The 56,959-nt window shown below is 68.2% G+C and carries 50 protein-coding genes, 3 tRNA genes and 3 rRNA genes (2 of these 56 cut by a window edge); 42 read left to right on the top strand and 14 right to left on the bottom strand.

Annotation, left to right across the window (positions count from 1 at the left end):
• A protein-coding gene (locus NGK70_RS24050; RefSeq protein ID WP_251969340.1) for an IS110 family RNA-guided transposase crosses the window boundary here: on the top strand, positions 1–665 show its 3' portion. 562 nt of this gene lie to the left of the window's left edge; 665 of the gene's 1,227 nt are visible here — the last part of the coding sequence; its start codon lies beyond the left edge, outside the window; the stop codon is at positions 663–665.
• A gap of 13 nt (positions 666–678) precedes the next feature.
• On the opposite strand, the gene NGK70_RS24045 is transcribed toward NGK70_RS24050, so the two are convergent.
• From NGK70_RS24045 to NGK70_RS24035, 3 genes are all read right to left on the bottom strand, one after another.
• A complete protein-coding gene (locus tag NGK70_RS24045) occupies positions 679–3,066 on the bottom strand; it encodes an ATP-binding protein (protein WP_251970968.1) in 2,388 nt (795 codons plus the stop codon).
• Between the two features lie 125 nt (positions 3,067–3,191).
• Complete coding sequence (locus NGK70_RS24040) at positions 3,192–3,494, bottom strand: BTH_I0359 family protein (RefSeq protein ID WP_251970967.1); 303 nt, start codon at positions 3,492–3,494, stop codon at positions 3,192–3,194.
• An 83-nt stretch (positions 3,495–3,577) separates the two neighbouring features.
• On the bottom strand, positions 3,578–4,783 hold the full coding sequence (locus tag NGK70_RS24035) for a DUF3108 domain-containing protein (RefSeq protein WP_251970966.1): 1,206 nt from the start codon (positions 4,781–4,783) through the stop codon (positions 3,578–3,580).
• Between the two features lie 76 nt (positions 4,784–4,859).
• On the opposite strand from NGK70_RS24035, the gene NGK70_RS24030 reads away from it, so the two are divergent.
• The 22 genes from NGK70_RS24030 to NGK70_RS23925 all read left to right on the top strand — a co-directional run bounded on the left by NGK70_RS24030 (position 4,860) and on the right by NGK70_RS23925 (position 29,277).
• A complete protein-coding gene (locus tag NGK70_RS24030) occupies positions 4,860–5,936 on the top strand; it encodes a fumarylacetoacetate hydrolase family protein (RefSeq protein WP_251970965.1) in 1,077 nt (358 codons plus the stop codon).
• Between the two features lie 134 nt (positions 5,937–6,070).
• On the top strand, positions 6,071–6,937 hold the full coding sequence (locus tag NGK70_RS24025) for a PhaM family polyhydroxyalkanoate granule multifunctional regulatory protein (protein WP_251970964.1): 867 nt from the start codon (positions 6,071–6,073) through the stop codon (positions 6,935–6,937).
• Positions 6,938–6,958: 21 nt separating this feature from the next.
• Positions 6,959–8,182: an FIST signal transduction protein gene (locus NGK70_RS24020; protein ID WP_428985625.1), complete on the top strand. Its 1,224-nt coding sequence runs from the start codon at positions 6,959–6,961 to the stop codon at positions 8,180–8,182.
• A gap of 239 nt (positions 8,183–8,421) precedes the next feature.
• Positions 8,422–9,984: an FAD-linked oxidase C-terminal domain-containing protein gene (locus NGK70_RS24015; protein ID WP_251970962.1), complete on the top strand. Its 1,563-nt coding sequence runs from the start codon at positions 8,422–8,424 to the stop codon at positions 9,982–9,984.
• A gap of 69 nt (positions 9,985–10,053) precedes the next feature.
• Positions 10,054–11,178, top strand: coding sequence for a glycolate oxidase subunit GlcE (gene glcE / locus NGK70_RS24010; RefSeq protein WP_251970961.1), 1,125 nt, complete (start codon positions 10,054–10,056; stop codon positions 11,176–11,178).
• A gap of 63 nt (positions 11,179–11,241) precedes the next feature.
• Entirely contained in the window at positions 11,242–12,516 is a 1,275-nt protein-coding gene (gene glcF / locus NGK70_RS24005) for a glycolate oxidase subunit GlcF (protein ID WP_251970960.1), read from the top strand.
• A 586-nt stretch (positions 12,517–13,102) separates the two neighbouring features.
• A 16S ribosomal RNA gene (locus tag NGK70_RS24000) occupies positions 13,103–14,629 on the top strand.
• Between the two features lie 127 nt (positions 14,630–14,756).
• A tRNA-Ile gene (locus NGK70_RS23995) sits at positions 14,757–14,833 on the top strand.
• A gap of 36 nt (positions 14,834–14,869) precedes the next feature.
• A tRNA-Ala gene (locus NGK70_RS23990) sits at positions 14,870–14,945 on the top strand.
• Between the two features lie 333 nt (positions 14,946–15,278).
• Positions 15,279–18,153, top strand: a 23S ribosomal RNA gene (locus NGK70_RS23985).
• Positions 18,154–18,294: 141 nt separating this feature from the next.
• A 5S ribosomal RNA gene (rrf, locus tag NGK70_RS23980) occupies positions 18,295–18,407 on the top strand.
• The 16S, 23S and 5S rRNA genes sit together here with 2 tRNA genes alongside, the layout of an rRNA operon.
• A 228-nt stretch (positions 18,408–18,635) precedes the next feature.
• The gene (locus NGK70_RS23975) at positions 18,636–19,682 is read left to right on the top strand and encodes a BMP family ABC transporter substrate-binding protein (RefSeq protein WP_251970959.1); all 1,047 of its coding nucleotides are present in this window, start codon (positions 18,636–18,638) and stop codon (positions 19,680–19,682) included.
• A gap of 33 nt (positions 19,683–19,715) precedes the next feature.
• Positions 19,716–21,371, top strand: coding sequence for a magnesium transporter CorA family protein (locus NGK70_RS23970; protein ID WP_251970958.1), 1,656 nt, complete (start codon positions 19,716–19,718; stop codon positions 21,369–21,371).
• A 600-nt stretch (positions 21,372–21,971) separates the two neighbouring features.
• Complete coding sequence (locus NGK70_RS23965; RefSeq protein WP_251970957.1) at positions 21,972–22,361, top strand: bactofilin family protein; 390 nt, start codon at positions 21,972–21,974, stop codon at positions 22,359–22,361.
• Positions 22,362–22,450: 89 nt separating this feature from the next.
• A complete protein-coding gene (locus tag NGK70_RS23960; protein ID WP_251970956.1) occupies positions 22,451–23,122 on the top strand; it encodes a hypothetical protein in 672 nt (223 codons plus the stop codon).
• 50 nt (positions 23,123–23,172) lie between these two features.
• Positions 23,173–25,107, top strand: a complete 1,935-nt coding sequence (locus tag NGK70_RS23955) for a hypothetical protein (protein WP_251970955.1) — start codon at positions 23,173–23,175, stop codon at positions 25,105–25,107.
• Positions 25,108–25,155: 48 nt separating this feature from the next.
• Positions 25,156–25,692: a GTP-binding protein gene (locus tag NGK70_RS23950; protein ID WP_251970954.1), complete on the top strand. Its 537-nt coding sequence runs from the start codon at positions 25,156–25,158 to the stop codon at positions 25,690–25,692.
• Between the two features lie 37 nt (positions 25,693–25,729).
• Positions 25,730–26,368 carry a hypothetical protein gene (locus tag NGK70_RS23945; protein ID WP_251970953.1) on the top strand — a complete coding sequence of 213 codons (639 nt, stop codon included), beginning with the start codon at positions 25,730–25,732 and terminating at the stop codon, positions 26,366–26,368.
• A 65-nt stretch (positions 26,369–26,433) separates the two neighbouring features.
• Entirely contained in the window at positions 26,434–26,796 is a 363-nt protein-coding gene (locus NGK70_RS23940) for a roadblock/LC7 domain-containing protein (RefSeq protein WP_251970952.1), read from the top strand.
• Positions 26,797–26,825: 29 nt separating this feature from the next.
• Positions 26,826–27,320: a PAS domain-containing protein gene (locus NGK70_RS23935; RefSeq protein WP_251970951.1), complete on the top strand. Its 495-nt coding sequence runs from the start codon at positions 26,826–26,828 to the stop codon at positions 27,318–27,320.
• The gene (locus NGK70_RS23930; protein ID WP_251970950.1) at positions 27,317–28,069 is read left to right on the top strand and encodes a phosphate/phosphite/phosphonate ABC transporter substrate-binding protein; all 753 of its coding nucleotides are present in this window, start codon (positions 27,317–27,319) and stop codon (positions 28,067–28,069) included. Before NGK70_RS23935 ends, NGK70_RS23930 begins: the two co-directional genes overlap by 4 nt.
• Before the next feature lie 77 nt (positions 28,070–28,146).
• Entirely contained in the window at positions 28,147–29,277 is a 1,131-nt protein-coding gene (locus NGK70_RS23925; protein ID WP_251970949.1) for a FimV/HubP family polar landmark protein, read from the top strand.
• A 26-nt stretch (positions 29,278–29,303) separates the two neighbouring features.
• On the opposite strand, the gene NGK70_RS23920 is transcribed toward NGK70_RS23925, so the two are convergent.
• The 4 genes from NGK70_RS23920 to cysM all read right to left on the bottom strand — a co-directional run bounded on the left by NGK70_RS23920 (position 29,304) and on the right by cysM (position 33,122).
• Positions 29,304–30,083, bottom strand: coding sequence for a hypothetical protein (locus NGK70_RS23920; protein WP_251970948.1), 780 nt, complete (start codon positions 30,081–30,083; stop codon positions 29,304–29,306).
• Complete coding sequence (locus tag NGK70_RS23915) at positions 30,080–31,303, bottom strand: ammonium transporter (RefSeq protein ID WP_251970947.1); 1,224 nt, start codon at positions 31,301–31,303, stop codon at positions 30,080–30,082. The genes NGK70_RS23920 and NGK70_RS23915 overlap by 4 nt, the downstream gene beginning before the upstream one ends.
• 319 nt (positions 31,304–31,622) lie before the next feature.
• Positions 31,623–32,195, bottom strand: coding sequence for an NUDIX domain-containing protein (locus NGK70_RS23910; RefSeq protein WP_251970946.1), 573 nt, complete (start codon positions 32,193–32,195; stop codon positions 31,623–31,625).
• A 21-nt stretch (positions 32,196–32,216) separates the two neighbouring features.
• Positions 32,217–33,122, bottom strand: coding sequence for a cysteine synthase CysM (cysM, locus tag NGK70_RS23905; protein WP_251970945.1), 906 nt, complete (start codon positions 33,120–33,122; stop codon positions 32,217–32,219).
• A 113-nt stretch (positions 33,123–33,235) separates the two neighbouring features.
• Between cysM and NGK70_RS23900 the strand changes: the two genes are divergently transcribed.
• Both NGK70_RS23900 and NGK70_RS23895 read left to right on the top strand, forming a co-directional pair.
• Positions 33,236–33,323 (top strand) — tRNA-Leu (locus NGK70_RS23900).
• Between the two features lie 128 nt (positions 33,324–33,451).
• Positions 33,452–34,054 carry a rhomboid family intramembrane serine protease gene (locus NGK70_RS23895; RefSeq protein ID WP_251970944.1) on the top strand — a complete coding sequence of 201 codons (603 nt, stop codon included), beginning with the start codon at positions 33,452–33,454 and terminating at the stop codon, positions 34,052–34,054.
• Here the strand turns inward: NGK70_RS23895 and NGK70_RS23890 are convergent, their stop codons facing one another.
• Positions 34,055–35,026, bottom strand: coding sequence for an NAD-dependent epimerase/dehydratase family protein (locus tag NGK70_RS23890; protein WP_251970943.1), 972 nt, complete (start codon positions 35,024–35,026; stop codon positions 34,055–34,057). It lies immediately after the preceding gene.
• Between the two features lie 28 nt (positions 35,027–35,054).
• Here NGK70_RS23890 and NGK70_RS23885 point away from each other — a divergent pair, with 28 nt between their 5' ends.
• Positions 35,055–36,113, top strand: a complete 1,059-nt coding sequence (locus NGK70_RS23885) for a CDP-6-deoxy-delta-3,4-glucoseen reductase (RefSeq protein ID WP_251970942.1) — start codon at positions 35,055–35,057, stop codon at positions 36,111–36,113.
• Between the two features lie 49 nt (positions 36,114–36,162).
• Here NGK70_RS23885 and rpsT read toward each other — a convergent pair whose 3' ends face one another.
• Positions 36,163–36,471 (bottom strand): 30S ribosomal protein S20, encoded by a 309-nt coding sequence (rpsT, locus tag NGK70_RS23880; protein ID WP_251970941.1) that lies wholly within the window; start codon positions 36,469–36,471, stop codon positions 36,163–36,165.
• A gap of 180 nt (positions 36,472–36,651) precedes the next feature.
• On the opposite strand from rpsT, the gene murJ reads away from it, so the two are divergent.
• From murJ to NGK70_RS23805, 15 genes are all read left to right on the top strand, one after another.
• A complete protein-coding gene (gene murJ, locus NGK70_RS23875; protein ID WP_251970940.1) occupies positions 36,652–38,214 on the top strand; it encodes a murein biosynthesis integral membrane protein MurJ in 1,563 nt (520 codons plus the stop codon).
• A 74-nt stretch (positions 38,215–38,288) separates the two neighbouring features.
• Positions 38,289–39,161: a SirB1 family protein gene (locus NGK70_RS23870; RefSeq protein ID WP_251970939.1), complete on the top strand. Its 873-nt coding sequence runs from the start codon at positions 38,289–38,291 to the stop codon at positions 39,159–39,161.
• 159 nt (positions 39,162–39,320) lie between these two features.
• Positions 39,321–40,394: an AI-2E family transporter gene (locus tag NGK70_RS23865; RefSeq protein WP_251970938.1), complete on the top strand. Its 1,074-nt coding sequence runs from the start codon at positions 39,321–39,323 to the stop codon at positions 40,392–40,394.
• A 6-nt stretch (positions 40,395–40,400) separates the two neighbouring features.
• Complete coding sequence (gene hda / locus NGK70_RS23860) at positions 40,401–41,135, top strand: DnaA regulatory inactivator Hda (protein WP_251970937.1); 735 nt, start codon at positions 40,401–40,403, stop codon at positions 41,133–41,135.
• Positions 41,132–41,833 (top strand): HAD family hydrolase, encoded by a 702-nt coding sequence (locus NGK70_RS23855; RefSeq protein ID WP_251970936.1) that lies wholly within the window; start codon positions 41,132–41,134, stop codon positions 41,831–41,833. The genes hda and NGK70_RS23855 overlap by 4 nt, the downstream gene beginning before the upstream one ends.
• A 4-nt stretch (positions 41,834–41,837) precedes the next feature.
• Positions 41,838–43,406, top strand: a complete 1,569-nt coding sequence (gene pcnB / locus NGK70_RS23850) for a polynucleotide adenylyltransferase PcnB (RefSeq protein ID WP_251970935.1) — start codon at positions 41,838–41,840, stop codon at positions 43,404–43,406.
• Between the two features lie 30 nt (positions 43,407–43,436).
• Positions 43,437–43,973: a 2-amino-4-hydroxy-6-hydroxymethyldihydropteridine diphosphokinase gene (gene folK, locus NGK70_RS23845; protein WP_251970934.1), complete on the top strand. Its 537-nt coding sequence runs from the start codon at positions 43,437–43,439 to the stop codon at positions 43,971–43,973.
• Between the two features lie 107 nt (positions 43,974–44,080).
• Entirely contained in the window at positions 44,081–44,728 is a 648-nt protein-coding gene (locus NGK70_RS23840; RefSeq protein WP_251970933.1) for a DUF47 domain-containing protein, read from the top strand.
• A 15-nt stretch (positions 44,729–44,743) separates the two neighbouring features.
• Complete coding sequence (locus tag NGK70_RS23835; RefSeq protein ID WP_251970932.1) at positions 44,744–45,754, top strand: inorganic phosphate transporter; 1,011 nt, start codon at positions 44,744–44,746, stop codon at positions 45,752–45,754.
• Between the two features lie 305 nt (positions 45,755–46,059).
• Positions 46,060–46,320, top strand: coding sequence for a 30S ribosomal protein S16 (rpsP, locus tag NGK70_RS23830; RefSeq protein WP_251970931.1), 261 nt, complete (start codon positions 46,060–46,062; stop codon positions 46,318–46,320).
• Between the two features lie 122 nt (positions 46,321–46,442).
• A complete protein-coding gene (gene rimM, locus NGK70_RS23825) occupies positions 46,443–47,126 on the top strand; it encodes a ribosome maturation factor RimM (RefSeq protein ID WP_251970930.1) in 684 nt (227 codons plus the stop codon).
• Positions 47,127–47,175: 49 nt separating this feature from the next.
• The gene (gene trmD / locus NGK70_RS23820) at positions 47,176–47,946 is read left to right on the top strand and encodes a tRNA (guanosine(37)-N1)-methyltransferase TrmD (protein ID WP_251970929.1); all 771 of its coding nucleotides are present in this window, start codon (positions 47,176–47,178) and stop codon (positions 47,944–47,946) included.
• A 155-nt stretch (positions 47,947–48,101) separates the two neighbouring features.
• Positions 48,102–48,455: a 50S ribosomal protein L19 gene (rplS, locus tag NGK70_RS23815; protein WP_251970928.1), complete on the top strand. Its 354-nt coding sequence runs from the start codon at positions 48,102–48,104 to the stop codon at positions 48,453–48,455.
• 101 nt (positions 48,456–48,556) lie between these two features.
• Positions 48,557–49,294 (top strand): NUDIX hydrolase, encoded by a 738-nt coding sequence (locus NGK70_RS23810; RefSeq protein ID WP_251970927.1) that lies wholly within the window; start codon positions 48,557–48,559, stop codon positions 49,292–49,294.
• A 72-nt stretch (positions 49,295–49,366) separates the two neighbouring features.
• On the top strand, positions 49,367–50,356 hold the full coding sequence (locus tag NGK70_RS23805; RefSeq protein ID WP_251970926.1) for a CobD/CbiB family protein: 990 nt from the start codon (positions 49,367–49,369) through the stop codon (positions 50,354–50,356).
• 13 nt (positions 50,357–50,369) lie between these two features.
• On the opposite strand, the gene rsgA is transcribed toward NGK70_RS23805, so the two are convergent.
• Positions 50,370–51,341, bottom strand: coding sequence for a ribosome small subunit-dependent GTPase A (rsgA, locus tag NGK70_RS23800; RefSeq protein ID WP_251970925.1), 972 nt, complete (start codon positions 51,339–51,341; stop codon positions 50,370–50,372).
• Between the two features lies 1 nt (position 51,342).
• Entirely contained in the window at positions 51,343–52,608 is a 1,266-nt protein-coding gene (locus tag NGK70_RS23795) for a M48 family metallopeptidase (RefSeq protein ID WP_251970924.1), read from the bottom strand.
• Positions 52,609–52,687: 79 nt separating this feature from the next.
• On the opposite strand from NGK70_RS23795, the gene orn reads away from it, so the two are divergent.
• Positions 52,688–53,263: an oligoribonuclease gene (orn, locus tag NGK70_RS23790; RefSeq protein ID WP_251970923.1), complete on the top strand. Its 576-nt coding sequence runs from the start codon at positions 52,688–52,690 to the stop codon at positions 53,261–53,263.
• Positions 53,264–53,344: 81 nt separating this feature from the next.
• On the opposite strand, the gene NGK70_RS26540 is transcribed toward orn, so the two are convergent.
• From NGK70_RS26540 to NGK70_RS23775, 3 genes are all read right to left on the bottom strand, one after another.
• On the bottom strand, positions 53,345–54,778 hold the full coding sequence (locus tag NGK70_RS26540) for a methyl-accepting chemotaxis protein (RefSeq protein ID WP_310742560.1): 1,434 nt from the start codon (positions 54,776–54,778) through the stop codon (positions 53,345–53,347).
• Between the two features lie 181 nt (positions 54,779–54,959).
• The gene (locus tag NGK70_RS23780) at positions 54,960–55,463 is read right to left on the bottom strand and encodes a MarR family winged helix-turn-helix transcriptional regulator (protein WP_251970922.1); all 504 of its coding nucleotides are present in this window, start codon (positions 55,461–55,463) and stop codon (positions 54,960–54,962) included.
• A protein-coding gene (locus NGK70_RS23775; protein WP_251970921.1) for an acyl-CoA dehydrogenase crosses the window boundary here: on the bottom strand, positions 55,460–56,959 show its 3' portion. Its footprint extends 282 nt past the window's final position; only the last 1,500 of its 1,782 coding nucleotides appear in the window; its start codon lies off the right edge, out of view — the gene reads right to left on this strand; it ends in the stop codon at positions 55,460–55,462. Before NGK70_RS23775 ends, NGK70_RS23780 begins: the two co-directional genes overlap by 4 nt.

The raw sequence follows: 56,959 nt of genomic DNA, 5'->3' as shown, positions 1-56,959 counted from the left end.
TGGTCTCGCTGGTCAGCGTGCGCGTCAAGGCCAGCCGTGCCGAGTTGCTCGAAGCGCTGCGCGGCCGCGTCAGCGCTCACCACCGCTTCATGCTCAAGCTGCACCTGGGGCACATCGATGCGCTGGATCAGGCCATCGCCGCCATCGAGAAGGAGGTGGGTCAAGGGCTGGCGCCCTTTCGGCACGCCGCCAAGCTGCTGAGCACCATGCCGGGCCTCAGCGAGGTCAGCGCCCATGTGGTCGTGGCCGAGATCGGTATCGACATGTCGCGCTTCGCCACCCCGGCTCATCTGCTGTCCTGGGCCTGCATGTGCCCGCGCAACGACGAGAGCGCCGGCAAGCGTCGCAGCGTTCGCTTGCGCCGTGGCGGCAGGTGGCTCAAGACCACCCTCGTGCAAGCCGCCTGGGCAGCCATCAAAGTCAAGGGCAGCTACCTGCAGGCGCAGTTCCACCGCCTGCGCGCTCGTCGCGGCGCCAAGAAGGCGATCATCGGCGTGGCCGCCTCGATGCTCACCGCGGCTTGGCACATGCTGCGCGACGGCACCGAGTGGCATGACCTCGGCGCCGCCCACTTCGATCGCGCCGACGCCCACAAGACCGCCACCCGACTGGTGCGCAGGCTTCAGCAGATCGGTTACGCCGTACAACTCACGCCGGCTGCATGAAGATAGTTTCATCCTAGTGCACGAAGCCGATGCCGCGGCGCTCCCTCACCTGCGGTTTGACACGGTGCTCGCTTTCCAGTTGGGCCAGGAACTCGTCGGGCTCGAAGGTCGTGCCCAGGATGTCCACCTGCCGCCTCACCGCGGCAAAGTCCCCGGCCGCCAGCTGGTCGAGCTGTGCCAGGCGCTGTCGCTGCTCGTCGCTCAGGCGGGTTGCGTCGCCCGCCAGCGCCTCGGCGATGAACATGCGCTCGCGCTGCGCGCCGGTCAGCGGCTGGAAGCGGATCTTGAAGGTGAAGCGGCGCAGCGCCGCCTCGTCGATGTCCTCGAACAGGTTGGTGGTGCAGATGAAGATGCCGGCAAAGCGCTCCATGCCCTGCAGCATCTCGTTGACCTCGCTGACCTCGTAGTTGCGCTCGGCGCGGCGGCGGCTGCGCATGAAGCTGTCGGCCTCGTCGAGCAGCAGCACGGCCTGCTCCTGCTCGGCGGCCTCGAACATGCGCGCCATGGCCTGCTCGGTCTCGCCGACGTACTTGCTGACCAGGTCGCTGGCCTGGCGGATCATCAGCGCTCGGCCCAGCTCGCGGGCGATGTGCTCGGCCAGCGCGGTCTTGCCGGTGCCCGGCGGGCCGTAGAAGCACAGCGCACCGTGCCCGCGGCGCTGCAGCGCCTCGACGATGCGTGGCACCGGGAAGCGCGACTCCACGTTCAGCAACCCTAGGTCGTACTGCGTGACCACTCGGCGCGCGCTGCGGTCGCCGCGGTTCGCGTTGCCCAGCGCCTTGTCGGCGTGGGCGAGCTGGCGCTCGATCAGGCCCTCCAGACATTCGTCGGCCGGTGCTGCCGCGGCCTCGTCGGCCGCCGCCGTGCCGATCAGCCGGGCGAAGCGCACCGCGGTGCGGATCTGCGCGGGCGTCAGCGTGCCGCGCTGGGCCAGGCGCTGGGTGAAGTCGGCACTGACCTGGGTGCCGGCCAGCGCGCGCTGCACCAGCGCCTCGCGGGCGCCGGGCGGGGGTGACTTCAGCTCCAGGTGGTACTGGAAGCGGCGGCGGAAGGCCACGTCGATCTGCTCGATGCGGTTGGTCACCCAGATCACCGGCACCGGGTTGGTCTCCAGGATCTGGTTGACCCAGGCCTTGCCGTTGACCGAGTGGCCGGCCGGGCCCTCGCCACTGTTGTCCAGGCGCGCCAACAGCTGGGCGGCGTCGGCGCTGACGGGCGGGAAGACGTCTTCCACCTCGTCGAAGAGCAGCGCCACGTTCGGGCTGGCCTTCAGGAAGACCTGGCTGATCTGCAGCGAGCGGTAGCGGTCGCGCCCCGAGAGGGCGTTCCCGTCGCGGTCGGCGTATTCCACCTCGTAGAGCTCCAGCCCGGCGGCCTGCGCGGCCACGCGGGCCAACTCGGTCTTGCCGGTGCCAGGCGGGCCGTAGAGCAGCAGGTTGACGCCGGCCTCGCGGCGCTGCACCGCGTGGTGCAGCAAGGTGGTGAGCAGCTCCACCTCCTCGGCGACGAAGCTGAAGTCGGTCGGCGTCAGCTCGGTCTTGGTGGCGGGGCGGGTGAACACCGCCATCAGGTCCTGCGGATCGCGGTACTCGCGCATCAGCACCGGCGGCAGCTGGTCGCTGACCTTCATCAGGTCGGCCAGGTCCGTGATGTTGTGCTCGGAGATCAGGTTCTCGATCATGCCGATGCGCTCCAGCCGGCTGCCGGCGCGCAGCGCCTCGGCCACCTCGCGCTCGTCCACGCCGGCCACTTCGGCGATCGCCGCGTAGGCCTCCTGGGCGCTGGCGACCTTGAACTCCACCAGCAGGCCGCGCAGGTCGCGCTGGTAGCGAGCCAGCGTGCCGTAGAGCAGCAGCGCGCGCTCGCCCGGGTTGAGCTGCAGCAGGCCGGACAGCAGCTCGACGTTGTCCTGCACCAGCGTGCGGGCCCCGCGCAGGCTGGCGCCCAGCCAGTCGTTGCTGGTGCCCAGCACCGCCATCAGGTCCTTGGGGGCGTCCTTGATGTACTCGTCGAGGTAGAAGAACAGCGTGTCTTCCTCGTAGGGGCCGCGCCAGCTGCCGTGGCGGGTGAGGAAGGCGATGTCGTCGAGCGCCTCATGCCCGGCCCAGGCCTCGTGGCTGCGCACGCGCCGGCCCAGGAAGTCGCGCAGCCGCGTCAGCACCGACTGCGGCCAGACCAGGTGCCGGGCCGTCAGCGCCAGCACGCTGTTCCAGTCCCGCCGGCCGGCAAAGCGCAGCGCCTGGCGCTGCAGCAGGCTGAGAATGAAGTGGGTGCACAGCCGGTCCAGCACCGGCGCATCGGCCAGCCCGGGCGACAGCAGCACCTGGGTCGACCCCAGGCGCTGGCGCGAGCGCCGAGCCGAACTCTTGCCCGCAGGCGGGGCGGTCACATCCTTGCGCATCGTTCCCTCCGCCGGGCGGCCACGGCGGGTGGCCGACGGACCCCCGCGGGCACCCCCCGCCGGGGTGATCTTCGCGCCAACGGGGCAACCCGTGCAAGTGTGGGTGTGGGGGGATGACCGGAGGTTCAGTGCAGCACGACCGGCTGCTGCGCGAGCTGGGTGTAGCCGGAGAGGTAGTCGTCGATCTCCTCGGCGCTGGGCGAGCGGCGGATCAGGTCCTCGACGCCGGCCTTGAAGTGCTCGGCCATCGAGCCGTCCAGGAAGACGCCGCGGCGGGTCTGCTTGTCGACGATCTCGTAGCCGCCACGGTTCAGCACCTCGGCCGTGCCGACGCCTTCGGTGGCCGCATCGGCCGCAGTGGCGTCGAGCGGAACCGGCACCTCGATCTGGACGACGGCAAAGTGGTCCGAGTTGTAGAGCATGTGCATGGTGGCAACCTCCTGATGCTCAGAGTGGGGCGCGCACCGAAGGTTTCAAGGGCGATGCCCGGGATGTTGCCCCGCCGTGCTGTTCAGCGCGGCCGGGGCAGGGGCTGCCAGTCGGTGAGCTGCAGGACGAGCGGGTCACCGCGGGCCTCGCGCAGCTCCACGCGCACCGGCCAGTGGCTGCGCCGAGGGTCGGTCCAGACCTCGGCGTGGGTGTCGAAGGGGTCATCGGGCTCGCGCCGCAGGTGCAGCAGGCCGTCCGCCTCGTGGCGCATCACGGTGAAGGTCCAGCGCTGCACATCGCCGCCGACGGCAGCCACGGTCATCGGGACGTGGCTGCCGTCGGGCGGGGAGCCGCCCGGCCAGCCGTTCAGCCGGCTGGCCAGCTGCACCAGCCAGCTCAGGCGGTCCTGCGTGCCCGCCTCCAGCGCGACGGGGGTGGGCCGGGTCGAGAAACGCAGTTCACCCGCGTCGGCCTCGGCCGAGCCGGCGGCGGGCCGCACGAAGCTGAGCGCGCGCTCGCTCTTGCCCAGGCGCTTGTCGGTGTGGCGCAGCGGCGCGACGCCGCAGGCATCGACGCCACCCTCGCTGGTCTGGCGCAGCAGCGTGCCGAACAGCGGGACCTGCCCCTCCAGGCGCAGCCGGTAGCGCTCGCCGTCCAGTTGCCAGGACAGCAGGCCGTCGCCACGCAGGCCCCCGCGCTGCAGGCTGTAGCGCACCTGGACGGGAGGCGGCAGGTGCTCGGGGCGCACGGCCGGACAGGCGGGGGCGGCGGAGGGCGTGGTGGAGGACGTGGTGGAGGACGTGGTGGAGTGTCCGGTGGTGTGTGTGGTGGCGTGTACAGCGGGGCGCTCGGAGGCCGGGGCGAGGGCAGCGGTCTGGGCCAGCAGGGCTGCCCCGATGGCCACCGGCGCTTCCTGCGGGCTGGCCGGCGGCGACAAGGCCACGGCACCGGGCGGCCCGGCCGGTGGGTCAGGCACCTTGGCGGCGCTGCGGGGCCGGCGGCTCGGTGGGAGAGCCGATGCGGCGGTGCTGCCTGAAGCGGCTCTTCGGTCCTGCGGCACCTCGGCAGCGGGCGTGGGCACCATGGCGGGCGGTGTCGCGACCGTCGTGGCCATCACCGTTCGCGGCACCGATGTGCCCGACGGTGGCGAGGCGGTTGGTGCGGAGGGCGTGGTGGGCCGATGGGCCGGGGTCTCGCTGCGCTGCAGCAGCCCGAGGTGGACGGCCAGCACCAGCGCACCCAGGCCCAGCAGGGCCAGCCAGCGTCGGCGCGGCAAGGGGGAGCTCATGGGGCGAAATCTACAATGCCGCCCCTTTCGGGCCGGGACGGCCCCGTCCGCAACCCCCACGACCGCGCCTCATCCCATGAAACTCGCGACCTACAAGGACGGCTCCCGCGATGGCCAGCTGGTGGTGGTCTCACGCGACCTGAGCCTGGCCCACTACGCCACCGGCGTGGCCACCCGGCTGCAGCAGGTGCTGGACGACTGGAACTTCCTCGCGCCGCTGCTGCAGGACCTGTCCGAGACGCTCAACCACGGCAAGGCGCGCCACGCCTTCGCCTTCGATCCGCAGATGTGCATGGCACCGCTGCCGCGCGCCTTCGGCCGGTCGCTGGCGCGGGCCTGGCCGAGCCATGCCGAGCAGCTCGCCGCGGCCGCCGGGGTGACTCCCCCCGCGGGTCTGCGCAATGGAAGCGCACAGCGCCTGTGCCCGGCCGACATGTGGCTCGGGCCCACCGACGACGTGTTCTTTCCGCTCGGCGCGCCTGCCGGTGGCGAGGCACCGTGGCCCGACTTCGCCGCCGGGCTGGCGGTGATCGTGGGCGATGTCGAGGCGGGCGTGTCGCCCGACCAGGCGCTCGAAGGCGTGCGGCTGCTGACGTTGGTGAACGACTGGACGCTGCACCCGGCGGCCGAGGACCCGGCGCAGCTGCTCGACCTGGCCGAGCGCGCTCAGGACCTCGGCGGCTGGGCCGCCTGTGCACCGGTGGCGGTGACGCTCGACGAGCTCGGGCCGGGCTGGCAGCGTGGCCGGCTGCAGGCCCGCCTCGAGGTGGCGCTGAACGGCCAGCCCTGGGGCGCATTGGACACGGCAGAGGGCATGGCCATCCACTTCGGCCAGCTGATTGCCCAGCTGGCACGGCAGCGGCCGCTGCGTGCGGGCGTCGTCGTCGGTGCCGGCCCGGTCAGCCAGGCCGGGGCGGCGGGCTGCGCCTCCTGGCTGGAGCAGCGCGCTCGCTCGCTGTGCGCTGTGCCGGCTGCGGACGACGCCCCGGCCCGCAAGGGGCGCGCTGGCCGGGGGCGACCCACGGAACCGGTGCCGTCCGGCGCCGGGCCGCAGCCGCCGCTGCAGGAGGGCGACCAGGTGCGCATCGAGCTGTTCGGCGCCGACGGGATGAGCCTGTGCGGTGCGATCGAGCAGGCCTGGCTGCCGGTGTGAAGCCAACGTGATGCCGGGACGGGCCGGCGCGCAGTCGGCCCGTCCCGGTGACAGCACCCGGGCGCACCGGCACAATGGACCGGCGCCAAGACGCGCACGTTCCGCCCCCGCCCAGAACCCCGAGGAGATGCCCCGTGTCCGATGCCAACAGCTACGCCCAGGCCTACACCGACGCCTTTGCCAAGTTCGTGCCCGGTTTCGACTTCCTGCAAGGCCTGGTGAAGAACGCCGGCCACACCCTGCCGGCGATGGGTCAGTGGGTCGCGCCGGTGCTCGACCCGGCCGAGCTGGACCGCCGCATCGCCGAGCTGCGCACCGTGCAGTTCTGGCTGGAGCAGAACGCCCGCATGATTTCCGCGACCATCCAGGCCATGGAGGTGCAGCGCATGACGCTGTCCGCGCTGCAGGGCATGAACGTGTCGATGGGTGACCTCAGCGAGGCGCTGAAGATCCGCGTGCCCGATGTCTTCAGTGCCGCTGCGCCGGCCCCGGCCCCGGCCCCGGCAAAGGGCGCGGCGCCCGCCGCGGCGCCCACTCCCGCGGACCAGCCGGAGGACGATGGCCCGGCGGCGCCACCCGCGGTGGACCCGATGCAGTGGTGGGGCGCGCTGACCCAGCAGTTCACCCAGCTGGCCACGCAGGCGATGCAGGCCACCAGCGAGGCGGCCAACCAGGCCAGCCAGGCCATGCAGGCCGCGGGGGCTGCGGCCAGCGAGACGGCCAAGGCCGCCACGGACGCCGCGACCGAGGCGATGGCGCAGGCCGCGCCGGTGGCTGCCGCGGCGGTCGATTCGGTCAAGGCCGCCGCGCAGGCCGTGGTGCAGGCGGTGCCGAAGCCGGCGCCGCGCCCCGCGAGCGCGCCTGCGGATGCCTCCGCGGATCCCTCCACTGCGGCGCCCAAGAAGGCCGCCAAGACTGCAGCCAAGAAGGCTCCGGCTCACCCGGCCACCGCCGAGCCCGCTGCGGCGAAGAAGGCCACCCAGCGCAAGCCGGCCGCCTGAAGCAGTCCACCCGTCATGAGCCTGAGCCCCTTTCGCGTCGGCCACGCCACCCACCCGGACCCGCACATGGCGCTGGCCCTGGCGGCGGCCCAGCTTGAGGCGCAGGCCGCCCTGGATGTCGCAGGGGGCGCCGCGCCGGCCACGCTGGGCTGGGTCTACATCACCGACCACTACGCCGACGCGGCCGACTCCATCCTCGCCGAGCTGCGCCAGCGCTGGCCCGCCGTGGACTGGGTGGGCTGCGTGGGGGTGGGCGTGGCGGTCAGCGGCGTCGAGTACTTCGACGAGCCGGCGCTGGTGCTCATGCTGGCGGCGCTGCCGCGCGAGCACTTCACCCTCTTCAACGGCGAGCGGCCGCTGGCGGCGGGCGCCGCCCACGCGGCGCTGGTGCATGCCGACGGCAGCGAGGCGGACATGCCCGGATTGATCGAGGAGCTGGCCGCGCGCACCGCCGGGGGTTACCTGTTCGGCGGCCTGTGTGCCTCGCGCGGGCGCAGCGTGCAGTTCAGCGCGCCAGCCGCATCGGCGGCCTCCGCCGGGCAGGGCGTCTACGCGGGCGGCGTGTCGGGCGTCGGCTTCAGCGCGGCGGTGTCGCTGTGCTCGCGGCTGACGCAGGGCTGCCAGCCGATCGGCCCGGTGCGGCAGGTCACTGCCGTGCAGCACAACCTGGTGCTGGGCCTGGACGGCCAGCCGGCGTTGCCCTGCCTGCTGGGTGACCTGGGCGTGACGCTGGACGAGCCCCGTGAGGCGCTGCCGCGGCTGCGCGCCACGCTGGTGGGGCTGACCGATGGGCGCGACGACGTGCTCGCGCGGGGCGGGCAGTTCGGCCGCGATACCCGGGTGCGCCACCTGATCGGCCTGGACCCGGCGCGCGCCGGCGTGGCGGTGGCAGACCGGGTTGAGCCTGGCATGCAGCTGGCGTTCTGTCGGCGCGACGTGCAGGCAGCCCGGCTGGACTTGGTGCGCATCTGCGCGGAGCTGCGCGACGAGCTCAGCCCGCCGGAGTTCGACGACGTGGCCGCCGACGGCGTGCCGACCAAGCCCGAGGACCGCGTGGCCGGTGCGATCTACATCAGCTGCTCGGGTCGGGGCGGGCCCCATTTCGGCGGGCCATCGGCAGAGATGCAGATCCTGCGTCATGCGCTGGGCGACGTGCCGCTGGTGGGGTTTTTTGCCGGTGGCGAGATCGCCCGGCGCCATCTCTACGGCTACACGGGAGTGCTGACGCTGTTCCTGCGCGAGTGAGGCCCTGATCGTAGCCCCGCGGAACGCCGGCCACGGCGATATTGATCACCTTCGATGCATGCCTCAGCCCGACGAGGGCGTCGCCGGGTATTACAGTGTCAGGTGGTTGCGCCCGCACGATGCGGGTGTGCAGGCTGACGAGTGCCACCGCGGCCACCGCGGGTGCGGCAGCGGGTTGGGCGGGCTGCCCGTTCGCGGCCGCAGTCGCAGCCAATCCAGTCGATGGAGACCTTGATCCGATGAATGCCCCCTTGCCGCGCGCAGCGGCCGATGCCCCGGTGTCGGCCGGTGTCGACCGGCCCCTTCCTGCCCACCCGCCTGCGGCGGTGGATGCGGCCGCACGTCGCCAGCGCCAGGCCGAGGTCGTGGCGGCGCTGTCCACGCAGCTGCCGCGCAGCGCGCTGCTCTGGCAGGACGAGGACACCACCCCCTACGAATGCGATGGGCTGACTGCCTACCGCGAACGACCGCTGGTGGTGGCGCTGCCGGAGACCGACGAGCAGGTGGTGGCCGTGCTGCGCACCTGCCGCCGCCTGGAGGTGCCGGTGGTCGCGCGCGGCGCCGGCACCGGCCTGTCCGGCGGGGCGATGCCGCATGCGATGGGCGTGACGCTGTCGCTGGCGCGCTTTAACCGCATCCTGGCGGTGGACCGGCGTGCCCGCATCGCGCGAGTGCAGTGCGGCGTGCGCAACCTGGCGATCAGCGAGGCGGCCTCGCCGCACGGGCTGTACTACGCGCCCGATCCCTCCAGCCAGATCGCCTGCACCATCGGCGGCAACGTGGCGGAGAACTCCGGCGGCGTGCACTGCCTGAAGTACGGCCTGACGCTGCACAACGTGCTGCGCGTGCGTGGCTACACCATCGAAGGCGAGGCGGTGGAGTTCGGCTCCGAGGCGCTGGATGCACCGGGCCTGGACCTGCTGGCGCTGGTGGTGGGCAGCGAGGGCATGCTGGCGGTGGTCACTGAGGTCACGGTCAAGCTGGTGCCCAAGCCGCAGGTGGCGCGCTGCATCATGGCCAGCTTTGCCAGCGTGCAGTCGGCGGGCGAGGCGGTGGCCCAGGTGATTGCCGAGGGCATCATCCCGGCGGGCCTGGAGATGATGGACCGGCCGATGACCGCGGCGGTCGAGGACTTCGTGCGCGCTGGCTACGACCTGAAGGCCGCCGCCATCCTGCTGTGCGAGAGCGACGGCACGCCCGAGGAGGTGGACGAGGAGATCCGCCGCATGACCGAGGTGCTCAGCGGCTGCGGCGCGACCCGCCTGGAGGTCAGCCGCGACGAGGCGCAGCGCCTGCGCTTCTGGAGCGGGCGCAAGAACGCCTTTCCGGCCAGCGGGCGCATCAGCCCCGACTACATGTGCATGGACTCGACCATCCCGCGCAAGCGCCTGGCCGACATCCTCACCGCCATCACCGAGATGGAGGCCCGCTACGAGCTGCGCTGCGTGAACGTCTTCCACGCCGGGGACGGCAACCTGCACCCGCTGATCCTCTTCGATGCCAACCAGCCGGGCGAGCTGGCGCGGGCCGAGGCCTTTGGCGCCGAGATCCTGGAGACCAGCGTGCGCCTGGGGGGCACCGTCACCGGCGAGCATGGCGTGGGCATCGAGAAGCTGGCGTCGATGTGTGTGCAGTTCTCGCCCGAGGAGCGCGAGCAGATGCTGGCACTCAAGCGGGCCTTCGACCCCGCCGGGCTGTTGAACCCCGGCAAGGTCATCCCGACGCTGCACCGCTGTGCAGAGTACGGAAGGATGCATGTCAAGAAGGGCCTGCTGCCCTTTGCCGAGTTGCCCCGCTTCTGAGCGCATGGCTTGGCTAGGCGGCGCCGAATCGATCCCACCGATCCCAACGATCCTAGAAGAACACATCGCATGAGCAAGGCCCTGAACAGCCTCGTCGACCGGGTGCGCACTGCGCGGGAGGCGCACACACCACTGGCCATCCGTGGTGCCGGCACCAAGTCTTTCTACGGCGAAGCGATTCGCGGCGCCACGCTGGACACCCGCGAGCTCTCGGGCATCAGCAGCTATGAGCCGAGCGAGCTGGTGCTGACGGCCCGGGCCGGCACGCCGCTGGCCGACGTGGAGGCGGCGCTGGCCGAACGGGGGCAGTGCCTGCCCTTCGAGCCGCCACGCTACCCGGACCCCGAGCGCCCCGGCCAGCGCGGCGGCACCATCGGTGGTGTCGTGGCGGCGGGCCTGGCCGGACCGGCCCGGGCGGCCGTGGGCAATGTGCGCGACTTCGTGCTCGGCGCGACGCTGCTCAACGGGCGGGCCGAGGTCCTCAGCTTCGGCGGCCAGGTGATGAAGAACGTCGCCGGGTATGACGTCTCGCGTGCGCTGGCCGGTTCGCTGGGCGTGTTGGGCCTGATCTGCGAGGTGTCGCTGAAGGTGCTGCCGGTGTTGCCCGCCACGGCGACGCTGCGCTTCGACTGCGGCGAGGCCGAGGCCATCGAGCGCCTGCAGGGCTGGGGCGGCCAGCCCCTGCCGGTACATGCCAGCGCCTGGTGGCAGGGGGCGCTGGTGGTGCGCCTGTCCGGGGCGGTGGCTGCGGTGAATTCGGCGGCATCGAAGATGGGGGGAGAGGTGATCGACCCCTACCTGGCGCAGCGGTTCTGGAACGGCATGCGCGACCAGACCGACGAGTTCTTCGCCGAGGCTCGCCGCTCGTTGGCCGACGGTGCCGCGCTGTGGCGCATCGGCCTGCCTGCCGGGGCGGCGCCGCTGCCGCTGAGTGGCGAGCAGTTGATCGAATGGGGCGGCGCGCAGCGCTGGTGGGTCACGCGCGAGCCGGCCGAGCGCGTGCGGTCCCTGGCGGCGCGCTCAGGTGGGCATGCAACGCTGTTCAGGGCCCGGGACAAGGCGGCGGTGCTCGGCGCCGGTGGCAGCGTGTTCACCCCGTTGGCCGCACCGCTGGCGCGCATCCACCGCGAGCTCAAGCAGGCCTTCGACCCCGATGGCCTGTTCAACCCTGGGCGCCTGTACCCCGAACTCTGAATGCGTCCGCTGCCGACTCCGGCGCGACGACTTGACCCAGCCTGACGATTTCCTGCCGCTGCCATGCAAACCCAACTGGCCCCTGAATTCCGCGGCACCGTCGACGGTGATGCTGCCGAGGCGATCCTGCGCCGCTGTGTGCACTGCGGCTTCTGCACCGCCACCTGCCCCACCTACCAGCTGCTGGGCGACGAACTCGACGGGCCGCGCGGGCGCATCTACCTGATCAAGCAGGTCCTCGAAGGGGCGGCGCCCACCCGCAAGACGCAGGAGCACCTCGATCGCTGCCTGACCTGCCGCAACTGCGAGACCACCTGCCCCTCCGGGGTGCAGTACGGCCAGCTCATCGAGATTGGCCGCAAGGTGGTCGATGCCAAGGTCGAGCGCCCGGCGGCGGAACAGCGCGTGCGCTGGCTGCTGCGCGAGGGGATGACGTCGGCCGGATTCGGCACCGCGCTCAAGCTCGGCCAGGCGGTGCGCCCCCTGTTGCCCGCCGTGCTGAAGAACAAGGTGCCGCCCAAGGCCAGTGGGGCCGGGCGAGCGTCCGCCCATCGCTGGCCGACGCGCCAACACGAGCGCAAGGTGCTGATGCTGCTGGGCTGCGTGCAGCCCTCCCTGGCCCCCAACATCAACAGCGCCACCGCTCGGGTTCTGGACGCCTGCGGCATCCAGACCCTGGTGGCCGACGAGGTGCGTTGCTGCGGTGCGGTGCGAGCCCACCTGGGCGACCACGACAAGGCCCGCGCTGAAATGCGTCGCAACATCGACGCCTGGTGGCCGCTGGTCGAGGGCCTGGGTGGCGGTACCACCGTCGAGGCCATCGTCATCAATGCCTCCGGGTGCGGGCTGATGGTCAAGGAGTATGGCCACGCGCTGGCGGACGACCCGGCCTATGCAGAGAAGGCACGACGCATTTCTGCCGTTGCAAAGGACGTGTCGGAGTTGCTGCCGCTGATCGTCGGCCCGCTGAAGTCCCGTCTCGGCGGGCAGTCGCCCGCGGGCGCCGTGCCGCGGCGCCTGGCCTACCACCCGCCCTGCACGCTGCAGCATGGCCAGAAATTGCGGGGTGGCGTCGAAGCGGCGCTGATCGAACTGGGGTTCGAGGTGTCCCTCGCCTCCCGCGACAGCCACCTGTGCTGCGGCTCGGCCGGCACCTACTCAGTTCTGCAGCCCGAGCTGTCCACGCAACTGCGTGAGCGCAAGCTGCAGGCGCTTGCTGACGTCGAGCCGCAGGCGATCGTGTCGGGCAACATTGGCTGCATCCAGCACCTGCAGACGGGAACAGCTACGCCCGTGAGGCACTGGATCGAGGTGCTGGACGAACTGGTCGACCGCTGAACAACATCGGGCGCCCGAGGGGCGGCGCTTCTGCCCTCTTTGCCTGCCTGTGCAGAGTGGTGCCGACGTCTTTTGACTTTTTCTCGAACCCACTTGCAAAGCAAGGAGGGTTGTTGTTATAGTAGAGAGCTTCGCTGCTCACTGACTTGTTGGTGATTGGCGGGGCGGCTGGAGGCGGTTTGCGAGGTTTGCAGATTGCTTGTCGAGGCGGTGAATCCTGAGAGGGGTTGGTTGCTGAGGCGGTTGTGGGGCGCGAAGCGAACGGCGACGCGAACGCAATAACCAGACGGTTGACAGGGTTTTGTTTTTAAAGCATAATTTCTGTCTTCGCTGCTGATTGCTGACGCAAACAACAGCAAGCAAGTCGAAAGACGCTTGTTGAATTGTTCGGTGATTGGTGGTTCCGGTTGATGCCGGATTGCTCTTCGGGGCGTGTTCTTTAAAAATCTACAGCCGATAAGCGTGGGCGTTTGAAGGCCTTGTGCCGAACCGAGGTAACTCGGTATTCAAACGCTCACGGAAATGAAGTGTAGCTACGGACTTTGGTCCGTTGTGAGTCTTCGATTCCGTTGAGTAAATCAAGATCGAACTGAAGAGTTTGATCCTGGCTCAGATTGAACGCTGGCGGTATGCCTTACACATGCAAGTCGAACGGTAGGGGGAGCAATCCCCTGAGAGTGGCGAACGGGTGAGTAATACATCGGAACGTGCCCAGTCGTGGGGGATAACGTAGCGAAAGCTACGCTAATACCGCATACGACCTGAGGGTGAAAGCGGGGGACCGAAAGGCCTCGCGCGATTGGAGCGGCCGATGGCAGATTAGGTAGTTGGTGGGGTAAAGGCCCACCAAGCCTGCGATCTGTAGCTGGTCTGAGAGGACGACCAGCCACACTGGGACTGAGACACGGCCCAGACTCCTACGGGAGGCAGCAGTGGGGAATTTTGGACAATGGGCGCAAGCCTGATCCAGCCATACCGCGTGCGGGAAGAAGGCCTTCGGGTTGTAAACCGCTTTTGTCAGGGAAGAAATCTTCTGGGTTAATACCTCGGGAGGATGACGGTACCTGAAGAATAAGCACCGGCTAACTACGTGCCAGCAGCCGCGGTAATACGTAGGGTGCAAGCGTTAATCGGAATTACTGGGCGTAAAGCGTGCGCAGGCGGTTGTGTAAGACAGATGTGAAATCCCCGGGCTCAACCTGGGAACTGCATTTGTGACTGCACAGCTGGAGTACGGTAGAGGGGGATGGAATTCCGCGTGTAGCAGTGAAATGCGTAGATATGCGGAGGAACACCGATGGCGAAGGCAGTCCCCTGGACCTGTACTGACGCTCATGCACGAAAGCGTGGGGAGCAAACAGGATTAGATACCCTGGTAGTCCACGCCCTAAACGATGTCAACTGGTTGTTGGGTGGGTTTCTACTCAGTAACGAAGCTAACGCGTGAAGTTGACCGCCTGGGGAGTACGGCCGCAAGGTTGAAACTCAAAGGAATTGACGGGGACCCGCACAAGCGGTGGATGATGTGGTTTAATTCGATGCAACGCGAAAAACCTTACCTACCCTTGACATGGCAAGAATCCTGGAGAGATCTGGGAGTGCTCGAAAGAGAACTTGCACACAGGTGCTGCATGGCCGTCGTCAGCTCGTGTCGTGAGATGTTGGGTTAAGTCCCGCAACGAGCGCAACCCTTGTCATCAGTTGCTACGTAAGGGCACTCTGATGAGACTGCCGGTGACAAACCGGAGGAAGGTGGGGATGACGTCAGGTCCTCATGGCCCTTATGGGTAGGGCTACACACGTCATACAATGGCCGGTACAGAGGGCTGCCAACCCGCGAGGGGGAGCCAATCCCAGAAAACCGGTCGTAGTCCGGATCGCAGTCTGCAACTCGACTGCGTGAAGTCGGAATCGCTAGTAATCGCGGATCAGCTTGCCGCGGTGAATACGTTCCCGGGTCTTGTACACACCGCCCGTCACACCATGGGAGCGGGTTCTGCCAGAAGTAGTTAGCCTAACCGCAAGGGGGGCGATTACCACGGCAGGGTTCGTGACTGGGGTGAAGTCGTAACAAGGTAGCCGTATCGGAAGGTGCGGCTGGATCACCTCCTTTCTGGAAAATGACCGAGCCGGAATCGTGGTTGAGCAATCAACAATGATTCGAGAGCAAAGTCCAAGGCCTTGGCCTTCAACGCGCCCACACTTATCGGCTGTAAAAACGACAGTGACAGAAGAGATTGGGGTCTGTAGCTCAGTCGGTTAGAGCACCGTCTTGATAAGGCGGGGGTCGTTGGTTCGAATCCAACCAGACCCACCACGGATACCTGAAGGTCGATGACCTGAGGGGAATCGAGGGGGATTAGCTCAGCTGGGAGAGCACCTGCTTTGCAAGCAGGGGGTCGTCGGTTCGATCCCGTCATCCTCCACCAAACTTCTGAACAAGTCGATGCTAACCAAAGGCACGAGGCGCTTGAGCGTGTGGTGATTTTGGTTAGCCATCGAGAGTTGGCTGTTGTTCTTTAACAATTTGTAGAGTCGAATCAGCGTTGTTGGCGGAAAGCCGACCAGGGGTAAAGGCCTGGAAGGCACCGTGCCGCCAATGACAATTGATTGCGTCACCAGACTTCAATGGCTGGATTGCGAGAGCGATCTGGCGAGTTGAAAGTACGGCAAACGTGAATACTCAAACACTGGCACCGGCTTAGTCGCTGGGTGCTGGTGAGTCCTTGACGACATCGATGGAGTCGATGTCAAAGTTATAGGGTCAAGTGACTAAGTGCATGTGGTGGATGCCTTGGCGATTACAGGCGATGAAGGACGTGATAGCCTGCGAAAAGCTTCGGGGAGCTGGCAAATTAGCTTTGATCCGGAGATATCCGAATGGGGAAACCCACCCGCAAGGGTATTGCATGCTGAATACATAGGCATGCAAGGCGAACCCGGCGAACTGAAACATCTCAGTAGCTGGAGGAAAAGACATCAACCGAGATTCCGAGAGTAGTGGCGAGCGAAATTGGAAGAGCCTGCTAGTGATAGCGCGGGACTTAACAGAACGGTCTGGAAAGGCCGGCCACAGTGGGTGATAGCCCCGTATGTGAAAAGATCCGTGTGGTACTGAGCTAGCGACAAGTAGGGCGGGACACGTGAAATCCTGTCTGAAGATGGGGGGACCATCCTCCAAGGCTAAATACTCGTAATCGACCGATAGTGAACAAGTACCGTGAGGGAAAGGCGAAAAGAACCCCGGGAGGGGAGTGAAATAGATCCTGAAACCGCATGCATACAAAAAGTCGGAGCCTCGAAAGGGGTGACGGCGTACCTTTTGTATAATGGGTCAGCGACTTACATTCAGTGGCGAGGTTAACCGAATAGGGAAGCCGAAGAGAAATCGAGTCCGAATAGGGCGTTCAGTCGCTGGGTGTAGACCCGAAACCAGGTGATCTATCCATGGCCAGGATGAAGGTGCGGTAACACGCACTGGAGGTCCGAACCGACTAGTGTTGCAAAACTAGCGGATGAGCTGTGGATAGGGGTGAAAGGCTAAACAAACCTGGAGATAGCTGGTTCTCTCCGAAAACTATTTAGGTAGTGCCTCAAGTATTACCATCGGGGGTAGAGCACTGTTATGGCTAGGGGGTCATGGCGACTTACCAAACCATTGCAAACTCCGAATACCGATGAGTACAGCTTGGGAGACAGTGCACCGGGTGCTAACGTCCGGACACAAGAGGGAAACAACCCAGACCGCCAGCTAAGGTCCCTAAAATTGGCTAAGTGGGAAACGAAGTGGGAAGGCTAAAACAGTCAGGATGTTGGCTTAGAAGCAGCCATCATTTAAAGAAAGCGTAATAGCTCACTGATCGAGTCGTCCTGCGCGGAAGATGTAACGGGGCTCAAGCCAGTTACCGAAGCTGCGGATCGCAGAAATGCGATGGTAGGAGAGCGTTCTGTAAGCCTGCGAAGGTGTCTTGTAAAGGATGCTGGAGGTATCAGAAGTGCGAATGCTGACATGAGTAGCGTTAAAGGGGGTGAAAAGCCCCCTCGCCGTAAGCGCAAGGTTTCCTACGCAACGTTCATCGGCGTAGGGTGAGTCGGCCCCTAAGGCGAGGCAGAGATGCGTAGCTGATGGGAAACAGGTCAATATTCCTGTACCGATGTGTAGTGCGATGTGGGGACGGAGAAGGTTAGCTCAGCCAACTGTTGGATATGTTGGTTCAAGCCTGTAGTCGTGGTCCTTAGGCAAATCCGGGGATCTAAGATGAGGGGTGATAACGAGTCTGCTTGCAGACGAAGTGAGTGATACCCTGCTTCCAGGAAAAGCCACTAAGCTTCAGCTACACACGACCGTACCGCAAACCGACACTGGTGCGCGAGATGAGTATTCTCAGGCGCTTGAGAGAACTCTGGAGAAGGAACTCGGCAAATTGACACCGTAACTTCGGAAGAAGGTGTGCCTTTAGTAGGTGAAGTTGTACAAACGGAGCCCAATGAGGCCGCAGAGAATCGGTGGCTGCGACTGTTTAATAAAAACACAGCACTCTGCAAAGACGAAAGTCGACGTATAGGGTGTGACGCCTGCCCGGTGCTGGAAGATTAAATGATGGGGTGCAAGCTCTTGACTGAAGTCCCAGTAAACGGCGGCCGTAACTATAACGGTCCTAAGGTAGCGAAATTCCTTGTCGGGTAAGTTCCGACCTGCACGAATGGCGTAACGATGGCCACACTGTCTCCTCCAGAGACTCAGCGAAGTTGAAATGTTTGTGATGATGCAATCTCCCCGCGGAAAGACGGAAAGACCCCATGAACCTTTACTGTAGCTTTACATTGGACTTTGAACAGATCTGTGTAGGATAGGTGGGAGGCTTTGAAGTGAGGATGCTAGTTCTCATGGAGCCAACGTTGAAATACCACCCTGGTGTGTTTGAGGTTCTAACCTTGGCCCGTGATCCGGGTTGGGGACAGTGTATGGTGGGCAGTTTGACTGGGGCGGTCTCCTCCCAAAGTGTAACGGAGGAGTTCGAAGGTACGCTAAATACGGTCGGAAATCGTGTTGATAGTGCATTGGCATAAGCGTGCTTGACTGCGAGACTGACAAGTCGAGCAGGTACGAAAGTAGGACAAAGTGATCCGGTGGTTCTGTATGGAAGGGCCATCGCTCAACGGATAAAAGGTACTCTGGGGATAACAGGCTGATACCGCCCAAGAGTTCATATCGACGGCGGTGTTTGGCACCTCGATGTCGGCTCATCTCATCCTGGGGCTGTAGCCGGTCCCAAGGGTATGGCTGTTCGCCATTTAAAGAGGTACGTGAGCTGGGTTTAAAACGTCGTGAGACAGTTTGGTCCCTATCTTCCGTGGGCGCTGCAGATTTGAGGAAGCCTGCTCCTAGTACGAGAGGACCGGAGTGGACGCACCTCTGGTGTACCGGTTGTCACGCCAGTGGCATCGCCGGGTAGCTATGTGCGGAAGAGATAACCGCTGAAAGCATCTAAGCGGGAAACTCGTTCCAAGATAAGATCTGCCGGGGCCTTGAGCCCCCTGAAGAGTCGTCCAAGACCAGGACGTTGATAGGCTGGGTGTGGAAGCGCAGTAATGCGTTAAGCTAACCAGTACTAATTGCTCGTGCGGCTTGACCCTATAACTTTGTCATCCGATCATCGATCTGGACAAAGCAGTGTTCACTGACCCCAAAGTCACCGTACACTGGCAACGCAATCAATAGCTGATTCAAACTCTACAAATTGGTTGAAGTCCCATCGACTTCAACAACAAGTTATGCCTGACGACCATAGCGAGGTGGTCCCACTCCTTCCCATCCCGAACAGGACAGTGAAACACCTCAGCGCCGATGATAGTGCGCATTCGCGTGTGAAAGTAGGTCATCGTCAGGCTGCTACACCCCCCAGCCCCCTCAGCTACAACGCTGCAGGGGGCTCGGCCTTTTGGAGAATCAATTCTGTGCGCCGCCCGCTCGCCCCACGGACGATAAGACGCACTTCAGCGGGGCCATGTAGAGGACCACCATGTATAAAAACCTCCGGCGCGTGCTCGCAGCGGCGCTCCTTCTGTCTGCCTGTGGATACGGTTGGACCGCTCCGATCGGGACTCGCCCGTCTGCCGTGGCCTCCGATGTCAAGGAATTGACTCCGAAGGCTGCGCTGAGACTGCCGCTGCGAGTTGCATTCGTCTATGTGAGTCCCGTCGGCAATGCAGGCTGGAGCTACCAGCACGATCTGGGGCGCCTTGCCATGGAACGCAGCCTGGGAACCCAGGTTCATTCCACCGTGGTGGAGAGCGTCAATGAAGGCCCGGATGCCGAACGTGTATTCAGGGACCTTGCCGCGCGAGGCAATCACCTGGTTTTTGCAACCAGTTTTGGTTATCAGGAAGCAGCCATCAAGGTGGCACAGGACCATCCCGGTGTGGTCTTCGAGCACACCGGTGGCTATAAGGTGGCGCCGAATTTCAATACCTACAACGCGCGCTTCTATGAGGGGCGTTACCTTGCCGGACTGGTCGCCGGCAGGATGAGCAAAACCGGCGTGGCCGGCTATGTGGCGGGCTTCCCCATTCCGGAGGTGGTGCAGGGTATCAATGCCTTCACGCTGGGCATGCGAGCAGCGAACCCGAAGGCCCAGGTGAAAGTGGTGTGGCTCAATACGTGGTTCGATCCACCCAAGGAGCGTGAAGCCGCGCTGTCGCTGCTGAACCTGGGTGTGGATACGCTGACCTACCACTGCGGCTCGACGGCCATCCCGTTGTTGGCCGAGGAGAAGGGCGTGAAGTTGCTGGGGTACCAGAGCGATCTGCGGCATGTTGCGCCGAGCGCCCAGCTGACCAGCGTCGTGCACGACTGGGGAACCTACTACACCGAAGTGGCGAAGGCGGTCATCGCCGGCACTTGGACGCCTCGCCCGTTCTGGGGCGGTGTCCGCCAGCGGGTGGTTCGCCTCGCGCCTTTTTCGCCCCAGGTGCCTTCGGCGCTGCGCTTCCAAGTCACAGAGGTTGAGCGGGCCATGGCCGCCGGGCGTTTTCACCCCTTCGCCGGCAAGTTGACCGACAACGAGGGCAAGGTTCGGCAGGCACGGGGCACGATGCGCGATGAGGACATCGCGCTGATGGACTTCCTGGTCGACGGTGTCGTGGGTAAGCTGCCGGGACGCTGACCCCGCCTGCGGTCAGAACGGAGGAGGACGCCGATGCAAGTGCGCTGGTTCCGACAGCATCTGATCTGGCCGCTGCAACTCATGCCCCGCCGGGGCTTGGAGGCGTCGCTGCAGCCGTGGCGGCACCTGCTGGATCTGCCGGGCTGCCCTTGGTCCGAGGTCGTCGATGAGTACACCGGTGACCCGGACGGTTTCCACGAGCGGCACTATCACGAATTCGTCACCTTCCTGCCGCAGGTGCAGCGCTTCCTCTACGGCGAGGGCCACTCCCGCTCCGGTGCGGGACGAACGGGTGGGGCGTCCTCCATGCGGGTGCTGCGTCGCCGTGACGTGGATGCGGTGCGCCTGTGCCTTGAGGTCGGTGGGGAGCCGCTGACGCTGCAGATCGAGCACATCGATCTCTATTTCTTTCACGACGTCGATGTCGTTGTGCTGAACCTGGAGCTGCACGCCACCGATCTGCCGTTGCGGGCGGTGCAGGAGGTGCTCTATCGCTTCGGCCGGGGTTATCCACCGGGGTGGGACTCCAGTGGACGTGGTCTGCACTGTGCGGCCAGCGTCGAGTGGCTTGACGCCTCTGGTGCCGCCCTTGCCGTTTCGGACACGTCAGACCGGGACGCCTTCCTGGCCTTCGTCGCCCAGCACCGTGCGCCTCGACTGGCGGCGCATTGGCATTGGCTGCTGCGTCCGCTGTTGCCGGATGACGGCCACGGCATCGGGGAGTTGCGTTACCGGCAGATCGAATACCACCGCATGCCGGTGATGGCCTATCTGGCATTGGATGATCCGCGGGCGCTGAGCCGGGCCGACTTCATCCGCCTGGGCTTGGTGTCCGGGCAATCTCAGGCACCGTTGCAGGGCGACAGCGTGCAGCCTGGCTCCGGCCTGCCCTACGGCGACGACCATCTGGCGGACTTTGAGCGCCGGCACTGCTATGACCGGTTCTGGTGTGCCGCGGGTGCTGCGCCCGATACTCGCTACCTGCATTGCGGTCACGCATTGGTGGTGGTCGGGCGTGCCGACGCGCCCTTCTTCACGGACCGCGAGCGAGGCGTGCTGGCGCAGTTCCGCCATCAGCATTTCCTCATCTTCCTGATCGCCCACGTGCAGAAGGCAGCGATGCTGATGTTTTCTGACCGGTTGGTGGTGGCACTGGATGGCCTGAACATCGCCGACGCGGCGTCGGTGAAGCGCTTCAAGCGGGCGGTGCGCGGCAACTTTGAGAACTTCCTGCGCTTCACGCACCGCTATTGGTTCCATGATCTGGCCGAGCAAGCCCAGGCGCGGGCGCTGTACCGCCTGAGTGCGGATCACCTTGGCCTGGATACCCTCTACCGCGAGGTGCGCGAGCGCATCGGCGAGATGAATGCCTATCTGGACACGGACAGCCTGCGCCGCCAGGCCAACACCGTCGTGCGGCTCACCGTTGTGACCATTGCGGGCCTGATCGGTACGCTGTCCACGGGCTTCCTGGGCATGAACCTGCTGGCCGAAGCCGATGCCGGTTGGGGGCGGCGCGTGGGCATCTTCGCTGCCACCGTGGTGGCCTCGCTGGCCTTGACCGGGCTGTGCGTGGTGAAGTCCAAACGCCTGTCCGACTTCCTTGATCTGCTCTCCGACGAGCGACTGACCCTGCGCGACAAGTGGCGCCTGTGGCGGCAATCCGCCTCCGAGGGTGGGCGCGATTGATGCGGGGAAGCGCCGGGGATTCGGCGTGCAACTGGAAGGCGGACGGCAGTCCCGGAAGTGTCTCCAACGGGCTGCGTGTATTTGCAGAGTGGGTGACCCGGATGAGGGGCCTGCAACCCCTGTGGGCTCACGGCGTGAGCCCACAGGGGTGTGACGGAATGCGCGAACGGCTTGTCTGTTCAGGGGGCCTGTGCCGACGCGCTGATCCGGTGTGCTCGGCGGGGCTCATGGGCCGATCCACCCGGCGGTCGCGGGCGCCGGGGCTTGCTGTCCTGATGTTGAGTGCAGATGCGCGCAAGCTGGCTCGCTTGATGCGCCTGAGCCGGCCCGTGCAGCCAGTCGGCCTGCGTTGTTGGCGGCCTCATTTGGTGATCTGCTGAGAAGCGGGATTTTTTGGTGGCAGTCCTTCCCGCGTTCGTGGGGGCAGTAACCACAAACCACCGACCTTCGTGGGGGGTGTGGCTAACATGAAACCAAGCCCGGTGCCATGAACCTCCTCGCAAGCCCGCCCAACGTCAAAGCGTCGAACGCCAAGGAAAAACCGGTATGAACTGGACCCGCCCGTTGCACCATCAGACGCCCTCGCAGGAACGACGCAGCATGCTTTTCGGACGTAGCAAGAAGCGTGGCGACCCATTGCAGGAGCGCATCGACTGCCTCATCGGTGCCGACGCCAGCATCCAGGGTGACCTCGTGTTCACTGGCGGCCTGCGCATCGACGGTCGCATCACCGGTGACGTGGCCGTGGCGCGCATCGACGCGGGCACGCTCACGATCGGAGACCAGGGTTGCATCGAAGGTGATGTGCGTGTGTCGCACGTGATCGTCTACGGTGAGATCCGAGGTACGGTCTATGCCACGGGGCTGGTCGACGTGCGACCGAACGCCCGCATCTGGGGTGACGTGCACTACGGTTCGCTGGAGATGCAGGCTGGCGCTCTCATCGAGGGGCACCTCATCAAGCACCGGCCCGTGGGCAGCACGCAGTGATCCACCGGATCCCAGTGATGAGCTTCCCCTTTCTTCGTCGCTTCCAGGCCGGCGTGTTGTCCTGCCTGACCTGCAGGCTCTGATTTCCCATGTCCGACAGCTTCGTCACTGCCCTGGCCGATTGGACGGTCGACCCGGTTTTCACCTACGCGCGCGGTGGCCGCCTCGAAGGGGGATACGTCGCGGACCCGATCGCGGTCTGGCGCCACTTCAGCGCCCTGGTCGCTCGAGATCCGCTGGACATCGAAGCGCAGGTGCGCAGGATCCTGCTGGCCTGCCAGCCGCCGCACCAGGACAAGGCCTTTGGTGCCCTGCTCGACCTTTACCTCGCGCTGGGGCCGCAGGGCGTGGGCCTGCGGCGCATGATGCTGGAAGTCGCCGAGCCCTGCATCGAGTCCGATGAGGCCCGCTTCCTGGCGGCGCACCTGGACTCCGGCCTGGCACGCAATGCACTCCTGCCCGCGGGCACGGGAGCCATCCTGGACTGTGCGGTGATCGGCTCGGCCCAGGCGGTGCGCCATGAACGCCTGGCCGTGGCCTCCACGTCGCGAGTCGATGAAGCCATCTCATTGCTGGATCACGGTGACCTGCCTGGAGCCCGCGCGCTGCTCGAAGAAATCCTGCTCGATGACCCCTGCGACGAGACTGCCACGCAGGAGTTGCTCGCGATCTACCACCACAGCCGTGACGCAGCGGCCCAGCAGGCCATGCGTACGCGGTTGATGGAGCGACACGGCTCGCTGCCGCCCGCCTGGGCCTGAGCGCTGCCCCCAACTCCCCTCCCGCCGAACCGACCTTGAGCACTCTGCAAGTGGACGCCCCCAAGCAACAAACGCGGCTGAAAGTGGTCCTGCTGTCGCTGCCTGCCCGCACCCAGGCCGTGCTGGAGTTCTTCTTCACCAGCACTGGCCGGACCAGCTTCGCGCCTGTCGCCCAGGATCTGGCCGATGCGGCCATTTTTGACCTGGATACCCTCGAATCCCGCCAGCACTGGCTCGAATTCCATGGCCGTACCGGCCGCCCCGGCATCGCGCTGTCGGTCCAACCGCAGGAGGTCGACGGGGCCGTGTGGGTGCGCAAGCCGGTGACGCCCGCCGCGTTGCTGGCTGCGGCCGCGGACATCCACGCCGAGCGCTGGGCGAAGCCGGCGCCTGCGATCATCGAAGCGGTGCCCGAGCCGATCCAGATGACCGCGGCGGCACCGGTCGCTGCGTTCCTCGTGGATCCCACCGCGGTGTCCGATCCGGCGGCGACGGCGCGTGAGGAACTGGACCACGCCCTGGCGCAGATGCCCGCCAGTCCACCGCCTGCGGCCGAGCCATCACCAGACGTGCCGCCAGCTGAAGCGGTCCCGCAGTCCGCGGTGGCCATGACTGCGCCCGAGGTACAGGCGACCCCGGTCGGGGGCGAGGCCACGACGGCCCCCCGCGCTGTCGTGGACACGCCGACGGTCCTGCCTCCTGTATCGGCGCGCCCGGCGTTACGTGCGTCGCCCCCGCCAGCCCCCCCGTCAGCGGCCCCGTCGCCCATGCCCTCGGCCTCGGTGACACCCGAACGACCGGCCCGTTCGGGTGGCTTCGGCGGCATGTTGCGCCGCCTCTTTGGTGGCCAGCCCGCCCCCGAACCGCGCAGGGGCCGGGCCGATGTTCCACACGCAGGCGCACCGGCGCCCTCCGCCGCGTCGAAGGCCCCCCCTGCCATCCCGGCCGTGCCGGCGGCGTCGACGCCGTCCGTGGCCTCGGTGACCGCTCCCGTGCCTGACAAGGCGGCCGTGGCGCCTCCGGCTGCCGTTGTGCAGCCCCCCTTGTCCGCAGTGTCCGGGGACGCTGCCGTGGCGCAAGCTCGGTCAGCGGAGCCCGTGCAACCAGTCGCGCCGGGTCTGGCACAGGTCTTGCCCGCCGAGGCGCCCGAAGAACCGCCCCGTTTGCCCGCCGCCGATGCGCAGCCTGCCGAGATCCCTGCACTCACCGCCGAGACAGCGGTGCCCGCCCCGGATGCCGACTTGTCCAACGCGGTGCGTCAGCGTCTGCTCGGTGGCGCCGTGGCGGCCGCTGCGGCCAACGAGGCGCTGCTCTGTGGCCTGAGGGACGACGTTGCTGCCGATCAGCTCAGCGAGGATCCCGAGCTGCGCTATGACCCCGATGTCCACCTGGTGAGCGCCATGCGCGAGGCCTACCTCGTTGGCATCAAGTGGCAGGTGCCGACCCAGTTGGACTGCTCGGCCGGTCGCATCGTCGTCGATCCCACGCGCAATCTGCTGCTGTGCGACTTCGATGCCGGGCGACTCGAATCGATCTTCGCGACGCCTCTGGGCAAACGGCCGAAGACCCGCACGCTCAATCGCCAGGAGCAGGCCGAGGTGCAGGAGCACGCGCCCCACGAGCAGGGCGTGCGCCGGCTCGATGATCTGCTGTGGCGTGCCGGGCTGCTCACCGCAGGCGGGCGGCTGCCGATCGACTCCGACCCCAACCGGCCGGTCTACCTCCGGCACTGGCCCAACCTCACCCGCATCAGCGCCATTCCCCATGCGGTGCGCATCGCCGCGTTGTGGTCGGCAAAAGGCGCCTCGCTGATCGAGACCGCCGCGCTGCTCGGCATCCCCCAGCGGCACGTCATTGCGTTCTACAACGGCGCGCTGGCCCTGGACCTTATCACGGAGGACGGCAGTCACATCCGCCGTGCGCAGCGCAAGGCAGGGCGCAATCGCGGCCTGCTCACGCGCCTGCTTGGCTGGTTGCACCGCTGACACGCTCTATACGAAGGCGTATCGACAGACGCCCCCGGGACACACTCCATGGCTCATACAGACCACAAGATCATCTTCACCGGGCCGGTCGGCGCCGGCAAGACCACCGCGATCGCCGCCATCAGCGACATCGAGCCCATCCGCACGGACGAGCAGGCGTCGGACATGACCACGCGTCGCAAGTCCAACACCACGGTGGCGATGGACTACGGGATGATCCGCCTCGGCCCCAAGGAAAAGGTGCACCTGTACGGCACGCCCGGCCAGGAGCGCTTCGACTTCATGTGGGAGATCCTCACGAAGGGGGGCATCGGCCTGGTGCTCCTGCTGGACAACACCCGCCCAGCGCCCTTTGAGGACCTGCGCTTCTACGTCACGGCCTTTCGCGACTTCATCGAGAACACCCGCCTGGTGATTGGCGTGACACAGATGGACAGCCGGACCTCGCCGACCATCGACGAGTACGTGCGTCAGATGAAGGAGATGGAGCTGGCTGCGCCCGTATTCGAGGTGGACGCCCGCCGCCGCGACGACGTGTCCATGCTGATCCAGGCCCTCCTGCTGTCGATCGACCCGACCCTTTGAACCTGCCCAGCGCTGCCGTCCAGGCTGCGACCGCCCCATGGACCAATACACGCTCACCGGTGAGTTCTACCTGCACCCCACGCCGGCGGGGGCCTACTATGCCGCGAGCCGGTCAACCCCTGAGCCGGCCCGCGCCTTCCTGCAGCGGCTCATGCGCGAACCCGAGACGCCGCGCCTGACCAGCGAGCTGGTGCGCGACTGGACCAACCTGAGTGAGCAGGATGCGCTGGAATTCATCTTCCGGCTGCAGTCCTCCGGCTTCGTGCAGGGCCTGCCAGTGCGGGTGGCCGTGCCGCCCGACCGCATCGAGGCGCTGCTGCCGCCGCTGCTGGCGCAACTCTCCGACGAGGGGCGTGCAATCCTGGCGGAAAAGCGCGGCCTCTACCTCGGCACCGCCGGGTTCGCACACGAAACTTCTGAAGAGCTCGCGGCGCTGGGGGCCGATCTGGCCACGGTCCATGAACGGCACTCCAAGTTGCTGCACGGCAACATGCGCCTGCGCAGCGACGGGTGGGGCATGGTCAACGCCAGCGGCTACAGCGAGATCGGCTTCTGGCCGCTGTACTTCGGCGACGAGTATTTCATCCTGGTGGTGGGCGGCCTGCCGCGCTTCAACCAGGAAGCCTTCACGACCCTGCTCTGGACCCTGGGCGTGCGCTACGGCAGTCGCGGCTGATGCCTCGCACCGGATGCGGTTGTTCTCTGTTTTTTTCCTGATCACCTGAACCAAGGACTCTTCCCATGCGCGCAGATCTGCTGACTTCCATCCTGAGCGAACTCAACGGCTCCACGGCCGACATCGAGGCCTCCGCGGTGCTGTCCACCGACGGTCTGATGATGGCCTCGATGCTGCCCGCCGGCATGGACGAGGACCGCGTCGGCGCGATGAGCGCTGCCATGCTGTCTCTGGGCGATCGCACTTCGCGCGAACTGGCCCGTGGTGAGCTGGAGCAGGTGCTGGTCAAGGGCCACAAGGGCTACGTGCTGATGACGCATGCCGGCCCCGACGCCGTGCTGACTGCGCTGTGCAAGCCCAATGCCCGCCTCGGCCTGATCTTCCTGGACGTCAAGCGCGCGGCTGACGCCATCAGCAAGGTGATCTGATTCTGGCCAGTGAACGGGACATCGACACCATGACCGACAAGGACGTGGCCGTGCCGGCGCAGTCCGAGCCGCGTGAGCACACCCTTCACCACCATGACGGCAGCACGCGCAGCGTGCTCGTGCTTGACCGCGAGGTGCCCTACCCGGAAGGCAAGCTGATCGTCTCGCGCACGGACCCCGCAGGTGTCATCACGCATGCCAACCAGGCCTTCGTGGACATGTCGGGCTACACGCGCGAGGAGCTGATCGGCCAGCCGCACCACATCCTGCGGCACCCTGACATGCCGGCGGCGGCCTTCAAGGACCTGTGGGACACGCTCGCGCGTGGCGTGGCCTGGCAGGGCTATGTGAAGAACCTGCGCAAGGATGGCACCTACTACTGGGTGTTTGCCACCGCGATCCCGAACGTACGCGAGGGCCGCGTGGTGGGCTATACCTCGGTGCGCCGCAAACCATCGGCCACGCGGGTGCGCGAGTGCGTCGACCTGTATGCACGCATGCGTGCCGAGGAGCTGTCGGCATGACGCTGCAACTGACCGTGAGCCCGGACTTCTCTCCGGACCACATCGCCGGCTGGTACGTGTTCAATACCTGGCTGCAGCGGCAGCTGGGTGTGCGCATCCACCTGGAGCTGTACGACGACTTCGACAGCCAGCGCCGTGCCATCGCCGCCGATCAGGTCGACCTCATCTACGCCAATCCCTACGATGCGGCCATGCTGGTGCGCGAGAAGGGCTTCATCGCGGTGGCTGCGCCGGCCGATCGGCCCGATGAGGCGGTGATCGCCGTGCAGGCCGATTCGCCCATCCAGGTGGTCGAGGATTTCCAGCCCGGCGTGCGGGTGGCTGTCACCCGCGATCCGGACGTGAACCTGATTGGCATGATCATGCTGGAGCCGGCCGACCTGAAGCGCGACAACGTCGTGCAGCAGCAGGTCAGCAGCTACGTGCTGGTCGCCAAGCACCTGTTGCTCGGCCGGGCGGATTGCGGCTTCTTCCTCAAGGAGGCCTTCGACGACCTCAGCGGCCCGACCCGCCGGCAGTTGCGCCCGCTGGTGACGAGCCAGATCAGCGTCGTGCGCCACGTGCTGATGGCTGGCCCGCGCATGCGCGAGTACCTCCCGGCGTTGACCGAGCGGCTCATGGGCATGCACACGAACGCGACCGATGGCGGTCCGCGCGTGCTCGAAGCGCTGGGCCTGCGTGCCTGGGAGCGTCAGGAGCAGGAGGACACCGAGTTCATGATCGACCTGATGGACACCCTCATGCGGTGAAGCCGGCGTCGGTCGCACCGACGCTGCTTTGCGCCCCGTGCCCCCTTGTATCGCGCGCCTCCCCGGGCCTTCCCGCCATGTCGACTACCCGCCTGTTTTCCACCTCTGCGTTGGCCGCATCGGCCCTCCTGGCGCTCACGCCTGCGGCCTGGGCCCAGGCGAGCGCAGCGTCGACCGCGGCCAGTGCGGCTGCACTGCCGGTCACGGTGGACCATGACAACCTCTGGAACCTGGCGGCGCGGGTGGCGCCGGTGCGCGGGGCGACGCGCCAGCAGGTGATGGTCGCGTTGTTGCGGCTCAATCCGCAGGCGTTCGTGCAGGGCAACATGCACCGCCTGCGGCGTGGCATGCCCCTGACTGTGCCCTCGGCGCAGGAAATTGCTGCAGAAGATCCGGCGCGCGCCGAGCAACTCGTGCAGGCGCACCTGCTGGCCCTGGACAAGGGAGCGCCGGTGCCGGTGCTGCCGCGCCTGGCCGTTGCATCCGCCAGCGGCATGGCGGCGGTTACGCCGCCTGCCCGTGCGGCCGCGGCGGCCGCGTCTGTACCGGCCTCTTCACCGGCGGGCGCGGCTGCTGTTCCTGCGCCCGCCACGCCGGCGTCGGTGATGGCGCCGCCGCCAGCACCGCTGACGCCAGCATCGGCACCCAGTCCCGTGCCGGCGCTGCCCGCCCCCTCCGCCGCCACCGCCGCCACCGCCGCAAGCCAGGTGGCTGAGCCGTTGGTGCAACCGGCGCCCGTCGTGCCCCAGGCCGAATCCGGCTCGCCATCGCCCGTGGTGCGCTGGCTGCCTTACGCGCTGGCGGTCGTCCTGGCAGGGGGCGCAGTGCTGATGTGGCAGCGCCGGCGCTCACGCGAGCGTTTCAACGATTCGGTGATGTCGAGCTTCTTCGACGAGAACGGCGTGCGCCGCCCCTCGCGGCCGAAGGTCATCGACGTGTCGCAGGCCGGTGTCGAGACGGCGCGCACCGTGGAGACCCTGCAGTCGGCGGCCGAACTGGTGCGCGACAGCGCGAGTTCCGTCATGCCGCTGCAGCCGGCCGACGATCCCTACCGGGAAACGGCCCTCAAGCTGGAGATCGCGCGCACCTGCCTGGAGGTGGGGCGCACCGAGGCGGCCCGGCTGATGCTTCAGATCGTGCGGCGCGAAGGCAGTGCGGCCCAGCAGTTGCTGGCCGGTGACCTGCTGGACCGGCTCGCGCCGGCCTGAGCGGCGGCAGGGTCTACCGGATGGCCCTACACCAACCGGCGTGGTGAGAAGCTGCGCGCCGCGCTGCTGCGCTGGGCCTCCCGCACCGCCTCGGTGAGCAGGCGGTCCGCATCGATCGGTCCCAGCGTTTCGCACAGCGCCACGTAGACCTGATTGACCAGCTCCGCCAGTGTGCCTTCCCCGGCCGCGATCAGCCAGTGGGCGGACTCGCCCTCGTTCCACGCCGCGCGCACCTGCTCGCGCACCTGCGGGCTGGAATGCAGCCGGGGTAGCTGGCCCAGCGAGGACTGGCGCAGCTCATCCAGCAGGCCAGCGTGCGATTGCCGCATGCCCTCCAGCAGTGCCCGCATCAGGACCGCGAACACCCGCTGCTCAGCCGGAATCGCCGGGTCTTCGAAGGGGGCGTCGGCGACCGTGGGTGGGGGAGGCGGGCTCGGGGCCTCGGGCGGGCTGGGTACGCCGGGGCTGCCGGCCAGCGCTGGGGACGCTGCGGCTGTGACGGGGAGCACCGGCGCCGGGGCTGCTGCCTGCATGGCCGGCCATGGGTCCAGCGGCAGCTCGGCCTCGGGCCGATGCAGGGCTTCGTGGTAGACGCGGTAGAGCCGCTTGCGCGTCGCGGCGTCGAGCCCGTTGCGCTCGGCGATCCCATCGATGAAGCCGATGATGGCCGTGATCCCATCGCTGCTCAGGGTCTGCTGCTGCCACTGCAGGGCCGCGATCAGCGCGTCCTCGCCCAGCACCGGGGTCAGCGCGGCGCAGGCGGCACGGCGCCGCAGCGATGCCTGGCCGATGTTCATGCCATTCATGCCGGATCCTCCAGGTTCAGGCGGCCGCGTGCTTCCTGGAATTCCGGGTAGCCGATCTCATGGTGCTCGGTGTAGTCCAGGCCGCGCTGCTCGTTGAGCGTCGGCGCGCGCAGGCCAGTAAGCCGCCCGATCAGCCGGAACGTCAGGTACGACGCGGGGAAAGCGAACGCCACCGCGACCACGGCGCCAAGCGCCTGCACGGCGATGCGCTGCGGGTTGAACAAGTCACCGCTGTAGAACAGGCCCGCAGCCAGCAGGCCCCAGATGCCGCCGAGCCCGTGCACCGCGATGGCGTCCACCGCGTCGTCCAGGCGCCGGCGGCGGATCCACTCTGCGCCCCAGGCGCAGAGCACGCCGCCGACAAAGCCGCTCAGCAGCGCTGCGCCCGGCGCCATCGTGCCCGCCCCGCCGGTGATCGACACCAGGCCGCAGAGGCTGCCGTTGATCGAGGCCGAGAGCAGCACGGGCCGGCCGCTCAGGCGCATGAAGGCCAGTGCGCCCAGACCGCCCGCGCAGGCGCCGAGGTGGGTGTTCAGCAAGGTGACGCCCAGGTTGGCACTGTCGATGCCGCTGACGCTGCCGCCGTTGAAGCCGAACCAGCCCATCCACAGCACGAAGCCGCCCAGTGCGACCATCGGCAGGTTGTGCCCCGGGATGTCCCGCACGCTGCCATCCCGCCCGAAACGGCCCAGGCGCGGCCCGAGCACGAGCACGCCGGCAGCGGCGGCTGCGGCACCGATCGTGTGCACCGCGCCGTCGCCAGCGAAGTCGACGAAGCCCAGCTGCTTGAGCCAGCCCTGCGGGTTCCAGGCCCAATGGGCGTACACCGGGTAGATGAGCAGCGCCATCAGGCAGGCGAAGGCGAGGTAGGCGCCGTAGCGCATGCGCTCGGCCACGGCGCCGGAGACGATCGACACCGCCGTGGTGGCGAACATCGCCTGGTAGAGCAGGTTCATCGCCTGCGCTGACGTCTGGCCGCTGGGCGCGAAGTCGCTCAGGCCGAGCCAGCCGCCGGCCGATTCGCGGCCAAAGGCGAGGCCGTAGCCGACCACCCAGAACAGCGCGCCGATGAGGCAGGTGCCCAGGTAGACCTTCATGATCACGTTGATCGAGTTCTTGGCCCGCGACAGGCCACCCTCGACCAGCGCAAAGCCGGCCTGCATGAAGAACACCAGGGCACAGCAGATGCCGACCCAGGCCAGGTTGATCCATTCCGTCATGAGCGCTTCCATGCAAGCGGTGCCGGTGCACCTTGTTGATGCACCGCCTGGGTGCATCCCGGCCCAAGTGGGGCCGGGTCGATCAGCCTTGCAGGGTCGGGGCCAGCCCGGGTGCGGCGGCGCCCCCCGTTCATGGGGGTAGCGACTGCGCGGGGCGTGGCAGAGGAAAAGGATCGCTGTTTCGCCTGATCTGGCGCAATGCGTCAGGTGCCGCTTGGTGGCCGGCTGACGGATGAACGATGCCGGTGCCGTCTCGCTCGTGCACTGACGTGGCACATGGCACCGAGGGGGGGCGGCGTCTGGCTGCCTGCGCCTCTGTTCAGGGCGCCAGCCACTGCGGCTCGATGCCGCGGCTGCGCAGCCAGTCGGCCAGCGCCTGCCCGGTGCCCTGCGGCCAGCAGCGCAGGGCGGTGGGGGCGAGCAGCTTGTACTCCAGCAACTCGGGAGAGAGCCGGATCTCGCCCTGGGCCTGCGCGTGGTAGGCGATGATCACCTGGTTCATGCGCTGGAAGTCGTACACGCCAATGAGCGCCAGGTGGCTGATCTGCAGCGCCGTTTCCTCCAGCACCTCGCGGCGAATGCCTTCCTCGGGCGTCTCGCCCGCTTCCATGAAGCCGGTGATCAGGCCGAAGAAGCGGTTCGGCCAGGCCGCGTTGCGCGCGAGCAGGACGTGGCCGTCGCGGTCGGTGCACTCGATCACCGCGGCCAGCACCGGCGTCGGGTTGTTCCAGTGCGTGAAGCCGCAGGCCGGGCAGCGCACCCGGTGCTTGAGGCCGCCATCCTCCTCAGCGGGCAGCCAGGCCAGCGCAGTGGCGCAACGCGGGCACCAGTCCCAGCCCTCAGGCCAGTCCGCCGGGCGCGGAGGGGCTGGATGAAGGTCGTCCGGCGTCATGGCAGCGCTGTGGCCAGCGGCTCAGGCCGGGAACACGCCGGTGGAGAGGTAGCGGTCGCCGCGGTCGCAGACCACGAAGACGATGGTCGCGTTCTCCACCTGGCGGGCGATCTGCAGCGCCACCCAGCAGGCGCCAGCAGCGGAGATGCCGGCAAACAGGCCCTCCTCGCGGGCGAGGCGCCGGGCCATGTCCTCGGCATCGGCCTGGCTGACCAGCACCAGTTCGTCGACCGTCGCCGGGTCGTAGATCTTTGGCAGGTAGGCCGCGGGCCACTTGCGGATGCCGGGGATGCGCGAACCCTCGGCCGGTTGGGCGCCGATGATGCGCACGGCCGGGCTCTGTTCCTTCAGGTAGCGCGACACGCCGGTGATGGTGCCGGTGGTGCCCATCGCGCTGACGAAGTGCGTGATGCGTCCGGCGGTGTCGTTCCAGACCTCCGGGCCGGTGGTCTCGTAGTGGATGCGCGGGTTGTCGGCGTTGGCGAACTGGTCGAGCACGCGGCCCTTGCCTTCGCGCTGCATCTGCTCGGCCAGGTCGCGGGCGTACTCCATGCCGCCGGCACGCGGGGTGAGGATCAGCTCGGCGCCGTAGGCCTTCATGGTCTGGGCACGTTCGATGGACAGGTCCTCGGGCATGATCAGCAGCATGCGGTAGCCGCGCACCGCGGCGGCCATCGCCAGGGCGATGCCGGTGTTGCCCGAGGTGGCCTCGATCAGCGTGTCGCCGGGCCGGATGTCGCCACGTTCCTCGGCGCGCCGGATCATGCTGATGGCCGGGCGGTCCTTGACCGAGCCGGCCGGGTTGTTGCCTTCGAGCTTGGCCAGCAGCACGTTGCCGCGCTGCTCGGCCGCGGCACCGGGCAGGCGCTGCAGGCGCACCAGCGGCGTTGCGCCGATCACATCTTCCACTGTCTTGTACGCTGACATGGCACCTCCTGCGGGCGATTGTCGCAGCAAGCCGCGCACGACGCAGGCCGGTGCGGTGACGCGCGGGCTCCCCATGCCATAATCTCCGTCTGCTGCCAGACAGCGTCATCCCTGCCGGAGTGGCGAAATCGGTAGACGCAGTGGATTCAAAATCCACCGCCCTCATACGGCGTGCCGGTTCGAGTCCGGCCTCCGGCACCAGGGATCCTCCGCGGCGCCAGCGCCGCCTTCGCGCTGCCGCGGCGCGCCCGACACCGGTCGGCGCCGGGCAGTCTCCGCGTCTTCCTGGCCGGCTGCCGCCGGCCCTCGTCGTCGTCGAGTCCGCCTCCATGCCCCAGCTTCCCCCGATCACCAAGGCCCTGATGCTGGCGTGCGTCGCGATGTTCTGCGCCCAGCTGCTGTTCGGGCCGTGGATAGAGGGCCTGCTCGCGCTCTGGCCGCTGGCCTCCGGGCACTTCCTGCCCTGGCAGCTGCTGAGCTACGCCTTCCTGCATGGCGACATGCTGCACCTGTTCTTCAACATGCTGGGCCTGTGGATGTTTGGCTCTGAGATCGAGATGATCTGGGGCCGCAAGCGCTACATCCACTACCTGATCGCCAGTGCACTGGCGGGGGCGGTGATCCAGCAGATCTTCGTGCTCGTGGTGCCTGCGGGAGGTCCGACGCTCGGGGCCTCGGGGGCGCTCTACGGCCTGCTGCTGGCCTTTGGGATGATGTTCCCGGACCGCACCATCATGCCGCTGTTCCCGCCGATCCCGATGAAGGCCAAGGTCTTCGTTGCGGTGTTCGGCGCCATCGAACTGGTGTCGGGTCTGACCGGCCGCAGCGGCGTGGCCCACTTCGCCCACCTGGGCGGCATGCTGGGGGGCTGGCTGATGATCCGCTACTGGCGCGGCCAGCCACCGTTCCCGCCGCGCGCGCGGCGGCGCTGATCAGCTCGCCGGCGGGTTGCCGGCGAGCCCCTCGCGCACCGTCGGGTAGCGCAGCGTCAAGTGCAGTTCCGACTTCATCCGCCGGTTGATCAACTGGCGCGACTCGCCCATGAAGCTCAGCTGCATCGGCGACAGCGCCTGCCGGGCCTGCTCCCAGGTGATCCGGCGCGGACGCGGCAGGCCTGACAGGTCGGCCACCAGATCGAAGTAGTCGCCCATCTTCATCGCCGTGTCGTCGCAGACGTGATAGCTGCGCTGCGCCTGGCCGCGCAGCAGGGCGAGCAGGCAGGCCTTCGCCAGGTCGTCGGCGTGGATGTGGTTGGTGTGCACGTCTTCCTCGCGCACCAGCGCCGGCGCGCCGCGCAGCAGGCGTTCGCGCGGGTGACCACCGGGCCGGTCGGCCGCATAGATGCCCGGGATGCGCAGGATGCTGGCGGTCGCGCCGTGCGCAAGCGCCCAGCGGCGCAGACGCCGCTCAGCGTCGACGCGCCGGCGTGCCCGGTCGGTGGCGGGGGCGACCGGGCGGGTTTCGTCGAAACAGGCGCCCTGCGCGTTGCCGTACACGCCGGTGGTGCTGCCGTAGACCAGCCGCTGCACGGCCGATGCGCGTGCAAGCGTGCGCAGCAGGGCGGCGGTGCGGGGGTCGCCGCTCCCGTGGCCGGGTGGTGGCGCGAGGTGGAGCACCCGGGGGGACAGGGCGGCGAGGCGGTGCAGCGTGGCGGGGTGATCCAGGTCACCCACCAGTGGCGTGACGCCGAGCACACGCAGGGGCGCCGCAGAGCCGGGCTGGCTGGTGAGTGCACGTACGCGCCAGCGGCCTGCCAGCAGCTTCACCAGCCGCTGTCCGACATCACCGCAGCCAACGATCAGCAGGCGCTCGCGGCGCAGCGGGCCCAGTGGCCGCAGTGTGGGGTGCTGGGCGGGTGACCGGGAGGGGGCGCGCGGGGCCCGGGCACAATGTGCGCCTCTCATTTTGGAACCTCGACGGGAAACTGGGGACATGACCTTCTCCGTGATCGTTCAGCCGGCCGGGCGCGCATTTTCGGCCCTGCCTGACGAAACCCTGCTGACGGCGGCGATCCGCCAGGGCATCGGCCTGCCCTATGGCTGCAAGGATGGCGCCTGCGGCTCCTGCAAGAGCCGCCTGCTGGAGGGGCGCGTGGTCCACGGCGTCCACCAGCCCAAGGCGCTGACGGCGGACGAAGAGGCGGCCGGCGCCATCCTGACCTGCTGCGCCCTGCCGCAGTCCGACTGCGTGATCGAGTCGCGCCAGGTGAGTGCACTGGGGCAATACCCGGTGGTCAAGCTGCCGATGCGGGTGTCGTCCATCGAGCGCCGCGCCCCGGACGTGATCGTGCTGACGCTGCAGCTGCCGGCCAACCAGGCCTTCCAGTACCACGCCGGCCAGTACATCGAGTTCCTGCTCGCCAATGGGGTGCGCCGCAGCTATTCGATGGCCACCGCGCCGGAGCTGGCCCATGGCCGCATCGAGCTGCACCTGCGCCACATGCCCGGCGGTGTGTTCACCGACCACGTCTTTGGCGCGATGAAGGAGAAAGAGATCCTGCGCGCCGAGGGACCGTTCGGCGGCTTCTACCTGCGCGAGGACAGCGAGCGGCCGATCGTGCTGCTGGCCTCGGGCACCGGCTTGGCGCCGGTCAAGGCGATCATCGAGCACATGCGCGCGCGGGACATCCAGCGGCCGACCGCGCTGTACTGGGGCTGCCGGCATCGTGCCGACCTGTATCTGCATGACTGGGCCGAGGCGGCTGCGGCGGCGCTGCCCTGGCTGCGCTACGTGCCGGTGCTGTCCGATGCGGCCAGCGATACAACCGCTGAGGAGGCCTGGACCGGACGCACGGGCCTGGTGCACCAGGCGGTGATGGCTGACCTGCCTGACCTCTCGGGCCACGAGGTCTACGCCTGTGGCGCTCCGATCATGGTCGACAGCGCGCGGCGGGATTTCGTGGCGCGTTGCGGCCTGCCGGAAGAGTTCTTCTACGCCGACGCCTTCACCAGCGCGGCGGACAAGAGTCGCCCATCACCCATTTGCCCATGAAAAAGGCCCGCAACGCGGGCCTCTTCATCACCACCCGGAAACGGGTACGTCAGGCGGCGGCGGGCGCAGCGAGCGCCTTGACCTTGGCCGACAGGCGGCTCTTCAGGCGAGCGGCCTTGTTCTTGTGGAAGATGCCCTTGTCGGCGATCGAGTCGATCACGCGCTGGGCGGTCTTGAAGGTGTCGCCAGCCTTGGCCTTGTCGCCGGTGGCAACGGCCTTCAGCACGCCCTTGACGGCAGTGCGGAACTTCGAGCGCAGCGCCGTGTTGGCAGCGTTGAGCTTGACGTCTTGACGGGCACGCTTGCGACCAGAGGCAATGCGGACCGTCTTCTTCTTGGCTTTGGAAGCGGTGGCCATGTGTGTAGGGTATCCGGGTGGAAAGCCGAAAAGTATAGCACGTTCGGCAGGATTGCAAGGCTCATCGGCTTGCTCGCAAGCTCGCAGGGCGGCTGACTGGCGATAATCACGGTCTTTGCCCGGTGCCGTTTCTAGGCCGGGCTCGATCGAGCGGCTGCTCCGGGTGGCTGATCTTCCTGCATGAACCTGCTGCGCGCCGCCTCCCTCGTTTCCTTGCTGACCCTCGCGTCGCGCATCACCGGGCTGGTGCGTGAGCAGCTGATCGCGGCGTCCTTTGGTGCCACGGCGCTCAGCGACGCCTACCAGGTGGCCTTTCGCATCCCGAACCTGCTGCGCCGGCTGTTTGCGGAAGGGGCGTTCTCCCAGGCCTTCGTGCCCATCCTGGCCGCCACCCGGGCCAAGGAGGGGGAGGACGCGACGCGCCTCCTGATCGACGCGGTGACCACCGTCCTGCTGTGGGCGCTGCTGCTCACCAGCGTGGCCGGGGTCGTGGGGGCGCCGCTGCTGGTCTGGCTGATGGCGGCGGGCTTCGCGCCGGAGGCGCGCGATGCCGCGGTGGTGATGACGCGCTGGATGTTCCCGTACATCGGCTGCATGTCCCTGGTGGCGCTGTCGGCCGGCATCCTCAACACCTGGAAGCGCTTTGCGGTGCCCGCGGCCACGCCGGTGCTGCTCAACCTGTCGGTGATCGCCGCGGCCTGGCTGCTGGCCCCGCGCATGGCGGACTGGGGCCAGGCGCCGATCTACGCGCTGGCCATCGGCGTGATGGCCGGGGGCGTGATCCAGCTGGCGGTGCAGGTGCCGGCGCTGCGCCGCGCGGGCGTGATGCCGCGGCTGGCCATTGGCCTGGGCTCGCTGCGCGCGGCCTGGGCGCATCCAGGCGTGCACCGCATCCTGCGGCAGATGGCGCCGGCGCTGCTGGGCGTGTCGGTGGCGCAGCTGTCGCTGCTGATCAACACGCAGATCGCCTCGCACCTGCCGGCGGGCTCGGTGTCCTGGCTGACCTACGCGGACCGCCTGATGGAGTTCCCGACCGCGCTGCTCGGTGTGGCGCTGGGGGTGGTGCTGACGCCGCAGCTGTCGGCGGCCCAGGCCTCGGGCGAGACGCAGTCCTACTCCAGCCTGCTCGACTGGGGGCTGCGGCTGGTGCTGCTGCTGTCGACGCCCTGTGCGGTGGCGCTGCTGGTGTTTCCGCAGCCGCTCATCGCGGTGCTCTACCACTACGGGCGTATCGATGCGCACGATGTGGCGCAGACCGTCGTGGCCCTGCGCGGCTACGGTGCCGGCCTGCTGGGGCTGGTGGCCGTCAAGGTGCTGGCGCCGGGCTTCTATGCGAAGCAGGACATCCGCACGCCGGTGAAGATCTCGGTGGTGGTGCTGGTGCTGACGCAGCTGCTGAACCTGGCCTTTGTGCCGCTGCTCGGCCATGCCGGGCTGGCCCTGTCGATCGGCCTAGCGGCCTGTGTCAATGCGCTGTGGCTGCTGATCGGCCTGCGCCGGCGCGGCAGCTACCAGCCTGCGCCTGGCTGGCCGGGCTTCGGCTGGCGGGTCGCGCTGGCCAGCGTCGTGATGGGTGCCGGCCTGGCCTGGGCGGCCCAGGGTGTCGACTGGATCGGCCTGCGCGCCGTGCCGCTGCAGCGCGTGGCGCTGCTGTCGGCTGTGCTGGCCGGCGCGGCACTGACCTACTTCGCCGTGCTGCTGGCCAGCGGGCTGCCGCTGCGGCAGTTCCTGCGCAAGGCCTGATCCGCGTCGGACCGACGCGGTTGGGGTCCGACGCGAGCAACGCCGCCGATAAACGCTGCCGATACACTCGATCCATGGATTGGAGCGCGCCGACCCCGCTGGACTACTTCACCACCCTGGTGGCGGAGGATGAGAGCCTGTCGTTGACCGAGGCGGCGGTGGCGATCGCCCAGGCCGATCAGCCGACGCTGGACACCCAGGGCGTGCTGGCCGACCTCGACCGCCTGGCCGCGAAGCTGAAGGCGCGCCTGCCTGACGACGCCAGCGCGCTGCAGCGGTTGCGCAGCCTGCACCGCTACTTCTTCCAGGAGCTGGGGTTTGCGGGCAACGTCAACGATTTCTACAACCCGGCCAACAGCCACGTGCATGAGGTCATGCGCACCCGCCAGGGCATCCCGATCACGCTGGCGGTGATCTACCTGGAACTGGCGTCCCAGGTCGGGCTGAAGGCGCGCGGCGTGTCCTTCCCCGGGCATTTCCTGATCAAGCTGAGTCTGCCGCTGGGCGAGGCGGTGGTCGATCCGCTCAGTGGCCAGTCGCTCTCGCGCGGCGAGCTGGAGGAGCGGCTCGAACCCTATCTCGACGCAGACTCGCCTCCCGGAGTCGAGGCGGCCGGTGCGCTGGGCGACCCACTGGCGCTGTACCTGCGGCCGGCCAGTTCCCGCGAGATCCTGGCGCGCATGCTGCGCAACCTGGCCTCCATCCACCGCGGGCATGGCGACCTGCTGCGCCTGCTGCAAGTCCAGCAACGCCTGGTGGCCCTGCAGCCTGGTGAATGGGATTGGCGGCGAGACCGCGGCGAGACGCTGGCCCAGCTCGGCCAGACCGAGGCGGCGATCAACGACCTGGCCGAGTACCTGCGCCGCGCCCACGGCGCCAGCGACCGTGGCCGTGTCGCCGCTCGTCTCGAAGCCCTGCGTGATGCCGGCCCACCGCGCTGGCATTGAGTCGGCCGGCCGCTGCTGCGTCGCCGCATTTCCTAGAATGTCGTTCCGAGCGGCGTTGCCGCCGGTCCTGGCGGTGCCAATCGTGTTCCCCGGGCGCTCCGGCGCCTGTTGTCTTCTGTCCCCCTCCGTGCCGATGTCCCATCGAGCAGCCTGCTCCCCATGACCCTCACGTCCGCCCAACGCCTCGCGCTGGCGTGGCTGGCCGTGGCCGGCACGCTGGCGGCGCTGGTGTGGCTGCTCGCGCCGGTGCTGACGCCCTTCCTGGCCGCCACCGTGCTGGCCTACGTGCTGCACCCTGCGGTCGGCCGGCTGGCGCGCCCGCGCGGTCCGTTGCCGCGGCTGCTCGCGGTGGCCCTGGTGGAGCTGACCGCGGCGGCGGTGGCGCTGGGCGTGCTGCTGCTGATCGTGCCGATCCTGTCGCGCGAGCTGCCCCTGCTGCGCGAGCAGATCCCCGTGCTGGCGGTGCGCATCAACGAGCAGCTGGCCCCCTGGCTCAGGTCGCACGGGGTGCCCGTCAGCCTGGACGCGGCCAGCATCAAGGCCTTTGTCGTCAAGTACTTCAACGCCAACCTGGAGGACTGGCTGGCCGCGGCGCTGAGTTCGGCGCGCATCGGTGGCAGCTTCATCCTCGCCATCGTCGGCAATGCAGTGCTGCTGCCGGTGGTGCTGTTCTACCTGCTGGCCGACTGGCCGCAGTTCATCGAGCGCCTGCGCGGCTTCGTGCCGCCGCGCCACGCGCCGGGGGTGATGGCCTATCTGCGCGAGTGCGACGCGATGCTCGGCCAGTACCTGCGCGGCCAGCTCTGGGTGATGGGCCTGCTGGCGCTCTACTACACGCTGTCGCTGGCCCTGGCGGGCTTCGAGCTGGCGGTGCCGGTGGGCGTGTTCACGGGGCTGGCGGTGTTCGTGCCCTACCTCGGCTTCGGGCTCGGGGCGGGTCTGGCGCTGCTGGCCGGGGTGCTGCAGTTCGCCAGCTGGTACGGCGTGCTGGCGGTGCTGGCGATCTACGGCTTCGGCCAGCTGCTGGAGAGCTTCTTTCTCACGCCGCGCCTGGTGGGTGAGCGCATCGGGCTGCACCCGATCGCGGTGATCTTCGCCCTGCTGGCCTGCGGCCACCTGTTCGGCTTCGTCGGCGTGCTGCTGGCGTTGCCGGTCGGTGCGCTGGCGCTGGTGGCCCTGCGACGCCTGCGCGAGGCCTACCTGGGCAGCCCGCTCTACGGTGCGCAGGGCTGAGCGACGATGCCGACCTCTGCCTCCCTGACCACCCTGCGGGCCACGGCCGCCGCTGGCGCGTCGATGCGTCAAGTGCCGCTGGCGCTGGGCCCGCAGCCGGTCTGGCGCTTCGACAACTTCCTGCCCGGGGGCAACGCGCAGTGGCCGCAGCTGCGCGAGGCGCTGGAGCAGCCCAGCCCGGCGGCGCCGCTCTACCTCTGGGGGCCGGCCGGCAGCGGCAAGAGCCACCTGCTGCGTGCCGCGGCCGAGCACGCGCAGGCAGCGGGCGAGAAGGTGGCCGCCTTCGACCTGCACACGCCGGCGCCCTGGGACTTCGACGAGGCGGCGCGCCTGCTGCTGCTCGACGACTGCGACCGCTACGATGCCGGGCGCCAGCAGGCGGCCTTCAGCCTGTTTGTCCAGGCCAGTGCCTGCGGCATCCCGGTGCTGGCCGCGGGGCGGCTGCCGCCGATCGACCTGCCGTTGCGCGACGACCTGCGCACCCGGCTCGGCTGGGGGCTGGTCTACCAGCTCGAACCGCCCACCGAGGCGCAGGTGCGCGCGCTGCTGCGCCGCGAAGGCGACCGCCGCGGCGTGCTGCTCAGCGACGAGGTGCTCGACTACCTGCTGCGCCGCAGCGCCCGCGACCTGAGCCACCTGATGAACCTGCTCGACCGCCTGGACCACCAGGCGCTCGTGGCGCAACGGGCCATCACGCTGCCGCTGGTGCGGCAGGTGCTGGCCGACCCGGATCCCGCATGAACCTCCCCGCCACGGCCCCGGCCGCTCCCCGCCGCCTGTGCCTGTTCGACCTCGACGGCACGCTGATCCCGATCGACTCCGACCATGCCTTCGGCCAGTTCATGGTCGACATCGGCTGGGCCGACGGGCAGACCTTCCGTGCGCGCAACGACGCCTTTTACGCTGACTACGTGGCGGGCACGCTGGACCTCCCCGCCTACGTGGACTTCGCCACCTCGGTGTGGCGCACCCGCCCGCTCGACGAGGCCGAGGCCGAGCGCGAGCGCTTCATGTGCGAGGTGCTGCAGCCGCAGCTGCATGAGCCGGCGCAGGCGCTGGTGCGTGAGCACCAGGCCCGCGGCGACCTGGTGGCCATCGTCACCGCGACCAACGAGTTCGTCACCTCGCCGATCGCCGCGGCCTTCGGCGTCGAGCACCTGCTGGCGGTGCAGCTCGAACGCGAGGCCGATGGCGCCTGGAGCGGCCGTATCCACGGCACACCGACCTTCCGTGAAGGCAAGGTCGGGCGTGTGCACGATTGGCTGGCCGGGCAGGGGCTGCAGCTGGCGGACTTCGCCGACATCGTCGTCTACAGCGACTCGATCAACGACCTGCCGCTGATGGAACTTGCCACCGAGCCGGTGGCCACCAACCCGAGCCCGCCGCTCGAAGCCGTCGCCCGCGAGCGCGGCTGGCGCATACTGCGGCTCTTCGAATGATTCAATGATCAAGAACTTCATCGACAAACTGCTGGGCAAGGCCAGCCAGGGCGGGCGCATCGCCAGCAAGCTCAGCCTGCGGCGCGCAGACCCCGCCCCCAAGGGTGGCAATGCGGCCGTGGGGCGGCGTACCGAGGTGCGCCGCGAGCAGCACGGCATCGACCCGAAGTTGCTCGACGACCGGGCCGTGAAGGTGGTCACCACGCTGCAGGACGCGGGCTACGAGGCCTACATCGTCGGCGGTGCGGTGCGCGACCTGCTGCTGGGGCACCGGCCCAAGGACTTCGACGTCGCCACCAACGCCACGCCCGAGCAGGTCAAGGCGCTGTTCCGGCGCGCCTTCATCATCGGGCGGCGCTTTCGCATCGTGCACGTGGTGCATGGCCGTGGGCGCGAGCACGAGGTGATCGAGGTCTCGACCTTCCGGGCCTACCTGGACAACGCCGCGGCTGAGCAGGTCGAGGGCAACGAGAAAACCTCCAAGGCCGAGATGGCGGGCAAGAGCCACGTGGTAGACGCCAGCGGCCGGGTGCTGCGCGACAACGTCTGGGGCCCGCAGGACGAGGACGCCGCGCGGCGCGACTTCACCATCAACGCGCTGTACTACGACCCGCGGCGCGAGATCGTGGTGGACTACCACCATGGCATCGAGGACGCTAAGAAGCGCCTGCTGCGCATGATCGGCGACCCCGAGACCCGCTACCGCGAGGACCCGGTGCGCATCATCCGGGTGGTGCGCTTTGCGGCCAAGCTGGGCTTCGAGATCGAGCCGGCCACCCGCACGCCGATCCTGCGCATGGCCGACCTGCTGGCCAATGTGCCGGCCTCGCGGCTGTTCGACGAGATGATCAAGCTGCTTCAGACCGGCCACGCCCTGGCCAGCCTGGAGGAGTTGCGCCGCCAGGGCCTGCACCGAGGCGTCTTCCCGATCCTGGATGCGGTGCTCGATGATGCGCACCGCCATGACGGGCGCGAGAAGTTCATCCACCTCGCATTGGAGGATACCGACCGGCGCGTGAATGACGGCCGCCCGGTGGCGCCCAGCTTCATGTTGGCCTGCATGCTCTGGCACGACGTGGTGAAGCGCCGCGACAAGCTGCGCGCCCAGGGCGAGATGCCAATGCCGGCGCTGCTGCAGGCCATCGACCAGGTGTTCGATGCCCGCATCGGCGACATTTCCGGGCGCGGCAAGCTCGCCGCCGACATGCGCGAGATCTGGATGATGCAGCCGCGCTTCGAGCGCCGCACCCCATCCACGGCCGAGGCGCTGGCGGCGCAGCCGCGCTTCCGTGCCGGCTTCGATTTCCTGGCGCTGCGTGCCGAGGCGGGTGAAGCCGATCCGGCGCTGGCGCAGTGGTGGGGCCGCTACGCCGGTGCGGTGGGCGCCGAGCGCCAGGGGCTGCTCGATGCTGCGCGGCAGGAGGACCAGTCGCGTCGCCAGTCCGGGCAGGAGGGCGAGGCAGCGGCACCGGCCAAGAAGCGGCGGCGTCGGCGCAAGCCGGCTGGCGCAGGTGGCGGGGCCGGTGGTGAAGCTGCTTCTTCGGCAGACGCCGGCAGCGGCGACGCCGACTGAGCAGGCCTGCGGACCTTCGATGACCGGGCCGTGACCTTGCGCGACGCGGGCTGGCAGCGCGCCTACGTCGGCCTGGGGGCCAACCTGGGCGATGCGCACGCGGCCCTTGCTGCCGCCTGTTGCGCCCTGCAGGCGCTGGCGCAGACAAGTTGGGTGGGCTGCTCGGGCGTGTATCGCAGCGCGCCGATCGACTCCAGCGGCCCGGACTACCTGAATGCCGTGGCGGCCATCGACACCCGGCTGGAGCCGCTGGTGCTGCTGGATGCGCTGCTGGATATCGAGGCGCGCCACGGCCGCGAGCGGCCCTACCGCAACGCGCCGCGCACGCTCGATCTGGACCTGCTGTGCATCGCGGACCTGCGGCTGGACGGGCCCCGCCTGACGCTGCCGCATCCGCGGGGGCACCTGCGGGCCTTCGTGTTGCTGCCGCTGGCGGAACTGGCGCCGGGGCTGCTGTGGCCTGGCCAAGGGCCGGTCGAGACCCTTCTGGCTCAGGTGGTGGACCAACCGATCGAGCGCCTGGATCGAGGGCTCGTCTTGCCGCGGAACGCCGCACGGAGCGGCTAAACTCGCGGGCTTCAGAATGTGACGAATTCATGGCGTTTCGATGAATCCGCTGCCAGGGGCAGCGATCTGCGGGAAACGGCACGAGTTCCTCCCCCATCGGAGTGTCCATGCTTTTCGGCAAGCTGCTGCCGCGCGAAGGCAACTTCTTCGCGCTCTTCAACGCCCACGCGGAGGCCATCGTTGCCGGCTCGCGCGCCTTCCAGTCACTGATCCAGAACTACGGTGACGCCATCCTGCGCGAGAAGTACGCCGCCGAAGTCGATGGCGCCGAGCACGCGGCCGACAAGATCACCGCCGAGGTGAACCGGCTGTTGCACAAGACCTTCATCACGCCGATCGACCGCGAGCAGATCCACTCGCTGATCAACGCGATGGACGACATCCTCGACCTGCTGCAGGACACGTCCGAGACGCTGGCGCTCTACGACGTGCGCCACGTCACCGAGGAGGTGAACCGGCTGGCCGACCTGTCCGTGAAGTGCTGCGAGCGCGTCGCGCACGCAGTGTCGCTGCTGTCGCAGTTGTCCAAGCATGCGGTGGCTGAGGCCACGGTCAAAACCTGCGCCGAGATCGACAGCCTGGAGTCCGATGCCGACCGCGTGATGCGCTCGGCCATGTCCAAGCTGTTCCGCGAGGAGGCCGACATCCGCGAACTGATCAAGCTCAAGGCGATCTACGAGCAGCTCGAATCGATCACCGACAAGTGCGAGGACGTGGCCAACCTGATCGAGGGCATCGTCCTCGAGAACTCCTGATCCGGGGCCCTCACCATGGACGTGGTGCAGGTGAGTTTCTGGACGGTGGCCGTGCTGGTGGTGCTGGCCGTTCTGTTCGACTTCATGAACGGCTTCCACGACGCGGCGAACTCGATTGCCACCGTCGTGTCCACCGGGGTGCTCAAGCCCCAGCAGGCCGTGCTGTTCGCGGCCTTCTTCAACGTCGTCGCGATCGCGGTGTTCCAGCTCAAGGTGGCGGCAACTGTCGGCAAGGGCATTGTCGAGCCCGGCATCGTCGACCAGCATGTGGTGTTCGGTGCGCTGATCGGGGCGATCGTCTGGAACGTCATCACCTGGTGGTACGGCATCCCGTCGAGCTCCTCGCATGCCCTGATCGGCGGCATCGTCGGTGCGGTCACGGCCAAGTCCGGACTGTCGGCGCTGGTGGGAACGGGGGTCTGGAAGACGGTGGCCTTCATCTTCGTCTCGCCAGCGCTGGGCTTCCTGTTCGGCTCGCTGCTGATGGTGATCGTGGCCTGGTTGTTCCGGCGAACAACGCCCCTGCGGGTGGACCGATGGTTCCGGCGCCTGCAACTGATCTCGGCCGGTCTGTACAGCCTGGGCCACGGCGGGAACGACGCGCAGAAGACCATCGGCATCATCTGGATGCTGCTGATCGCCTCGGGCTACGCCGCAGCCGGTGACAAGATGCCGCCGAGCTGGGTGATCTGGGTCTGCTACATCGCCATCGGCCTGGGCACGATGTTCGGCGGCTGGCGCATCGTCAAGACGATGGGTCAGAAGATCACCAAGCTGAAGCCGGTCGGCGGGTTCTGTGCCGAAACCGGCGGCGCGATGACACTGTTCATCGCCACCGCAATGGGGGTGCCGGTGTCGACCACGCACACCATCACCGGCGCGATCGTCGGCGTGGGCGCCACGCGCAGCATGTCGGCCGTGCGCTGGGGTGTGGCCGGCAACATCGTCTGGGCCTGGATCTTCACGATCCCGGCCTCCGCTGCGGTGGCCTCGGGCGCCTATCTGGTGAGCCTGAAGCTGTTGTAAGGGCCGCGCCCCGCTCGGCCCGGCGCCGCCGTGCATCGACCCCTCTGTCGATGTTTCACGCGCGGCGGGCGTAGTGCTCTGGCGCTGACGGGGCGTACGAGTTTATAATCCGCGGTTTCCCGGTGCCGGCAGCTCTCTTCGCTGGTCACGCTGCACGTATCTAACGGGGCCGGGAAGTCCTGAGTGGCCCGATGCGGGCGGGGTGGCAGAGGGTTCTGCGCTTCGCCGGCTGCTCGTCTTGATCTACTGGCCTGAGTGTCTCCTGGTCGGGTGGATCACTGCATACTGGTGATCAAGGAAACATCATGGTCGTGATTCGACTCTCCCGCGGCGGCGCCAAGAAGCGCCCGTTCTACAACATCGTGGCCGCCAACAGCCAGAACCGCCGCGACGGCCGCTTCCTGGAGCGCGTCGGCTTCTACAACCCCGTTGCTTCCGGCAACGCCGAAGGCCTGCGCATCGCCTTCGACCGCATCGACCACTGGGTCAACCATGGTGCCCAGCTGTCGCCGACGGTGGCGCGCCTGGTCAAGCAGGCCAAGGCCAAGCTCGCCCCGGCGGCCTGACCTCTGGTTGGTGGCTGGGTGAATGCCCGGCCAGCCTGACCGACCATCGGGGCCTTCGGGCCCCGATGTCGTTTCTGCCTCGATTCCCATCTTGGCTGTCCTGCCTCTCCCGCTGCCCTGACATGACCACTCACGACGATGACCTGCCCTGGCCCGACGATGCCGTCGAGGTGGCCCGCATTGCCGATGCCTGGGGTGTGAAGGGCTGGGTCCGGGTCGAGCCCTATGCGCGCGATCCGAAGGCGCTGCTCTCCTCTCGTCGCTGGTTCCTGCAGCCGCCTGCGGGCCGGTCGCGTCCTGCTGGCGCACCCACGCTGCCGGGCGTCCTGCGTATCACGTTGGTCAAGGAGCATGGCGACGGGGTGATCGCCTCGGCGCAGGAAATCCCTGATCGGAACACCGCCGAGGCGCTCCGGGGCGCACGCGTGTTCGTGTCGCGCGCCAGTTTCCCGACCGCGGCCCAGGACGAGTACTACTGGGTCGACCTGATTGGCCTGGAGGTGGTCAATCGCGCCGGCGTGCTGCTGGGCACGGTGGCCGACCTGCTCGATACCGGCGCCCACAGCGTGCTGCGTGTGCAGTTGCCGGAGGGTGAGCGCGCGGCGACCTCGTCGTCGCCGGAGCCCGAGGCGGCGCCTGAAACGCCTCCGGACGAGGCTGCGCCAGCGGCGCCCGCCCGGCGTTCGCGCCGCAAGGTGCCCGAGGCAGAGCCGGCCGAGCGGCTCATCCCCTTCGTGGCGGCCTACATCGACGAGGTGAAGCTGGCCGAGCGCCGCATCCTGGTCGACTGGGAGGCGGACTACTGATCCGCCCCTGGCCCGCAACGGACCGAACCCCTGGATCTGGCCGACGGCCATGCGCATCGACGTCCTGACCCTCTTCCCTGAGCTGTTCCAGCCCTTCCTGCAGGTGGGGGTGACGCGGCGCGCCTTCGAGTCCCGGCAGGTGGACGTGCGGCTGTGGCCGTTGCGTGAGCATGCGACGGACAACTACCGCCGCGTCGACGACCGGCCCTATGGCGGCGGGCCCGGCATGGTGATGCTGGTCGAGCCGCTGGAGCGGGCGCTGGCGGCCATCCGCGCCGATCGGGCCGATACGGATGCCGTTGCGGGGCGTGCGCCGCTGATCTACTTCAGCCCCGCGGGTGCGCCACTGACGCAGTCACGTGTCCAGGCCTTCGCCTCCGGACCAGGGGCGATCCTGCTGTGTGGCCGCTATGAAGGGGTGGACCAGCGCTTCCTGGATCGCCATGTGGACGAGGAGGTCAGCCTGGGCGACTTCGTGCTCTCCGGGGGCGAGCTGCCCGCGCTGGCGCTGATCGATGCCGCCACGCGGCTGCAGCCCGGTGTGCTCAACGATGCGGCCTCGCACCAGCAGGACAGTTTTTCTGACGGCCTGCTCGACTGCCCGCACTACAGCCGCCCCGAGCGCCTGGGCGATGCCGCCGTGCCGCCGGTGCTGCTCAGCGGCAACCACGCCGAAATCGCGCGCTGGCGGCGCCAGCGCCAGCTGGAAGCCACGGTACGTCGGCGCCCGGACCTGATCGAGGCCGCGCGCCGGGCCGGACGCCTCGATGTGGCCGACGAACGTTGGCTGCGCCAGATCGGCAGCGATCCCGGGCTATAATCACCGGTTTTGATCCTCTGCTTGGTCGGGGCGCTTGCGCCCCACGCCGTCGGGCCCCGCTTCGGGGGTTGGTCGGTGGGCTGCTGAAGTGGGCAGCGCGGCGGTCGCCAATGGCGGCTGCACGGGTCGCAGGCATGATCTCGAGGAGTGTTTCCATGGATCTGATCCGCCAACTCGAGCAAGAAGAAATTGCTCGACTGAACAAGACCATCCCGTCGTTCGCCCCCGGCGACACGGTGATCGTGAGCGTGAACGTCGTCGAAGGCACACGCAAGCGCGTGCAGGCCTACGAAGGCGTCGTGATTGCCAAGCGCAACCGCGGCCTGAACAGCAGCTTCATCGTGCGCAAGGTCTCCAGCGGCGAAGGTGTCGAGCGGACCTTCCAGCTCTACAGCCCGCTGATCGCCTCGATCGAGGTCAAGCGCCGTGGCGATGTGCGCCGCGCCAAGCTCTACTACCTGCGTCAGCGCAGCGGCAAGTCCGCCCGCATCAAGGAAAAGCTGGCCTGATGCTGGCCTGAACGGGCTTCCCCCGGCAGGACCAAGCGTCTTGTCACAGCCGAGAGGCCGCCCACCGGGCGGCCTTTTGCATTTGCGCCTATGCTCGACCGATGTCCCGAGCGCCCTTGATCCGTGACCCTCGTGTCGTGCCCGTGGTGGCGCGTGACGATCACCTGCCCGCTGTCGCCGCCGAGCGGCTGTTGCCGGCCGCGCTGCGCCAGCGCTTCGCGGCGCCGCCGTCGTGGGTGCCGGAGTTGCCGGGTGATGGGGGCCGCTGGTCGGATCGAGCCCCGACGCCTGCGTCGGTGCTGGTTCCCCTGGTCGCGCGGCCTGAGGGCCTGACCGTGCTGCTGACGCGGCGCACCGATCACCTTCACGACCACGCCGGGCAGATCAGCTTTCCCGGCGGGCGTGCCGAGCCGCAGGAACTGGGCGACCCCGTGGCCACTGCGCTGCGGGAGACTGAGGAAGAGGTCGGGCTGGCGCGCCGCCACATCGAGGTGATCGGCCGGCTGCCTGTCTACACGACCATCACTGCATATGACGTCACGCCGGTGGTGGCGCTGGTCGAACCCGGCTTCGAGCTGGCGCTCGACCCCTTCGAGGTGGCTGAAGCCTTCGAGGTGCCACTGGATTTCCTGATGACGCCGGCCCACCACCAGCGCCATGAGATCGATGTGCCCGACGGCGTGCGGCGCCATTTCCTGTCCATGCCCTGGCCTGCAGCCTCTCGCCACGCGACCGGTGCGGCGGGGGCTGGCAGCATCGCGGTCCTGCCCGACGAGTACTTCATCTGGGGCGCGACCGCGGCCATGTTGCGTAACCTCTACCGCTTCCTGGCCGCCTGAACGTCCGAAGGCCCGCAGTCCTGGTCGGGACACGGGTCCGGAACGTGGCGGTGTGGCCGGTATCATCTCGTCATGAGCTTTCTCGCGGTCCTGCTGGCACTGTTTGTCGAACAACTGCGGCCGCTTCCCCATGGCAATCCCATTCACGAGGCCTTGATCGCTTGGGTGCGGTGGACCGGGCGCAACTTCGACGCCGGCCGCGAGCACCATGCCTGGGTGGTCTGGGCGGTGAGCCTGATCGTCCCCGCGCTACTGGTTTGGGGCGTCTATGCGCTGCTGTTCCATTTCAGCCTCCTGCTGGCGCTGGCTTGGAACCTGGTCGTGCTCTACCTGACGCTGGGGTTCCGCCAGTTCAGCCACTACTTCACCGACATCCGCGAGGCGCTGGAGCGGGGTGACGAGGAGGCCGCGCGCACACTGCTGCAGGAGTGGCGCCACCTCGATGCCAGCGAGCTGCCGCGCACCGAGGTGCTGCGCCATGTCATCGAGCACTCGCTGCTGGCCTCGCACCGCCACGTGTTCGGCGTGTTCTTCTGGTTCGTGCTGGGATCCGCCCTCGGGCTGGGGCCCACCGGGGCGGTGGTCTACCGCCTGGCCGAGTTCTGCACGCGCTATTGGTCCTACAAGAGCCATGTGCTGGGGGCGCCCACCAACGTTGGGTTGATGCGCCGCTCGCAGCAGGCCTTCGCCGTGATCGACCATGTGCCGGCGCGCTTGACGGCGGCCGGCTTCGCAGTGGTCGGCAATTTCGAAGAGGCCGTGGACTGCTGGCGCAACCACGCCGGCCTGTGGACGCAGCGCAACGACGGGGTGCTGCTGGCGGCAGCGGCCGGTGCCGTGGGTGTGGCCCTGGGCGGTGCCCCGGCGCCGGAGATCCAGCCGGACCGGGGGCGCAGCTTCGAGGCGGGCGGCCTGTCTGCCGACCCTCAGGCCGAGGGCAGCACGCCAGGCCCTGCACCCCAGCTGGCGCACCTGCGCGCGGTGGTGGGGCTGGTGTGGCGCTCGGTGGTACTGTGGATGCTGCTGCTGGCGCTGCTGTCGCTGGCCAACCTGCTCGGTTGATCCGGGCGAGCCCTCACCACTTCGTTCGGCCGAGTTCCTCTCGCAGGGCCTCGTAGATCCGGTGCCGTGAGGGCGCGATCTCGCCGCGCGCCAGGGCGGCGCGCACGGCGCAGCCGGGCTCATGGATGTGGGTGCAGTTGTGGAAGCGGCAGCCGCCCAGGTGTGGACGCAGGTCGGGCATCCAGCGCGCCAGTTCAGTCAGTGCGATGTGCTGCAGGCCGAACTCCTGGAAGCCGGGCGAGTCGATCAGCGCGGCCTGCCGGGCCGCATCCAGCCAGTACCAGCGCGTGTGCGTGGTGGTGTGGCGCCCGGAGTTCAGCGCGGTGGAGATCTCGGCGGTCAATGCGGCGGCTTCGGGCACCAGCAGGTTGACCAGCGTGCTCTTGCCGGTGCCCGAGGGCCCGAGCACCAGGGTGGCCCCGGTGGCGAGGCGCCCGGCCAGCAGGGCACGGGCGTGATCGGACTGCGCGCTGGCGTGGTCGCTGCGGGCGTCACGGGACTTCAGCGCCACCTCCAGGACTTCGTAGCCCATCGCCCGGTAGGGCGCCAGGCGCTCCCGGGCCAGGCGGGCCGGCTCGACCAGATCCACCTTGTTGAGCAGGATGAGCGCTTCGATGCCGGCCTCCTCGGCGGCGATCAGCGCCCGCGCGAGCTGGCTCTCGCTGAACACCGGCTCGCTGGCGACCAGTATCAGCAGGCGGTCCAGGTTGGCGGCGAAGGACTTGGTGCGCCACTCGTCCTGCCGATAGAGCAGGTTGCGCCGCGGCTCCAGCCCTTCGAGCACGCCCTCGTCGCCGTGCTGGTTGGTGGGCTGCCAGCGGACCCGGTCGCCGACCACCACCTCGCTCTTCTTGCCGCGCGGGTGGCAGAGCACCTCGCGGCCTTCCGGGGTCTGCACGACATAGTGACGGCCGTGGCCGGCAACGACCAGGCCGACGTCGAGCGCGGGGTCGCGGGCCTTCGCGGCGGCGATGGGGCGCGCCACCTCAGGCGCCCTGCATGGCGGCAAGGCGTTCGCTGGCCGGCGGGTGCGAGTAGTACACGCGCACGTACAGCGGATCGGGGGTCAGGGTCGACGCGTTGTCCTCGTAGAGCTTGAGCAGCGCGGCCTGCAGGTCGGCCGCCGCGGCCTGGCGGCAGGCGTAGGCATCGGCCTCGAACTCGTGGCGGCGCGACACCGCGGCCGTCAGCGGGCCGATGAAGAAGCCGAACACCGGCCCGGCCATCACCACCAGCAGCAGCGCCAGCGCATCGCTGGGGGCGAACAGGTTGGGCTGAACGCCCAGGCCGGTGTAGAAGGCCGGCTGCTTCATCAGCCAGCCCAGCAGGGCCAGGCTGAGCAGCCACACGCCCATCACCGCCACCAGGCGCTTGGGCACGTGGCGGTGGTGGAAGTGGCCGAGTTCGTGGGCGAGCACCGCCTCGACCTGCCCGGGCGACAGGCGCGAGAGCAGGGTGTCGAAGAACACCACCCGCTTGCTGGCGCCAAAGCCGGTGAAGTAGGCATTGGCATGCGCCGAGCGCTTGCTGCCGTCCATCACGTACAGGCCCTGCGCGCGGAAGCCGCAGCGCTGCATCAGGGCCCGGACGCGCTCCGCCAGGCCCTCGTCGGCGAGCGGCTGGAATTTGTTGAACAGCGGGGCGATGACGGTGGGGTAGAGCACCTGCATCAGCAATGTGAACCCGGCCAGCACGCCGAAGGCCCAGAGCCACCACAGGCTGCCGGCCGCCGCCATCAGCCAGAGCATCAGCGCGGCCAGCGGCAGGCCAATCAGGGCACCCAGCAGGCTGCCCATCAGCAGGTCGCGCAGCCACAGGCCCCAGGTCATGCGGTTGAAACCGAAGCGCTGCTCCAGGCGGAAGGTGCGCCAGAGGTCGAAGGGCAGGTCCAGCGCGGCGCCGATCACGCTCACGGCGACCATCAGGCCGAGCTGGTAGCCCAGGTCGCCCCAGCGCGGCTGCAGCCCGTCACGCAGCCAGCCATTGAGCGCATCCAGCCCGCCCAGCAGGGTCCAGCCCAGCAGCACGGCGCCGCCCCAGGCGATGGTCACCAGCTCGAAGCGCTGCTTGGCGATGGTGTAGTCGGCCGCCTTCTGGTGGGCCTCCAGGCTCACCGTGCCGGCGAAGGCGGCGGGCACGCCAGCGCGGTGCCGGGCGACGTGGCGCACCTGACGGCCGATCAGCCACATGCGCAGCCCCAGCATCAGCACCAGGGCGGTGGCAAAGACGGTCGTGACGGTGAGGGAATTCATGCCGGGATTGTCCCCCAAGGCCCGCGGCCCCGCCGCGGCCGGGCTGCATGGGAGAATTCCGGGTTGTTTGGAGAACCCGATGACCGAACCCGCGACCCCCGCTGCCGTGCTGGCCAAGAACGACCTGAACCTGATCTGGCTGGACATGGAGATGACCGGCCTGGAGCCGGCCACCGACCGCATCATCGAGGTCGCGGTGGTCGTCACCGATGCGCAGTTGCAGGTGCGCGTGGAAGGCCCGGTGATCGCGGTGCACCAGAGCGACGCCGTGCTCGATCGCATGGACGCCTGGAACAAGGGCACCCACGGCAAGAGCGGCCTGATCGACCGCGTGCGTGCCTCGGCCCTCGACGAGGCCGCCGCCACGGCACAGATCAAGGCCTTCCTGATGCAGTACGTCAGCGCGCGCAAGTCGCCGATGTGCGGCAACAGCATCTGCCAGGACCGCCGCTTCATGGCCAACTACATGCCGGAGCTGGAGAACTTCTTCCACTACCGCAACCTGGATGTCTCCACGCTCAAGGAGCTGGCGCGGCGCTGGAAGCCCGGCATCATGGATGGCTTCAAGAAGGCGCAGAAGCACACCGCGCTGGCCGACATCCACGAGTCCATCGACGAGCTGCTCTACTACCGCGAGCACTTCCTGGCAGCCTGATCTGCCAGGCGGCGAGGCAAAGGAGGACCGGCCACAGGGGCCGGCAAGCGGGAGCTCGGGGTCGGGTGGGTGCCTGGCCGATCAGGCCCGGGCGTGCTCGAAGTGGCTGATGAGCTGGCGCACCTGCTCGGCCTGCTCGCGCAGGCTCTCGGCTGCGGCGGTGCTCTGCTCCACCAGCGCCGCATTCTGCTGCGTCATCTGATCGAGCTGCGTGACCGCGCCGTTGACCTGCGCGAGGCCGTTGCTCTGCTCGGTGGCAGCGGCGCTGATCTCGCCGATGATGTCGGTGACGCGCTGCACGCCCGCCACGATCTCGCTCATCACGCTGCCGGCCTGCTGCACCAGCTGGCTGCCGGACTCGACCCGCTCGACGCTGGCGCCGATCAGGCTCTTGATCTCGCGGGCGGCGTTGGCGCTGCGCTGGGCCAGGTTGCGCACCTCGCCGGCCACCACCGCGAAGCCACGGCCCTGCTCGCCGGCACGAGCGGCTTCCACCGCGGCGTTGAGCGCCAGGATGTTGGTCTGGAAGGCGATGCCGTCGATCACGCCGATGATCTCGGCGATCTTGCGGCTGGAGGCCGTGATGTCGGCCATGTTGCTGACCACCTGGGCCACCACCTCGCCGCCGTGCTGGGCGGACGTGGACGCCGAGCTGACCAGCTGATTGGCGGTGCGGGCCGAATCGGCCGTCTGGTGCACCGTGCCGGTGAGCTGCTCCATCGAGCTGGCGGTCTGCTGCAGTGAGCTGGCGGTCTGCTCGGTACGGGCCGACAGGTCCTGGTTGCCGGAGGCGATCTCGCGGGTGGCGAGGGTGATCGAGCCGATCGACTCGCCCAGCCGCGCCACCAATGCATGGATGCGTGTGAGCAGTTCCTGCAGCTTGCGGGCCTGGCTGGCGCGCACCTCCAGGCGAGCCACCGTGCCCAGGTCCACCTGATCGCCGTTGATCACCACGGCATCGACGACGGCTTCCACGTCGAGGAAGCGACGCTCGTCGCGGCGCATCTGGTCGGCCAGGTAGACCAGCAGGCCGCCCTCGACCACCACGTAGGAGGCGTGCTTGACCAGCTCCGTGAAGGTCGGCTGGGTGAAGCAGTAAACGCCAAAGCCGCTTTGCTGCAACCACAGGAAGCTGGCGTGGTGTGTGGCGATGGTCGCGGCCCCGACGACGATGGGCAGCCAGTCTCGGTAGACCACCAGCGCCGCCAGCAGGGCGAAGACGCCGAAGTGGATCTCGGTGGCGCCGCGGGCCAGGTGGATGTGCAGCCCGACCAGCGACATGAGGGCGACGCCACTGAAGGTGGCCGTGGCGCGCGACGCCGGGGCGGCCCAGGCCATGAAGGTGAAGCTGCCGGCCAGCAGCAGGCCGCCGAACAGGCCGAGTGCCAGGTTGTCCGACTGGATTCCGAGCCCGATGGCCACGAAGCAGGAGATCCAGGCGGCGATCAACGGCACCTGGTGGGTGCGGCGCGCCCCCGCCAGGGCGTGATCAGACAGGAGGGCAGACAGCGACATGGGGCGACACCTCGGAGTACTTCAGGTGCAGATCCGCCCACCTGGGCGGGTCTGGCAGTGGCGTCGGCCAGGAGATATCCCCGCCACGCCCACTGAGATCGAAATATCGGCGGAGTCGACGGTTGCTGAAGCCCAGAGAAATCGGTTGGCCGCAGGCCATTTCACCGCGGCTGACCTGTGGTCACCCGTGTGATCCGTGCCGGCCGTGGCGAATCACCTTCTGCAGCAACTCGATCAGCAGCAGGTGTTCGCCGGGGCTGAGGCAGCCGTCGAGGTCCTGCTCCATCGTGGTGCACAGCGCCATGCAGCGCTGCGTCAGCTCGGTCCCGGCGGGCGTGAGCAGCACGTTCTGGGAGCGCCGGTCGGCCTCCGAGCGCACCCGCTCGATCACGCCGCGCTCCTGCAGCCGGTCCAGCAGGATGGTCAGGTTGGGGGCCGACAGAGCCAGCGCCTGGGCCAACTGCTTGGGCGTGACCTGCTCGTTGGCCTGCAGCAGCAGCAGCAGGGAGAACTCGACCGGGCGCAGGTCCAGCGGCTCGCCCACGTGCCGCGCAAACAGCCCCAGGGTGGTGACCACCGCCTGGGAGATGTGGTAGCCGAGCACGCTGGCGAGCACGCCCTCGTCAAGCTCCTGGGCCCGGACGGCCGGGCTGCGGCGCCGGGTCTCGGGCGGGGTGCCGCTCACGTGCGGACCCAGGGCAGCGGCAGGGCCCAGTCCTGCACGCGTTGCCAGCGCCACTGCGCTGCAGGCAGTAGCCATTGCAGGCCGAAGCGGGCCACCTCGCGTTTGCGCTCTCGCTGGGCCGGGCTGGCGTGGCGCGGGGCGCAGCGCGAACTGCGCGCCCAGGCCCAGGCCAGCATCGTGTGGCCCAGGCCGTGCAGCACGTCGTCGGCCACGCGCAGCGGGGCTTCCGGGTCAGCCGCGCGGGCGGCCTGCAGCGCTTCCAGCGCGCCGCGCACGGTGGCGATCTGCGCCGTCAGCGCTCCGGCCTCCAGCGCGAGGCCGTCGGCGGTACAGGCAGCGGCCTCGGCCTCGATCTCGGCCAGCAGGGCGTCGCTGCGCCGCGGCGAGTCGAGCAGCTTGCGCATCACCAGGTCGATGGCCTGGATCTCGTTGGTGCCCTCGTAGATCATCGCGATGCGGCTGTCGCGCACATGCTGCTCCACGCCGTACTCGTGCACGTAGCCGTAGCCGCCGAACACGCCCAGCGCGTCGTCCGCGCCGCGGTGCCCCAGGTCGGTCAGGAAGGCCTTGGCCACGGGCGTGAGCAGGGCGACCAGGTTCGTGCAATGGCGGCGGCGTGCCTCGTCCGGATGGTGCTCGGATTCATCGAGCAGCACGCCGATCCAGTAGGCCAGCACGCGTGCGCCCTCGCTCTGCGCCTGCAGCGTCAGCAGGATGCGGCGCATGGCCGGGTGCCACTCGATGCGGTCGGGGCCGCCACCCGCGGGGACGTCTGCCGGGCGCAGCGGGGCGCGCAGCTGCACGCGCTCCTGGGCGTAGCGCACCGCCTTCTGCGTGGCGGCGTCCAGGTGGCCCAGGCCCTGCATCGCCACGTGCAGGCGCGCGGCGTTCATCATCAGGAACATGGCGGCCAGGCCGGCATGCGGCTCGCCCAGCAGCCAGCCCTCGGCTCGCTCGAAGCGCATCTGGCTGGTGGCGCTGCCGTGGATGCCCATCTTGTGCTCGATGCCGTCGCACCAGGCGTTGTTGCGGGTGCCGTCCGGCATGAACTTGGGCACCAGGAACAGCGACAGCCCCTTCGTGCCACCCGGCGCATCGGGCAGGCGGGCCAGCACCAGGTGGACGATGTTGTCCGTCATGTCCTGGTCGCCGCCGGAGATGAAGATCTTGTTGCCGGTGATGGCCATGCGGTCGCCGTTGGCGATGCTGCCGTCCGGGCGCGGGTCCAGCGGCTCGGCGCGGCTGCGGATCAGCCCCAGGTCGCTGCCGGCGGCCGGCTCGGTGAGGTTCATCGTCGCCAACCACTCGCCGCTGACCACCTTGGGCAGGTAGCGCTCGCGGATCTCGCCCACCGCGGTGGCCTTGATGGCCTCGTAGGCGCCGTGCAGCAGGCCGGGGTACATCGTCCAGCCGTGGTTGCTGGCGCAGAGCATCTCGAACAGCGCCGCGTTCAGCAGGTTGGGCAGGCCCTGGCCGCCGACCTCGGGGTCACAGGC

This window comes from Sphaerotilus microaerophilus (genome assembly GCF_023734135.1).
Lineage (GTDB): Bacteria > Pseudomonadota > Gammaproteobacteria > Burkholderiales > Burkholderiaceae_C > Sphaerotilus > Sphaerotilus microaerophilus.
This window is presented reverse-complemented; position numbering and strand designations above follow the sequence as displayed.

Coding starts and splice junctions, on each gene's coding strand:
- NGK70_RS23895 (WP_251970944.1), top strand. CDS start 33,452: ATGCCCCAGCTTCCCCCGATCACCAAGGCCCTGATGCTGGCGTGCGTC.
- NGK70_RS23920 (WP_251970948.1), bottom strand. CDS start 30,083: ATGAATGGCATGAACATCGGCCAGGCATCGCTGCGGCGCCGTGCCGCC.
- NGK70_RS24015 (WP_251970962.1), top strand. CDS start 8,422: ATGAATGCCCCCTTGCCGCGCGCAGCGGCCGATGCCCCGGTGTCGGCC.
- glcE (WP_251970961.1), top strand. CDS start 10,054: ATGAGCAAGGCCCTGAACAGCCTCGTCGACCGGGTGCGCACTGCGCGG.
- NGK70_RS23840 (WP_251970933.1), top strand. CDS start 44,081: ATGCTTTTCGGCAAGCTGCTGCCGCGCGAAGGCAACTTCTTCGCGCTC.
- cysM (WP_251970945.1), bottom strand. CDS start 33,122: ATGTCAGCGTACAAGACAGTGGAAGATGTGATCGGCGCAACGCCGCTG.
- NGK70_RS24035 (WP_251970966.1), bottom strand. CDS start 4,783: ATGAGCTCCCCCTTGCCGCGCCGACGCTGGCTGGCCCTGCTGGGCCTG.
- NGK70_RS23910 (WP_251970946.1), bottom strand. CDS start 32,195: ATGACGCCGGACGACCTTCATCCAGCCCCTCCGCGCCCGGCGGACTGG.
- NGK70_RS23865 (WP_251970938.1), top strand. CDS start 39,321: ATGACCCTCACGTCCGCCCAACGCCTCGCGCTGGCGTGGCTGGCCGTG.
- NGK70_RS23885 (WP_251970942.1), top strand. CDS start 35,055: ATGACCTTCTCCGTGATCGTTCAGCCGGCCGGGCGCGCATTTTCGGCC.
- NGK70_RS24030 (WP_251970965.1), top strand. CDS start 4,860: ATGAAACTCGCGACCTACAAGGACGGCTCCCGCGATGGCCAGCTGGTG.
- NGK70_RS24045 (WP_251970968.1), bottom strand. CDS start 3,066: ATGCGCAAGGATGTGACCGCCCCGCCTGCGGGCAAGAGTTCGGCTCGG.
- NGK70_RS23960 (WP_251970956.1), top strand. CDS start 22,451: ATGTCCGACAGCTTCGTCACTGCCCTGGCCGATTGGACGGTCGACCCG.
- NGK70_RS23915 (WP_251970947.1), bottom strand. CDS start 31,303: ATGACGGAATGGATCAACCTGGCCTGGGTCGGCATCTGCTGTGCCCTG.
- murJ (WP_251970940.1), top strand. CDS start 36,652: ATGAACCTGCTGCGCGCCGCCTCCCTCGTTTCCTTGCTGACCCTCGCG.
- NGK70_RS23965 (WP_251970957.1), top strand. CDS start 21,972: ATGCTTTTCGGACGTAGCAAGAAGCGTGGCGACCCATTGCAGGAGCGC.
- NGK70_RS23945 (WP_251970953.1), top strand. CDS start 25,730: ATGGACCAATACACGCTCACCGGTGAGTTCTACCTGCACCCCACGCCG.
- rpsP (WP_251970931.1), top strand. CDS start 46,060: ATGGTCGTGATTCGACTCTCCCGCGGCGGCGCCAAGAAGCGCCCGTTC.
- hda (WP_251970937.1), top strand. CDS start 40,401: ATGCCGACCTCTGCCTCCCTGACCACCCTGCGGGCCACGGCCGCCGCT.
- NGK70_RS23805 (WP_251970926.1), top strand. CDS start 49,367: ATGAGCTTTCTCGCGGTCCTGCTGGCACTGTTTGTCGAACAACTGCGG.
- NGK70_RS23795 (WP_251970924.1), bottom strand. CDS start 52,608: ATGAATTCCCTCACCGTCACGACCGTCTTTGCCACCGCCCTGGTGCTG.
- NGK70_RS23930 (WP_251970950.1), top strand. CDS start 27,317: ATGACGCTGCAACTGACCGTGAGCCCGGACTTCTCTCCGGACCACATC.
- NGK70_RS24040 (WP_251970967.1), bottom strand. CDS start 3,494: ATGCACATGCTCTACAACTCGGACCACTTTGCCGTCGTCCAGATCGAG.
- NGK70_RS23925 (WP_251970949.1), top strand. CDS start 28,147: ATGTCGACTACCCGCCTGTTTTCCACCTCTGCGTTGGCCGCATCGGCC.
- orn (WP_251970923.1), top strand. CDS start 52,688: ATGACCGAACCCGCGACCCCCGCTGCCGTGCTGGCCAAGAACGACCTG.
- NGK70_RS23890 (WP_251970943.1), bottom strand. CDS start 35,026: ATGAGAGGCGCACATTGTGCCCGGGCCCCGCGCGCCCCCTCCCGGTCA.
- NGK70_RS23835 (WP_251970932.1), top strand. CDS start 44,744: ATGGACGTGGTGCAGGTGAGTTTCTGGACGGTGGCCGTGCTGGTGGTG.
- NGK70_RS23970 (WP_251970958.1), top strand. CDS start 19,716: ATGCAAGTGCGCTGGTTCCGACAGCATCTGATCTGGCCGCTGCAACTC.
- rplS (WP_251970928.1), top strand. CDS start 48,102: ATGGATCTGATCCGCCAACTCGAGCAAGAAGAAATTGCTCGACTGAAC.
- NGK70_RS23855 (WP_251970936.1), top strand. CDS start 41,132: ATGAACCTCCCCGCCACGGCCCCGGCCGCTCCCCGCCGCCTGTGCCTG.
- trmD (WP_251970929.1), top strand. CDS start 47,176: ATGCGCATCGACGTCCTGACCCTCTTCCCTGAGCTGTTCCAGCCCTTC.
- NGK70_RS26540 (WP_310742560.1), bottom strand. CDS start 54,778: ATGTCGCTGTCTGCCCTCCTGTCTGATCACGCCCTGGCGGGGGCGCGC.
- NGK70_RS23950 (WP_251970954.1), top strand. CDS start 25,156: ATGGCTCATACAGACCACAAGATCATCTTCACCGGGCCGGTCGGCGCC.
- NGK70_RS23870 (WP_251970939.1), top strand. CDS start 38,289: ATGGATTGGAGCGCGCCGACCCCGCTGGACTACTTCACCACCCTGGTG.
- NGK70_RS23940 (WP_251970952.1), top strand. CDS start 26,434: ATGCGCGCAGATCTGCTGACTTCCATCCTGAGCGAACTCAACGGCTCC.
- glcF (WP_251970960.1), top strand. CDS start 11,242: ATGCAAACCCAACTGGCCCCTGAATTCCGCGGCACCGTCGACGGTGAT.
- NGK70_RS23935 (WP_251970951.1), top strand. CDS start 26,826: ATGACCGACAAGGACGTGGCCGTGCCGGCGCAGTCCGAGCCGCGTGAG.
- rimM (WP_251970930.1), top strand. CDS start 46,443: ATGACCACTCACGACGATGACCTGCCCTGGCCCGACGATGCCGTCGAG.
- NGK70_RS23810 (WP_251970927.1), top strand. CDS start 48,557: ATGTCCCGAGCGCCCTTGATCCGTGACCCTCGTGTCGTGCCCGTGGTG.
- rpsT (WP_251970941.1), bottom strand. CDS start 36,471: ATGGCCACCGCTTCCAAAGCCAAGAAGAAGACGGTCCGCATTGCCTCT.
- pcnB (WP_251970935.1), top strand. CDS start 41,838: ATGATCAAGAACTTCATCGACAAACTGCTGGGCAAGGCCAGCCAGGGC.